Source organism: Streptomyces sp. AN091965 (assembly GCF_022698285.1).
Lineage (GTDB): Bacteria > Actinomycetota > Actinomycetes > Streptomycetales > Streptomycetaceae > Streptomyces.
Genome location: NZ_JALDMY010000001.1, coordinates 8,145,956 through 8,203,626, shown reverse-complemented (window position 1 = coordinate 8,203,626; position 57,671 = coordinate 8,145,956). Strand labels below are relative to the sequence as shown.

The following is a 57,671-nucleotide window of genomic DNA, read 5'->3' as shown; positions in this document are numbered from 1 at the left end:
GGAGGTGAGCGAGTCGAAGCCGAGCTCCTTGAACGCCTTGGCGGCGTCGACCGATTCGAGCGACGGGTAGCCGAGGACGGCGGCGACGTTGTCCCGGACGACGTCGACGAGGGCCTGGTCGCGCTCCTCCGCGCCGAGCCCGGCGAGGCGCTCGGCCAGCGACTCCTGCCCGTCGGCCGCCGGGCCCGCCTGGGCGGTGGCGGCCCTGCGGACCTGGGCGCGGATGAGGCCGCGGAACAGCGGCGGCACGTCACCGCCGAACTGCCCGCGCAGGACGTCGAGTTCCAGTTTCATCGGCACGAGGGCGCCGTCGGCCTGGGCGAGGGAGGCGTCGAGCAGGGCGAGGCCCTCCTCGGCGGACAGGGCCGCCACGCCCGCCCGGTTCATCCGGTCGATGTCACCGTCGGCGAGGGCTCCGGCCATGCCGCCCTGGTCGGCCCACAGGCCCCAGGCCAGCGAGGTCGCGGGCAGACCCTGAGCCCGCCGGTACTGGGCCAGCGCGTCCAGGAACGCGTTGGCAGCCGCATAGTTGGCCTGCCCCGCACTGCCCAGCACACCCGCCGCGGAGGAGAACAGCACGAACGCCGACAGGTCCAGATCGGCCGTCAGCTCATGCAGGTTCACCGCCGCGTCCACCTTCGGACGCAGCACCGTGTCCAGACGTTCGGGAGTGAGCGAGGTCAGGATGCCGTCGTCGACGACACCGGCCACGTGCACCACCGCGCTCAGCTCCGAGCGCACCCCCTCCAAAAGCACGGCCAGAGCCTCGCGGTCGGCGACATCACACGCCGCGATCCGCACCCGCGCACCCAACTCCTCCAGCTCGGCCCGGACTTCACCCGCACCGGGAGCGTCCTCACCGCGCCGGGAGACCAACAGCAGGTCCCGTACACCGCGCTCACCGGCCAGGTGCCGGGCCACAACCCGGCCCAGCCCACCCAGGGCACCCGTCACCAGGACCGTGCCTGCGGGCTCGAAACGGGGCGGCAGGGTGAGCACGACCTTGCCGACGTGCCGGGCCTGGCTGAGGTAGCGGAACGCCTCCGGCGCCCGGCGCACGTCCCACGCCTTCACCGGCAGCGGCTTCAGCACACCCCGCTCGAACAGGCCGAGGATGTCCGCGAGCATCTCGCGGATGCGGTCGTGTCCGGCGTCGATCAGGTCGAAGCTGCGGTACGTGACTCCGGCGTGCTCCGCGGCGATGGCCTCGGGGTCGCGGAGGTCGGTCTTGCCCATCTCCACGAAGCGCCCGCCGCGCGGCAGCAGCCGCAGCGAGGCGTCCACGAACTCCCTGGCCAGGGAGTTGAGCACCACGTCCACGCCCTGGCCCGCGGTGCCTTCGGTGACCGAGGCCTCGAAGTCCAGCGTCCGGGAGGAGGCGATGTGCGAGTCCTCGACGCCGAGGCCCCGCAGGACGTCCCACTTGCCCGCGCTGGCGGTGCCGTACACCTCGGCGCCGAAGTGCCGCGCCAGCTGCACCGCGGCCATGCCCACACCACCGGCGGCCGCGTGCACGAGGACCGACTCGCCCGCCTCCAGACCGGCCAGGTCCCGCAGCGCGTAGTACGCCGTGAGGAACACCGTCGGCACCGACGCGGCCTGCGCGAAGGACCAGCCCTCGGGGATCCGCGCCACCATGCGCCGGTCCGCGACCGACAGCGGGCCGAAGGCGCCCTCCAGGAGGCCGAGGACCCGGTCGCCGACGGCGAGGTCCGTGACGTCCGGGCCGACCTCCACGACGACGCCCGCGCCTTCGGTGCCCATGACCGCGTCGCCCGGGTACATGCCCAGGGCGATCAGCGGGTCACGGAAGTTGACGCCCGCCGCGCGCACCTCGACGCGCACCTCACCGGCGCCCAGCGGCCTGCTGCCGGACACCTCGGCGTCCTCGGCGACGGGCAGCAGCGCCAGGTTCCCCAGGGTTCCCCGTCCGGTGACGCCGAGCTGCCAGTCCGCACCGGCCGGGGCCGCGAGGGCGCCGCCGCCCGCACGCATCAGGCGCGGCGCCCACACCACGTCGCCGCGCACCGCGGCCTGCGGCTCGTCGAGCGCGAGGAGGGCGGGCACCTGGGTCAGCGACGCCGCGGAGCCGTCGAGGTCGACGAGGACGATCCGGCCCGGGTTCTCCGACTGCGCGGACCGCAGCAGACCCCACACCGGAGCGTCCACCAGACCTTCGGCCGACACCACGTCACCGGCACCCACACCCACCGCACCGGACGTCACCACGACCAGACGGGAATCCTCACCGCCCTCGAAGGACAGCCACTCCCCCACCACGCCGAGCGTGCTGTTCAGGGAGGCGCGCACCGACGCGGCCGTACCGCCCCCGTGCTGCCCGCCGACGCAGGTGACGAAGACGGACTCCGGCACGGCAGCCCCGCCCCCGACCGCCTCCGCGAGCGCCGCCACATCCGCGTACGCCGCCACCGTCGCACCGGCGCCCTCCAGAGCACCCCGCAGACCCCACTCGTCCGCACCCAGCACCGCATACGCGGCACCGACCGTCACGGCGGGCGCGGACACCACGCTCCAGTCGACCCGGAACAGCGAGTCGTTGCGGCCGCCCTGTTCGGCGCCCGCGTCCGGCGCGGCGATGGGCCGCAGGACGAGGGAGTCCACGGCGGCGACCGGCTGCCCGTCGGTGTCGGCGACGGCGAGGGCCACGCCGTCCGTTCCCGCGGCGGTCAGGCGGACGCGCAGCGCGGACGCGCCGGTCGCGTGCAGGGACACCCCGGTCCAGGAGAAGGGCATGCGGCCCTGCTCGGTGTCGGAGACGAAGGTGCCGAGGCCCAGCGGGTGCAGCGCGGCGTCGAGGAGCGCCGGGTGCAGGCCGTACGCAGCGGCCTCCTCCCGGTCCTCCTCCGGCAGCGCGACCTCGGCGAAGAGTGCGTCGCCGCGCCGCCAGACGGACCTCAGGCCGAGGAAGGCCGAGCCGTAGCGGAACCCGGCGGCGGCCAGGCTCTCGTACAGCGCCTCGGTGTCGGCCCGCTCGGCTCCGGCGGGCGGCCACTCGGCGAGGTCGGCGTCGGCGGGGCGGGCGGCCGGGGCGGGGGCGAGCGTGCCGGTGGCGTGGCGCAGCCACGGCTCGTCGGACCACAGGTCGTCGTCGGACACGTGCTGGGGCCGCGAGTAGAGGTTCACCGGGCGGCGGCCGAAGGCGTCGGCGGCGCCCACGGCGAGCTGCATCTGCACGCCGCCGCGCTCGGGCAGGACCAGGGGCGCCTGGAGCGTCAGCTCCTCCAGGTGCGCGCAGCCGACGCGGTGTCCGGCGTGCAGGGCGAGCTCGACGTAGGCCGTGGCGGGCAGCAGGACGGTGCCCGCCAGGGCGTGGCCCGCGAGCCACGGGTGGGAGGCGAGCGAGAGCCTGCCCGTGAAGAGGTAGCCGTCCATGTCGGCGAGGGCGACGGCGGCGCCGAACAGCGGGTGGTCCGCCGGGTTCAGACCGGTGGCACGCGCGTCGCCGACGCCGCCGACGGCGGGGCGCGGCCAGTAGCGCTGGTGCTGGAAGGCGTACGTCGGCAGGTCGACGCGGCGCCGCGACTCGACCGGCGCGTACAGCGGCGCCCAGTCGACGGTGACGCCGCGCACGTGCGCCTTGGCGAGGGCGGTCAGGAACGCGTCGGGCTCGGGGCGGTCCTTGCGCACCGCGCCGACCAGGCCCGCCTGCGCGGCGGGGTCGGTGAGGGTGTCGTGCGCCATCGCCGTGAGCACGGAGTCGGGGCCGAGCTCCAGGAGCGTCGAGACGCCGAAGTCTGTGAGGGCGTTGAGGCCGTCGTGGAAGCGAACCGCCTCACGGATGTGGCGGACCCAGTACTCCGGGTCCTTCAGCTCCGCGGCCTTCGCGAGCGCGCCCGTGAGGTTGGAGACCACCGGCAACGTCGGGTCCTGGTACGTCAGCTTGGCCGCGACCTCGCGGAAGTCATCGAGCGCCGGGGCCATGAGGGGCGAATGGAAGGCGTGGCTGACCTTCAGCCACTTCACCTTGCGGCCGTCGCCGCGCAGGGTCTGTTCCAGGGCTTCGAGGGCCGTGCGCTCGCCGGAGAGCACGATCTGAGCGGGGCCGTTCACCGCCGCCACGCCGACGCGGTCGGCCACGTCCGCGAGCAGCGGCAGGACCTCGGCCTCCGCGATCTGGACGGCCAGCATGGCGCCGCCCTCGGGCAGGGCCTGCATCAACCGCCCACGCGCCGCGACCAGTTGAGCCGCGTCCTCCAGCGACCACACCCCGGCCACGTACGCGGCAGCCAGCTCACCGATCGAGTGCCCGCCCACGATCTCCGGACGCACACCGAAGGACTCCGCCAGACGGAACAGGGCGACTTCCATCGCGAACAGTGCGGGCTGCGCGTAGCCCGTCTGCTCAAGGAGATCCGCGTCGGTACCGAACATCACGCTCTGGAGCGAACGTTCTATCCACGGATCTATATGAGCACACACCTCGTCCAACGCATCCGCGAACACCGGGAACGTCTCGTACAGCTCACGGCCCATGCCCAGGCGCTGACTGCCCTGGCCGGTGAAGACCACGCCGAGGCGGCCCTCGACGACCGAGCCCGCGAGGGCTCCCGGGCCGCCGGACGCCAGGGACTCCAGGCCCGCGAGGAGGTCGGCGCGCTCGCGGCCGAACACCACCGCGCGGTGCTCCAGCGCGGACCGGCCCGACAGCAGCGACCAGCCGACGTCCACGGCGTCCTGGCCGGTGGTGCCCGCGACGTGCTCGCGCAGCCGCTCGGCCTGCTCCCGCAGCGCCTCCGCGCTGCGGCCCGACACCAGCCACGGCACGGCCGTGACCGGCGCGACCGGCTCCACGGTCTCTCCGGGCTCCTCGACCGGCGCCTGCTCCACGATCACATGCGCGTTGGTGCCGCTCACGCCGAAGGAGGAGACACCGGCGCGGCGCGGGCCGCCGTCCTCGCGCGCGGCCCACTCCCGGGCCTCCGTGAGGAGCTCCACGGCTCCGGCGGACCAGTCGACGTGCGTGCTCGGGCGGTCCGTGTGCAGGTTCTCGGGCAGGACGCCGTGGCGCATCGCCATGACCATCTTGATGACGCCCGCGACGCCCGAAGCGGCCTGGGTGTGGCCGATGTTGGACTTCACCGAGCCGAGGAGCAGCGGCTGGTCCGCGGGGCGGTCCTGGCCGTAGGTGGCGAGCAGCGCCTGCGCCTCGATGGGGTCGCCGAGGACCGTGCCGGTGCCGTGGCCCTCGACTGCGTCGATGTCGCTGGTGGCGAGGCGGGCGGCGGCGAGGGCCTGGCGGATGACGAGCTGCTGGGAGGGGCCGTTGGGCGCGGTCAGGCCGTTGCTGGCACCGTCCTGGTTGACGGCGGAGCCCCGGACGACGGCCAGGACCTCGTGGCCGTTGCGGCGGGCGTCGGACAGGCGCTCCAGGGCGAGGACGCCGACGCCCTCGCCCCAGCCGGTGCCGTCGGCGGCGTCGGCGTACGGCTTGCAGCGGCCGTCGCCCGCGAGACCGCCCTGGCGGCTGAACTCGGCGAACGCGCCGGAGGTGACCATGATGGCGACGCCACCGGCGAGGGCGAGGTCGCACTCGCCCTGGCGCAGCGCCTGCGCCGCCAGGTGCAGGGCCACGAGCGACGACGAGCAGGCGGTGTCGACGGTGACCGCCGGGCCTTCGAGGCCGAACACGTACGACAGGCGGCCGGAGATGACGCTGGAGACGTCACCGGTGAGCAGATAGCCCTCGACGTTGTCCGGCGAGGCCATGAGGGCGGGTCCGTAGCCCTGGGCGGTGGCGCCGACGAACACGCCGGTGCGGCTGCCGCGCAGCGAGGCGGGCGGGATCCCGGCCCGCTCGAAGGTCTCCCACGTGGCCTCCAGGAGGAGCCGCTGCTGCGGGTCCATGGCCATGGCCTCGCGCGGGGATATCCCGAAGAAGGCGGCGTCGAAGTCGCCCGCCTCGTAGACGAAGCCGCCGCCGCGCTCCGGGCCTTCCGGCGTGCCGTCGCCGGTGCGCCCGGCGAGCGCGTCGACGTCCCAGCCCCGGTCGGCGGGGAAGGCCGAGAGGGCGTCCCGCCCGTCGGCCACGAGCTGCCACAGGTCCTCGGGACCGCGCACGCCGCCGGGGTAGCGGCAGCTCATTCCGACGATGGCGATGGGCTCGGGCTCCTCCGACTCCACTTCGCGCAGCCGCTGGCGCGTCTCGTGGAGGTCGGCGGTCACCCGCTTGAGGTAGTCGAGGAGCTTTTGCTGGTCCGCCATCGGAAACTCACCTGTTCGCGTAGTCACAGAAAAATCGCGCAGTCGACAAAGCGCGCAGTAACGGAAGAACCGCGCTGAGAGGGCCGGCCGGTCCGGCGCCACGGCCCCGGTCGGGCGTGGCACCGGACCGGCCGGCCGGTTTCGGTCAGGACACGCCGAACTCCTTGTCGATGAAGTCGAAGACCTCGTCGGCGGACGCCGACTCCAGCTGCGAGGAGACCTTCTCGCCGTCGGCGGGCGCCTCGGCGTCGGTGCCCTTCCACTTCGCCATCAGCGCTTCGAGCCGCATCGTGATGCGCATGCGGTCGCCGTCGTCGGGCGCGATGGTGCCGAGGCCCGCCTCCAGGCGGTCCAGCTCGCGCAGCGTGGAGTCCACGCCGTCGGCGTCGTCCTGGAGCAGTTCCCCGCGCAGGTACTGGGACAGGACGGCGGACGTCGGGTGGTCGAACACGAGGGTGGCGGGCAGCCGCAGGCCCGTGGCCTTGTTCAGGCGGTTGCGGACCTCCACGGCCGTCAGCGAGTCGAAGCCCAGCTCACGGAAGGCCAGGTGGGCGTCTATCGACTCCGCGTCGCCGTAGCCGAGCACGGCGGCCGCGTGCGTGCGCACCAGGTCGAGCAGGATCATCTCCCGTTCGGGCTCGGTGAGCGGCGTCAGGCGGCGGCGCAGCTCGGCCGCCGCGTCGTCGCCGGTGTCGCCCCGGGTCTCCGTCTCGGCCGCCACGGACCGCTCGTACCGGCGCACCTCGGGGATGTCACCGATGAACGGGCTGGTCCTGGCCGAGGTGAAGGCGGGCGCGAACCGCTCCCAGTCCAGGTCGGCGACGGCGAGGAAGGTCTCGTCGTGCGCGACCGCCTGGGCCAGGGCCGCGACCGCGAGGTCCGGCGCCATCGGGCGCAGGCCGCGGCGGCGGAACTGCTCCTCGCCGTCGTCCCCCGCCATGCCGCCCCCGGCCCACAGGCCCCAGGCCACCGAGGTGGCGGTCAGGCCGCGGGCGCGGCGCTGCTCGGCGAGGGCGTCGAGGTGGGCGTTGGCGGCCGCGTAGGCGCCCTGGCTGCCGCTGCCCCACACGCCCGCGTTGGACGAGAAGAGCACGAAGGCGTCCAGTGCGTCTGCGGCCAGGAGCTCGTCGAGGTGCGCGGCGCCCGCGACCTTCGCCTCCAGGACGGCGGCGACGTCCGCCGCGGACATGTCCGCGAGGGGCTGGCCCTGGCCGACGCCTGCCGCGTGGAAGACCGAGCGCAGCGTGTGCCCGTCCTGGTTGAGCCGGTCCAGCAGCCCGGCGACGGCCTCGCGGTCGGCCACGTCGCAGGCCGCGATGGTCACCTTGGCGCCCAGCTCCTCCAGTTCGGCCTGGAGTTCCTCGGCGCCGGGCGCGTCCGGGCCGCGGCGGCTGGTGAGCACCAGGTGCTCGGCGCCCTCGCGGGCCAGCCAGCGCGCCACGTGCCCGCCGATCGCGCCCGTGCCGCCGGTGATCAGCGCGGTGCCGCGCGGCGCCCACTCGCGCGCCGCGCCGGCGTCGAGCGGGGCCCGCACGAACCGGCGTGCGACGACGCCCGCCTGGCGCACGGCGAGCTGGTCCTCGTCCCCGGCGCCCGCGAGGATCCCGGCGAGCTGGGCCGCGGCCCGGCCGTCGACGGTCTCCGGCAGGTCGACGAGGCCGCCCCAGCGGTCCGGGTACTCCAGCGCGGCGACGCGGCCGAGGCCCCACGCCTGCGCCTGCCCGGGCCGGGCCGGGGCGTCACCGCGGCCGGTGGCGACGGCGCCGCTCGTGACGGCCCACAGGCGGGCGCCGATCCCGGCGTCACCGAGGGCCTGCACCAGCGCGACGGTCCCCGCGAGCCCGGCGGCGACGCCCGGGTGGTCCGCCAGGGCGGACTCGTCGAGGGCGAGCAGGCTGAGTACGCCGCTCGGCTCCCCGTCCGCCGCCAGGGCGTGCTCGAAGAGGCGCGCGGTCAGGGTCTCGCGGGTCATCTCGCCCGTGGTGACGCGGAGTTCGTCGACGTGCGCTCCGGCCCGTACCAGGGCCGCCACGACCTCCGTGGCCTCCGTGGCCTCGGGCACGACGAGCAGCCAGCGGCCAGCGAGGCCGGTTGTCGGCAGGGCGCCCGCGAGGGGCTGCCAGTCCACCTGGTAGCGCCAGCTGTCGACGGTCGACCGCTCGCGCCGCTGCCGCCGCCAGGACGAGAGGACCGGGAGCACGGCGCCCAGCTCCGCGGCGGAGGAGTCCTCCACCGCGAGCTCCACGGCCAGCTGCTCCAGGTCCTCGCGCTCCACCGCGTCCCAGAACCGCGACTCGACCTCGTCCGTGGCCAGCGGCGCCTCGTCGGACGGCTCCTCCTGCGGGGCGAGCAGCCAGTAGTGGTCGCGCTGGAAGGCGTAGGTGGGCAGGTCGACGGTCGCGCGCGTGCCGGGGAGGAGGGCCTTCCAGTCCAGCTCGGCGCCGTGAGCGTGGGCTTCGGCGAGCGAGGCCGCGAGGCGGTCGGCGCCGCCCTCGTCACGCCGGAGGGAGCCGAGAGTGGCGGCGGGGCTGTCGGTCGCGTCGATGGTGGCCTGCACCGGGACGGTGAGCACCGGGTGGGGGCTCATCTCCAGGAACAGACCGTGGCCCTCGGCGAGCAGGCCACGGGTGGCGTGCTCGAAGAGAACGGTCTGGCGCAGGTTGCGATACCAGTAACCCGCGTCCATCAGGGTGCCGTCGGACAACCAGGCGCCCGTCAGGGTCGAATACAGCGGGACCTCGGCAGCCTGGGGGCTCACACCCTCCAGCGCCCGGCCGATCTGGGCCTCGATCTCCTCCACGTACGAGGAGTGCGACGCGTAGTCCACCGGGATCGTACGAGCGCGGACATCGCGGGCCACGCAGTGCGCGACCAGTTCCTCCAGAGCCTCCGGCTCGCCAGAGACCACCACCTGAGCCGGGCCATTGACGGCCGCGACCTCGATCCGGCCCTCCCAACCCTCGATCAGCCCGCGGACCTCGGCCTCGGGCAACGGCACCGACACCATGCCGCCCTTACCCGACAGCTCACGAATCGCCAGGCTCCGCAGAGCCACCACCCGGGCGGCATCCCGCAGCGAGAGCACGCCCGCCACACACGCGGCCGCGATCTCACCCTGACTGTGACCGACGACGGCGGCGGGCTTCACCCCGGCCGCCTGCCACACGGCAGCCAGCGACACCATCACCGCGAACAACACCGGCTGGACCACGTCGACCTGGTCGAACCGGTCGCCACCCAGCTCCTCCAGCAAGTCCCAGTCCACGAACTCGGCGAGCGCGTCCGCGCATTCACGCATCCGCTCCGCGAACACCGGGCTGGACTCCAGCAGCTCCACGGCCATCCCGGCCCACTGCGAACCCTGACCCGGGAAGACGAACACCGGGCGGACCGCGCCGCCGAGGGTGCGCCCGGACACCACCTGGGGTGTGACCTCATCCTGTGCGAGGCGCTCAAGGGCGGCGAGGAGTTCCTCGCGGTCGCGGCCGAGGACGACGCCCCGGTGCTCGAAGCGGGAGCGGGCCGCCGCGAGGGACCAGGCGACGTCGGCCGGTTCGAGGTCGGGGCGGGCGAGCAGGTGCTCGCGCAGCCGGGCCGCCTGGGCGCGCAGGGCGGGCTCGCCCTTGGCGGAGAGGGCGAGCGGGAGCACTCCGGCGACGACGGGCTCCGGCGCCCCGGTCTCCTCGTCGGCGACCGGCTCGTCGGCCAGGGGCGGCTGCTCCAGGATCACATGGGCGTTGGTGCCGCTCATGCCGAAGGAGGAGACGCCCGCGCGCCGGGGCGCGTCCGCGCGCTCGGGCCAGTCGCGGGCCTCGGTGAGGAGTTCGACGGCGCCTTCGGTCCAGTCGACCTCGGGCGTCGGCTCGTCGACGTGCAGGGTCTGGGGCAGGACGCCGTGCTGCATGGCGAGGACCATCTTCATCACGCCCGCCACGCCGGAAGCAGCCTGACTGTGCCCGATGTTGGACTTGATGGACCCCAGCCACAGGGGCTGTCCGCCCTCGGGCCGCTCCTGGCCGTAGGTGGCGAGGAGGGCCTGGGCCTCGATCGGGTCACCGAGGGTGGTGCCGGTGCCGTGGGCCTCGACCGCGTCCACGTCGGCGGCCGTCAGGCGGGCGTTGGCGAGGGCGGCACGGATCACGCGCTGTTGCGAAGGACCGTTGGGGGCGGTGAGGCCGTTGCTGGCGCCGTCCTGGTTGATGGCGGAGCCACGGACGACCGCGAGGACCTTGTGGCCGTTGCGGCGCGCGTCCGAGAGGCGCTCCAGGAGCACCAGGCCGACGCCCTCGGCCATGCCCATGCCGTCGGCGGCGGCCGCGAAGGCCTTGCACCGGCCGTCGTCGGCGAGGCCGCGCTGCTGGCTGAAGGCGATCAGGGCGCCGGGCGACGACATCACGGCGACGCCGCCCGCGAGGGCCAGCGAGCACTCGCCCTGGCGCAGGGCCTGCGCGGCCAGGTGCATCGCGACGAGCGACGACGAGCACGCCGTGTCGACGGTGACTGCGGGGCCTTCGAGGCCGAAGGTGTAGGCGATGCGGCCGGAGATGACGCTGGGCGCGCTGCCGGTGAGGATGTGGCCCTCGGCGCCCGCGGAGACCTGGCCGGGCGCGGTGCCGTAGTCCTGGTAGTTGGTGCCGACGAAGACCCCGGCGGTCTCGCCGCGTACGGCCTTGGGGTCGATCCCGGCGCGTTCGAACGCCTCCCAGGAGGTTTCGAGGAGGAGCCGCTGCTGCGGGTCCATGGCGAGGGCCTCGCGCGGCGAGATGCCGAAGAACGCCGGGTCGAAGGCGCCCGCGTCGTGCAGGAAGCCGCCGCCCCTGGTCGTGGTGGTGCCGGGGGTCTCCGGGTCCGGGTCGTAGAGGTGGGCGGTGTCCCAGCCGCGGCCCGCCGGGTAGCCGCCGACGACGTCGGTGCGGTCCTGGAGGACCTGCCACATCTGCTCGGGGCTGCTGATGCCGCCGGGGTAGCGGCAGCTCATGGCGACGATGGCGATGGGCTCGTCGGTGGCCGCTGCGACAGGCGCGACGGCGGCGGGGGCGGCGGCCGCGTCGGCGCCGAGGATCTGGGTGCGCAGATAGGCGGCCAGGGCGGTGCCGTTGGGGTGGTCGAAGACGACCGTGGTGGGCAGCTTCAGACCGGTGGCGGCGCCGAGCCGGTTGCGCAGGTCGACGGCGGTGAGCGAGTCGAAGCCGAACTCGCGGAAGGCCCGCTCCGGGTCGAGGGCCCCCGCGGACTCGTAGCCGAGGACCGCGGCGGCGTGCGTGAGCACGAGGTCGACCAGGACGCGGTCCCGCTCGGGCCCGGCGAGGCCGGTCAGGCGCTCGCGCAGCGCGGACGCCTTGGTCGAGGCCCCGCCGTCGGCGGTGTCGTCGTCCCCGGCTCCGCCCTGGGCGGCGAGGACGCGCTGGGCGTCGGGCAGGTCCGCGAGCAGCGGGCGGGCGCGGCGCGAGGTGAACACGGGCACGAACTGGTCCCAGTCCACGTCGGCGAGGGCGAGGAACGTCTCGTCGTCGTCCAGGATCTGCCGCATGCCCGCGAAGGCCAGACCGGGGTCGAGGAACGGCAGGCCCTGGCGGCGCAGCTGCTCGGGGTCGACGTCGACGGGCGCGCTGCCGCTGAGGTGGGGGTTGACGACGTTCCACACGCCCCAGGCGATCGAGGTGGCGGTCAGGCCGCGTGCCCTGCGGTGCTCGGCGAGGGCGTCGAGGTGGGCGTTGGCCGCGGCGTAGGCGGCGTGGTCGCCGCTGCCCCAGACGCCCGCGATGGACGAGAACAGCACGAACGCGTCGAGTTCCGCGGCCGCTTCGCCGTCCAGGAGCTCGTCCAGGACGACGGCGCCCGCGACCTTCGCCGCGACGATGTCGGCGAACTCCCCGAGCGTGGTGGTGGCGATCGGCGCCAGCTCGATGAGTGCGGCCGCGTGGATGACGGCGCGCAGGGTGTGCCCGTCGGCGGCGAGACGGCCCAGGAGCGCCGCGACGGCGTCGCGGTCGGCGACGTCGCAGGCCGCGATGGTCACCTGGACGCCCATCTCCTCCAGTTCCGCGCGGAGTTCGGCCGCGCCGGGCGCGTCCGGGCCGCGGCGGCTGGTGAGCACGAGGTGCTCGGCGCCCTCGCGGGCCAGCCAGCGGGCGATGTGCGGGCCGAGGGCTCCGGTGCCGCCGGTGACCAGGACGGTGCCGCGCGGCGTCCACCCTGAACCGGTCTCCCGGGCCGGGGCCGCGGGCTGGGCCCGGACGAGGCGGCGCACGAGGACGCCGGAGCCGCGCACGGCGAGCTGGTCCTCGTCGCCGGCGCCCGCCAGGATCCCGGCGAGCCGGGCCCCGGTACGGCTGTCGGGGGCCGGCGGCAGGTCGACGAGTCCGCCCCAGCGGTCGGGGTGCTCCAGGGCGACGACGCGGCCGAGGCCCCAGGTCTGCGCCTGGGCGGGGCTCTGCACCCGGTCGCCCCGGCCGGTGGACACGGCACCGCTGGAGAGGGCCCACAGCCGGGCCTCGACGCCCGCGTCGCCGAGGGCCTGCACCAGCGCGACGGTACCGGCGAGCCCGGCGGGCAGCACGGGGTGCGCCGGGTGGGGCTCTTCGGCGAGGGCGAGCAGGGAGACGACGCCCGCGAGCCCGGCGGTGTCGGCGACGCCGTCGCGCAGCCGTGCGGCCAGCGCGTCGCGCGTCAGCTCCGCGCCGGTGACGTGGAGTTCGACGGCTTCGGCACCGGCCTGCGCCAGCGCCTCCAGGGCACCCGCGGTCCACGGGTGCGCGGCCGCCTCCTCGGGTACGACGACCAGCCAGCGACCGGTGAGGACCGGGCCCGGGAGGCTGCCCGCGAGGGGCTTCCAGTTCACGGCGTAGCGCCAGCTGTCGATCGTGGACCGCTCGCGCCGCTGCCGCCGCCACGACGACAGGACGGGCAGGACGGCGCCGAGTTCGGCGGCGGAGCCGTCCGCCACCTCCAGCTCGGCGGCGAGCTGCTCCAGGTCCTCGCGCTCGACGGCCTCCCAGAAGCGCGCCTCGACCTCGTCCACGACGACGGCGGGCTCGGCGCCCGGCTCGGCCTCCGGGGACACCAGCCAGTAGTGCTGGTGCTGGAAGGCGTACGTGGGCAGGTCGACGAGGGTGCCGGGGACGAGGGCCCGCCAGTCGAGGTCCGCGCCCTGCGCGTAGGCCTCGCCGACCGAGGCCATGAGCCGGTCGGCGCCGCCTTCGTCACGGCGCAGCGAACCGAGGGCGACGGCCGCCCCTTCGCGCCCGACGGCCTCGATGGTGGCCTGAACCGGGACGGTGAGGACCGGGTGGGGGCTCATCTCCAGGAACAGACCGTGACCCTCGGCCAGCAGACCACGGGTGGCGTGCTCGAACAGGACGGTCTGGCGCAGGTTGCGATACCAGTAACCCGCGTCCATCAGGGTGTCGTCGGACAGCCAGGCGCCGGTCAGCGTGGAGTACAGCGGAACCTCGGCAGCCTGCGGGCTGACACCCTCCAGCGCCCGGCCGATCTGGGCCTCGATCTGCTCCACGTACGAGGAGTGCGAGGCGTAGTCCACCGGAATCGTACGAGCACGGACGTCCTGGCCGACGCACTGCGCGACCAGCTCCTCCAGGGCCTCCGGCTCGCCAGAGACCACCACCTGGGCCGGGCCGTTGACGGCCGCGACCTCAATACGGCCCTCCCAACCCTCGATCAGCTCACGCACCTCGGCCTCGGGCAACGGCACCGACACCATGCCGCCCTTACCCGACAACTCACGAATCGCAAGGCTCCGCAGAGCCACCACCCGGGCCGCATCCCGCAGCGAGAGCACGCCCGCCACACACGCGGCCGCGATCTCACCCTGACTGTGACCGACCACAGCGGCAGGCTTCACCCCGGCCGCCTGCCACACCGCAGCCAGCGACACCATCACCGCGAACAACACCGGCTGGACCACATCGACCTGGTCGAACCGGTCGCCGCCCAACTCCTCAAGGAGGTCCCAGTCCACGAACTCCGACAGAGCATCCGCGCACTCCCGCATGCGCTCCGCGAACACCGGCGACTCGTCGAGCAGTTCGCGAGCCATCCCGGCCCACTGCGAACCCTGACCCGGGAAGACGAACACCGGGCGGACGGTGTCGCTCTGGGCGCGGCCCACGACCACGCCCTGCGCGGCCGCGTCGTCCCGCTCCAGGCCTTCGAGGGCGGCGAGCAGTGCCTCGCGGTCCCGGCCGAGGACGAGGCCCCGGTGCTCGAACCGCGACCGTGCGGCGGTCAGCGACCAGGCCACGTCGGCGGGCGCGAGGCCGGTGTGGGCGGCGAGGTGCTCGCGCAGCCGTCCGGCCTGGGCCCGCAGTGCCTCGGGCGTCTTGCCCGAGAGAGCCAGCGGGATCACGCCGGAGACCACCGACGGCGCGGGGGCCTCGGCGGCCGCGGGCCGCTCGGGCTGCTCCGGCGCCTCGATGATCACGTGCGCGTTGGTGCCGCTGACGCCGAACGAGGAGACGCCCGCGCGGCGCGGCGCGCCGTCCCGGTCGGGCCAGGCGCGGGACTCCGCGAGGAGCTCCACGGTCCCGGCCGACCAGTCCACTTCGGGGGTCGGCGCGTCGAAGTTCAGGGTCTGCGGCAGGACGCCGTGGCGCATGGCCATGACCATCTTGATGACACCGGCGACACCGGCGGCGGCCTGGGTGTGGCCGATGTTGGACTTCACCGAGCCGAGGAGCAGCGGCCGCTCGGCGGGGCGCTGCTTGCCGTAGGTGGCGATGAGCGCCTGGGCCTCGATCGGGTCGCCCAGGGGCGTGCCGGTGCCGTGGGCCTCGACCGCGTCCACGTCGGCGGTGGTGAGGCGGGCGTTGGCGAGGGCCTGGGTGATCACCCGCTGCTGGGACGGGCCGTTGGGCGCGGTCAGGCCGTTCGACGCGCCGTCCTGGTTCACGGCGGAGCCCCGGACGACCGCGAGCACCGGGTGGCCGTTGCGGCGCGCGTCGGAGAGCCGCTCCAGGACGAGCATGCCGACGCCTTCGCCCCAGCTGGTGCCGTCGGCGGCGGCCGCGAACGGCTTGCAGCGGCCGTCGGGGGCCAGGCCGCGCTGGCGGCTGAACTCCAGGAAGGTGCCCGCCGTGGGCATGACCGTCACACCGCCCGCGAGCGCCATCGTGCATTCGCCCTGCCGCAGCGCCTGCGCGGCCAGGTGCAGGGCCACGAGCGACGACGAGCAGGCCGTGTCGACGGTCACCGCCGGGCCTTCGAGGCCGAAGGAGTACGAGATGCGGCCCGAGGCGATGGCGCCCGAGCTGCCGGTGCCGAGGTAGCCGCCGAGGTCCTCGGGGACGCTGCTGAGCTGGGAGCCGTACTCGTGGTAGATGAGCCCGGCGAAGACGCCCGTAGGGCTGCCGTGCAGGGTCGCCGGATCGATGCCCGCGCGCTCGAACGCCTCCCAGGAGGCCTCCAGGAGGAGCCGCTGCTGCGGGTCCATGGCGAGGGCCTCGCGCGGCGAGATGCCGAAGAACGCCGCGTCGAAGTTGCCCGCGTCGTGCAGGAAGCCGCCCTCGCGGGCGTACGTGGTGCCGACCTGATCGGGGTCGGGGTCGTACAGGGACGCGGTGTCCCAGCCACGGCCCTCCGGGAACTCGCTGATGGCTTCCTCGCCGTCGGTGAGGAGCCGCCACAGGTCTTCGGGGCTGCCCACGCCGCCGGGGAAGCGGCAGCTCATGGCGACGATGGCGATCGGCTCGTCCTGGGCGGCGGCCACGGCCACCGGTGCCGTGGCGCCCGCCGCCGCGGACTCCCCCAGGCCGCCGAGGAGTTCGCCGCCCAGGTACTGGGCGAGGACCTTGGGCGTGGGGTAGTCGAAGACGAGGCTGGCGGGCAGGCGCAGCGCGGTGGCGCCGTTGAGGCGGTTGCGCAGCTCGACGGACGTGAGCGAGTCGAAGCCGAGCTCCTTGAACGCCTTCGTGGGCGCGACGTCCTCGCCGGAGGCGTAGCCGAGGACGGCGGCCACCTGGGCGCGGACGAGGTCGAGCAGGGCGCGCTCGCGGTTCTCCGGCGGCAGCGCGGCCAGCTGGTCGGCGAGCGAGGTGCCCGCCGCGGCGGGTCCGGCCTCGACGACGCGCCGGGTGCGGGCGCCGCCGCGGATGAGGCCGCGGAACAGCGGCGGCACGTCACCACCGAACTGCCGACGCAGGACGTCGGTCCGCAGCTTCATCGGCACGAGGGCGCCGTCGGCCTGGGCGAGGGAGGCGTCAAGCAGGGCGAGGCCCTCCTCGGCGGACAGGGCCGCGACACCGGCCCGGCTCATGCGCTCCAGATCGTCGTCGGCGAGGGCTCCGGCCATACCGCCCTGGTCGGCCCACAGGCCCCAGGCCAGCGAGGTCGCGGGCAGACCCTGAGCACGCCGGTACTGGGCCAACGCGTCCAGGAACGCGTTGGCAGCCGCGTAGTTGGCCTGCCCCGCACTGCCCAGCACACCAGCAGCCGAGGAGAACAGCACAAACGCCGACAGGTCCAGATCGGCCGTCAGCTCATGCAGGTTCACCACAGCGTCCACCTTCGGACGCAGCACCGTGTCCAGACGTTCGGGAGTGAGGGAGGTCAGGATGCCGTCGTCGACGACACCGGCCACGTGCACGACCGCGCTCAGCTCCGAGCGCACCCCCTCCAGAAGCACGGCCAGGGCCTCGCGGTCGGCGACGTCACACGCCGCGATCCGCACCCGTGCACCCAACTCCTCCAGCTCGGCCCGGACTTCACCCGCACCGGGAGCGTCCTCACCGCGCCGGGAGACCAACAGCAGGTCCCGTACACCGCGCTCACCGGCCAGGTGCCGGGCCACAACCCGGCCCAGCCCACCCAGGGCACCCGTGACGAGCACGGTTCCCTCGGCCTTGAAGACCGGCGGCAGGGTGAGCACGACCTTGCCGACGTGCCGGGCCTGGCTGAGGTAGCGGAACGCCTCCGGCGCCCGACGCACGTCCCACGCCTTCACCGGCAGCGGCGTCAGCACACCCCGCTCGAACAGGCCGAGGACCTCGGTCAGCATCTCCTGGATGCGGTCGGGCGACATCTCGGCGAGGTCGAAGCTCTGGTACGCCACGCCGGGGTGGGCGGCGGCCACGGCCTCGGGGTCGCGGAGGTCGGTCTTGCCCATCTCCACGAAGCGCCCGCCGCGCGGCAGCAGCCGCAGCGAGGCGTCCACGAACTCCCTGGCCAGGGAGTTGAGCACCACGTCCACGCCCTGCCCGTCGCTGGCCGCGAGCACGGCCGCCTCGAAGTCCAGGGTCCGCGAGGAGGCGATGCGGGAGTCCTCGACGCCGAGGCCCCGCAGGACGTCCCACTTGCCCGCGCTCGCCGTGCCGTACACCTCAGCGCCGAAGTGCCGCGCCAGCTGCACCGCGGCCATGCCCACACCACCGGCGGCCGCGTGCACCAGGAGGGACTGGCCCTCCCGGAGGTCGGCCAGGTCGCGCAGCGCGTAGTAGGCGGTCAGGAACACCGTCGGTATGGACGCGGCCTGTGCGAAGGACCAGCCCTCGGGGATCCGCGCCACCATGCGCTCGTCGGCCACGGCGAGCGGGCCGAAGCCACCGTCGATGAGGCCCAGGACGCGGTCGCCGACGGCGAGGCCGCTCACCTCGGAGCCCACCTCCACGACGACACCGGCACCCTCGGTGCCCATCACCGCGGCGCCCGGATACATGCCCAGGGCGATCAGCGCGTCACGGAAGTTGACGCCCGCCGCGCGCACCTCGACGCGCACCTCACCCGCGCCCAGCGGCCGTCCGGCCCACTCCGGGGCGTCCTCGGCGACGGGGAGCAGCGCCAGGTTCTCCAGCGTGCCCCGGTCCGTGACGCCGAGCTGCCAGGACTGTCCGGCCGGGGCGGCGAGGGTCGCGACGCCCGTGGCGGCACGCATCAGGCGCGGCGCCCACACCACGTCGCCGCGCACCGCGATCTGCGGCTCGTCGAGGTCCAGGGCGCCCGGCAGCAGCGCGAGAGCGGCCTCCGTGCCGTCGGTGTCGGCCAGGACGATCCGGCCCGGGTTCTCCGACTGCGCGGACCGCAACAGACCCCACACCGGAGCGTCTACCAGACCGGCAGCCGACACCACGTCACCGGCACCCACACCCACCGCACCGGACGTCACCACGACCAGACGGGAATCCTCACCGCCCTCGAAGGACAGCCACTCCCCCGCCACCGTCAGGACGGCGTCGAGGGACGTGCGCACCGCGGCGGCCGTACCGCCCCCGTGCTCCCCGCCGACGCAGGTGACGAAGACGGACTCCGGCACGGCAGCCCCGTCCCCGACCGCCTCCGCGAGCGCCGCCACATCCGCGTACGCCGCCACCGTCGCACCGGCGCCCTCCAGAGCACCCCGCAGACCCCACTCGTCCACACCCAGCACCGCATACGCGGCACCGGCCGTCACGGCGGGCGCGGACACCACGCTCCAGTCGACCCGGAACAACGAGTCGTCGTCGGTGCCGGACGCGGCGTCCAGTTCACCGGTCGCGAGGGCCCGCAGGACGAGGGAGTCCACGGCGGCGACCGGCTGGCCGGTCTCGTCCGCGGCGACCAGGGCCACCGCTCCGGACTCGGCGGGCGTCAGCCGGACCCGCAGCGTCGCGGCGCCGCTCGCGTACAGCGACACACCGGTCCAGGAGAACGGAAGCCGCGCGCCCGCCCCGTCCGCGCCGACCGCGCTGAAGGCGAGGCCGTGCAGGCTCGCGTCGAGGAGCGCCGGGTGCAGGCCGTACGCACCGGCCTCGTCGCGCTCGGCCTCCGGAAGGGCGACCTCCGCGAAGACCTCGTCGCCGCGCCGCCAGGCCGCACGTATGCCCTGGAACACCGGCCCGTAGCCGAGGCCCGCGGCGGCGAAGCCCGCGTAGAGCTCACCGGTGTCCACGGCGGTGGCACCGGTCGGCGGCCACTGCGCGAGGTCGGCGTCCTGCCGCGCGGCGCGACCGGCCTCCCCGACGGCGAGGACACCCGCCGCGTGCCGGATCCACGGCTCGTCCGGTACGTCGTTCTGGCGCCGCGAGTGCAGCGTGAAGGTGCGGCGGCCGGACTCGTCCGGCTCCTCCACCCACAGCTGGAGCTGTACGCCGCCGTCATCCGGCAGGACGAGCGGGGCTTCCAGGATCAGCTCTTCGAGCAGGTCGCAGCCGACCTCGTCACCGGCCCGCACGGCCAGCTCGACGAAGGCCGTGCCGGGCAGCAGCGTCCGCCCGGCGACGACGTGGTCGCCGAGCCAGGGGTGCGCGTCGGCCGACAGCAGGCTCGTGAACAGGCGCGCCTCGCTCCCGGCCACCTCGACGGCCGCGCCGAGCAGCGGGTGGTCGGCGGCGGCGAGCCCGGCCGAGGTCACGTCGCCGGTGAGGGCCGGGGCGTGCAGCCAGTAACTCTGCCGCTGGAAAGCGTACGTCGGCAGGTCGACGCGGCGCCGCGACTCGACCGGCGCGTACAGCGGCGCCCAGTCGACGGCGATGCCGCGCACGTGCAGCTGCGCGAGCGCCGTGAGGAACGCGTCGGCCTCGGGGCGGTCCTTGCGCGTGGCCGCGATGAGCCCCGACTGGCTCTCGGGCTCGGTGAGCGTGTCGTGGGCCATTGCGGTCAGGACGGAGTCCGGGCCGAGTTCGAGGAGGGTGCCGACGCCGAAGCCGGTCAGGGCGTTCAGGCCGTCGTGGAAGCGGACCGCCTCACGGATGTGGCGGACCCAGTACTCCGGGTCCTTCAGCTCGGCGGCCTGAGCGAGCGCACCCGTGAGGTTGGAGACCACCGGGAGCGTCGGGTTTTGGTACGTCAGCTTGGCCGCGACCTCGCGGAAGTCATCCAGCGCCGGGTCCATCAACGGCGAGTGGAAAGCGTGGCTGACCTTCAGCCACTTCACCTTCCGGCCGTCACCCCGAAGCGTCTGCTCCAGGCCTTCGAGAGCCGCCCGGTCACCAGAGAGCACCAGCTGGGACGGGCCGTTGACGGCGGCCACACCCACACGCTCCGACAGGAGCGGCAGCACGTCCGCTTCCGTGGCCTGCACCGCCAGCATCGCCCCGCCCTCGGGCAGGGCCTGCATCAACCGCCCACGCGCAGCCACCAGTTGAGCCGCATCCTCCAGCGACCACAATCCAGCCACGTACGCGGCAGCCAGCTCACCGATCGAGTGCCCGCCCACGATCTCCGGACGTACGCCGAAGGACTCCGCCAGACGGAACAGGGCGACCTCAACAGCAAACAACGCGGGCTGCGCGTAACCGGTCTGCTCCAGCAGGTCCGCGTCCGCACCGAACATCACGCTCTGGAGCGAACGTTCTATCCACGGATCTATATGAGCACACACCTCGTCCAACGCATCCGCGAACACCGGGAACGTCTCGTACAACTCACGGCCCATGCCCAGGCGCTGACTGCCCTGGCCGGTGAAGACGATGCCGAGGCGGCCCTCGGCCACCGCGCCCGTCACGGCGGCCGGGCCGCCGGTGGCCAGCGACTCCAGGCCGGTCAGGAACTCCTCGCGGGTGCGGCCGAGGACGACCGCCCGGTGCTCGTGCAGGGCGCGGGCCGACAGGAGCGACCAGCCGACGTCCACGGCGTCCTGGCCGGGGTCGCCCGCGACGTGCTCGCGCAGCCGCTCGGCCTGCTCCCGCAGCGCCTCCGCGCTGCGCGCCGACACCAGCCACGGCACGGCCGTGACCGGCGCGACCGGCTCCACGGCCTCCGTCGGCTCCTCGACCGGCGCCTGCTCCACGATCACATGGGCGTTGGTGCCGCTCACGCCGAAAGAGGAGACACCGGCGCGGCGCGGCACGCCGTCCTCGCGCTCGTCCCACGGCCGCGGCTCGGTGAGCAGTTCCACCGCACCCGCGGCCCAGTCGACGTGGGTGCTCGGGCGGTCCACGTGCAGCGTCCGGGGCAGGACGCCCTCGCGCATCGCCATGACCATTTTCATGATGCCCGCGACACCGGCGGCGGCCTGCGTGTGCCCGATGTTGGACTTGATGGAGCCCAGCCACAGCGGCTGGCCCTCCGGCCGCTCCTGGCCGTAGGTGGCGAGGAGTGCCTGCGCCTCGATCGGGTCGCCCAGGGTGGTGCCGGTGCCGTGGCCCTCGACGGCGTCGATCTGCTCGGGGGCGAGGTGCGCGTTGGCGAGGGCCTGGAGGATGACGCGCTGCTGGGAGGGGCCGTTGGGGGCGGTCAGGCCGTTGCTGGCGCCGTCCTGGTTGACGGCGGAGCCCCGTACGACGGCCAGGACCTCGTGGCCGTTGCGGCGGGCGTCCGAAAGCCGTTCCAGGAGGAGCAGGCCGACACCTTCGCCCCAGCCGGTGCCGTCGGCGGCCTCGGCGTACGGCTTGCAGCGGCCGTCGAGGGCGAGGCCGCGCTGCTTGCTGAAGTCGACGAAGGTGCCGGGCGTGAACATCACGGTCACGCCGCCCGCGAGCGCGAGCGAGCACTCGCCCTGGCGCAGCGCCTGGACAGCGAGGTGCAGGGCGACGAGCGAGGAGGAGCACGCCGTGTCGATGGTGACGGCGGGGCCCTCCAGGCCGAAGGTGTAGGCGACCCGGCCGGAGACGATGCTGCTGGACGCGCCGGTGCCGAGGTAGCCCTCGACGTCCTCGGGCACGGAGTGCAGACGCGAGGCGTAGTCGTGGTACATGACACCCGCGAAGACGCCGGTGCGGCTGCCGCGCAGCGAGGCCGGGTCGATGCCCGCGCGCTCGAACACCTCCCAGGAGGTCTCCAGGAGCAGCCGCTGCTGCGGGTCGGTGGCCAGCGCCTCGCGCGGCGAGATCCCGAAGAACGAGGCGTCGAACTCGTCGGCCTCGTGCAGGAACCCGCCCTCGCGGGCGTAGGACGTACCGGAGTTGTCGGGGTCCGGGTCGTAGAGCGCGTCGGCGTCCCAGCCGCGGTTGGTGGGGAACGGCGTCAGGGCGTCGGTGCCCTGCGCGACGAGCCGCCACAGCTCCTCGGGAGTGCGGACGCCGCCGGGGTAGCGGCAGCTCATCGCGACGATCGCGATGGGCTCCTGGTCCCGCTCCTCCACCTCGCGCAGACGGCGACGAGCTTGACGCAAGTCGGATGTCGTCCGCTTGAGGTAATCCCGAAGCTTCTCCTCGTTCGACATCTCTGGTCAGCTCCTCGTGGTGTTGATAAAGGCCGCGCTGGTCGCGCTGGTCGTACGGTTCACTTCGGGTCTTTCGGATGCTGCGGGCACGTCAGGTGAGGCCGAGTTCGTCGTCGAGCGCGTCGAAGAGTTCCTCGTCCGAGACCGCGTCCAGGTCCAGGTCGTCCTCGTCTACGGGGCCGCCGGACCTGGCCGTCTGCCCCTGGGGGGCGCTCCAGCGCGACAGGAGGGTCTGGAGCCGGATGGTGATCTTCGACTGGGCGATGCTGTCCGCTTCCATCGCGAGGAGTGCCGACTCCAGGCGGTCCAGCTCGTCGAGCACGGACAGGCCGCCGCCGTCCGCCGCGTCGCCGAGCGGCAGCGCGGTGGCGAGGTGGGCCGCCAGGGCGGCCGGGGTCGGGTAGTCGAAGATCAGCGTGGCGGGCAGCCGGAGGCCGGTGGCCCCGTTCACGGCGTTGCGCAGCTCGACGGCGGTGAGCGAGTCGAAGCCGAGCTCCCGGAACGCGCGGTGGGCCTCCACGGCCGCCGCGGACTCGTAGCCGAGGACCGCGGCCACGTGGGTGCAGACCAGTTCGGTGAGCACCTTGTCGCGCCCGGCCGCGTCGAGCCCCGCGAGGCGGGCGATCAGGGGTGCCTGGCCCGCCGGTTCGGCCGTGGCCGCGCCGGCCGCGGCGCGCCGGGCCGGGGTGCGGACCAGGCCGCGCAGCAGCGCCGGTACGCCGTCGGCGTCCGTGTCCGCCGCGGCCCGCAGGGACGCCAGGTCCAGGCGGACGGGCACGAGTGCGGCGGGTGCGTCGGCCGCGCCGACCGCCGTGTCCAGGAGGGCCAGGCCCTCCTGGGTCGACAGCGGGGCGACGCCGCCGCGGGTCATGCGCTGGAGGTCGGCGTCGGCGAGGCCGCCGGTCATCGCGCTGTTCCGGGCCCACATGCCCCAGGCCAGTGAGGTCGCGGGGAGGCCCTGTGCCCGGCGGGAGGCCGCGAGGGCGTCGAGGAAGCTGTTGGCCGCGGCGTAGTTCGCCTGGCCCGCGCCGCCGAGGACTCCGGCGGCGGAGGAGAACAGGACGAAGGCCGACAGGTCGCGTCCCTCGGTGAGTTCGTGCAGGTTGAGCGCCGCGTTCACCTTGGCGCGCAGCACGGTGTCGAGGCGCTCCGGGGTGAGCGACGTGACGACGCCGTCGTCGAGGACGCCCGCCACGTGCACGACCGCCGTGAGGTCGGCGCCCTTGTCGTCAAGGAGTGCGGCCAGGGCGTCGCGGTCGGCCACGTCACAGGCGGCGACCGTCACCTCGGCGTCGAACCCGGCGAGCTCGTCGAGCAGTTCGGCCGCCCCTGCGGCCTCCGCGCCGCGGCGCGAGACGAGGAGCAGGTCGCGCACGCCGTGGTGCTCGGCCAGGTGCCGCACCACCTCGCGGCCCAGGCCGCCGAACGCGCCCGTGACGAGGACGGAGCCCGCGCCCCACGGCGCGTCGGCACCGCCGGTGGCCGGGACGCGGGACAGGCGCGGCACGAAGACCGCACCGTCGCGCACCGCGACCTCGGGCTCGCCGGACGCGAGCACGCTCGCGAGTACCGACTCGTCCAGGCCGGAGACGGAACCGGAACCGGAGCTGCTGCTGAAGCCTGCGCCGGTGTCGGTGTCGGTGTCCACGAGGACGAACCGGCCCGGGTGCTCCGAGCGGGCCGACCGCACCAGACCCCACACGGCCGCGCCCACCGGGTCCACCGCGCTGTCACCGGTGGCCACGGCACCGCACGTCACGACGACCAGCGGCAGCGCCGCGAACCGCTCGTCGGCCAGCAGGCCCTGCACCACGCCCAGCGCCTCGGCGAGGCGTGCCGACACGGCCTCCGGGCTCACCGCGCGCTCGGCACCACCGGCCCGCCACACCACGGCGTCCGGCAGTTCCTCGCTCGCGGCCAGCTCCTCGTACGCGGCCAGCGTGACATCGGCGGCGGAGGCCAGGGACTGCGGCCGCCACTCCACGTGGAACATCGAGTCGTCGGCCGCGCCGCCGCCGAGCCGGTCCACCGCGACCGGCCGGAAGACCAGCGAGTCGACCGTGGCGACCGGATCGCCGAGCCCGTCCGCGACGGCGAGGGACACGCCGTCGCCGCCCGCGGGGGCGAGCCGGACGCGCAGCGTGGACGCCCCGGTCGCGTGCAGCGAGACACCGCTCCAGGCGAACGGCAGCCGCGCCCCCTCGCCCTCGGCCCCCGTGTCCCGGAGCACGCCGAGGCCGAGCACGTGCAGGGCCGCGTCGAGGAGGGCCGGGTGCAGCCGGAAGGCCTGCGCGCTGTCGGCCTGCTCCTGCGGGAGCGCGACCTCGGCGAACACCTCGTCGCCGCGCCGCCAGGCGGCACGCAGCCCCTGGAACGCCTCCCCGTAGGAGAATCCCAGCTCCGTCAAGTGCTGGTAGAGGCCCTCGACATCGACCTCGGCGGCGTCGCGCGGCGGCCACTCGGCGAGCCGGAACTCCGGCTGCCGCAGCCCTCCGCCGGCGAGCACACCGGTGGCGTGCGCGGTCCAACCGCCGTCAGCCGCGTGCTCCTCGCGCTCCTCACGGGAGTGCAGGACGACCGCACGCCGCCCGTCGGCGTCCTCGGCGCCCACACTGACCTGGAGCTGTACGGCACCACGTTCCGGCAGCACCAGCGGGGCCGCCAGTGTCAGTTCCTCAAGGACGCCGCAGCCGACCTCGTCACCGGCCCGCACGGCCAGCTCCACGAACGCCGTACCGGGCAGCAACACCCGGCCCGCCACCGCGTGATCCGCCAGCCACGGATGCGTCGCCAGCGAAAGCCGCCCGGTGAAGAGGTGGCCGTCCGAGTCCGCCAGCGGTACCGCGGCGCCCAGGAGCGGGTGCCCGGCCGCGACGAGACCGGTCGCGGACACGTCGCCGCCACCCGCGCCGGTGGCCGCGCTCGGCCAGTAGCGCCGACGCTGGAAGGCGTACGTGGGCAGCTCGACCCGGCCGCGCGCCTCCGCGCCCCCGTACAGCGGGGCCCAGTCGACCTCGACACCACGTACGTGCAGCTGCGCCAGGGCCGTCAGGAACGTGCCGGGCTCCGAGCGGTCCTTACGGACGGCGGCGACCAGGCCCGTCTGGGCGGTGGGCTCGGTGAGCGTGTCGTGCGCCATCGCGGTGAGCACCGCGTCGGGGCCCAGCTCCAGGAAGGTCGAGACGCCCTGTCCTGCCAGCGCCTTCACACCGTCGTGGAAACGGACCGCCTCACGGACGTGCCGCACCCAGTACTCCGGGTCCCGCAGCTCGGCAGGATCCGCCAGCTCACCGGTGAGGTTGGAGACCACCGGCAGGACCAGCTCCTGATACGTCAACTGCTGCGCCACACGCCGGAAGTCATCCAGGACGGGCTCCATCAACGGCGAGTGGAAAGCGTGACTGACCTTCAGCCACTTCACCTTCCGGCCCTGGCCGCGCAGGGTCTGCTCCAGGCCTTCGAGAGCCGCCCGGTCACCGGACAGCACCAGCTGCGCCGGGCCATTGACGGCGGCCACACCCACACGCTCCGACAGAAGGGTCAGCACATCGGCTTCCGTGGCCTGCACCGCCAGCATGGCGCCGCCCTCCGGCAGGGCCTGCATCAACCGGCCACGCGCCGCGACCAATTGAGCCGCATCCTCCAGCGACCACAACCCAGCAACATACGCGGCAGCCAGCTCACCGATCGAGTGCCCGCCCACGATCTCCGGGCGTACGCCGAAGGACTCCGCCAAACGGAACAGGGCGACCTCGACAGCGAACAACGCGGGCTGCGCGTAACCGGTCTGCTCAAGGAGCTCGGCGTCCGCACCGAACATCACGCTCTGGAGCGAACGTTCTATCCACGGATCTATATGAGCACACACCTCGTCCAAGGCATCCGCGAACACCGGGAACGTCTCGTACAACTCACGGCCCATGCCCAGGCGCTGACTGCCCTGGCCGGTGAAGACCACGCCGAGGCGGCCCTCGACCACCGATCCGTACACCACGCCGGGGCCGCCGGACGCCAGTGCTTCGAGGCCGACGAGGAGTTCGTCGCTGCCGCGGCCCAGGACCACGGCCCGGTGTTCGAGCGCGGAGCGGCCCGAGAGCAGCGACCGGCCGACGGCGACCGGGTCCAGGCCGGTGTGCGTCACCACGTGCTCCCGCAGCCGGTCGGCCTGCGCCCGCAGGGCCTCCGCGCTGCGGCCGGACACCAGCCACGGCACCGCCGTCGTCACGGGCTCGGCGGGCCCGACCGGCTCCGCGGGCTCCGCCACCGGCGAGGCCTCCACGATGACGTGGGCGTTGGTGCCGCTCACGCCGAAGGAGGAGACGCCCGCGCGGCGCGGGCCGCCGTCGTGGCGAGCGGCCCACTCGCGCGTCTCGGCGAGGAGTTCGACGGCGCCCGCCGACCAGTCGACGTGCGTGCTCGGCCGGTCGACGTGCAGGGACTGCGGCAGGGCCCCCTCGCGCATCGCCATGACCATCTTGATGACACCGGCGACACCGGCGGCGGACTGGGTGTGGCCGATGTTGGACTTGATGGAGCCCAGCCACAGCGGCTGGCCCTCCGGCCGGTCCTGGCCGTAGGTGGCGAGCAGGGCCTGGGCCTCGATGGGGTCGCCGAGGGTGGTGCCCGTGCCGTGCGCCTCGACCGCGTCGACCTCCGTGGCCGCGAGGCCCGCGTTGGCCAGGGCGGCGCGGATGACGCGCTGCTGGGAGGGCCCGTTCGGGGCGGTCAGGCCGTTACTGGCGCCGTCCTGGTTGACGGCGGAGCCCCGGACGACGCCGAGGACCTCGTGGCCGTTGCGGCGCGCGTCCGAGAGCCGCTCAAGCAGGAGCAGGCCCACGCCCTCACCCCAGCCGGTGCCGTCCGCCGCCTCGGCGAACGGCTTGCAGCGGCCGTCGCCCGCGAGGCCGCGCTGGCGGCTGAACTCCAGGAAGGCGGCGGGGCTCACCATGACGGTGACGCCGCCCGCGAGGGCCATGTCGCACTCGCCCTGGCGCAGCGCCTGCGCCGCCAGGTGCAGGGCGACCAGCGAGGACGAGCAGGCCGTGTCGACCGTCACCGCCGGGCCTTCGAGCCCGAAGCTGTACGAGAGGCGGCCGGAGATGACGCTCGTCGCGTCACCCGTCATCAGGTAGCCCTCGACGCCCTCCGGGGCGTGGGCCAGGCCCGCCGACCAGCCCTGGGAGCAGGCGCCGACGAACACGCCGGTGCTGCTGCCGTGCAGGGCCGAGGGCGCGATGCCCGCGCGCTCGAACAGCTCCCAGGAGGTCTCCAGGAGGAGCCGCTGCTGCGGGTCCATGGCGAGGGCCTCGCGCGGCGAGATCCCGAAGAGACCGGCGTCGAACTCGGACACGTCGTAGAGGAAGCCGCCCTGCGCGGCGAAGCTCGTGTCGTCCGAGCCGCTCTGCTCCGGCTGGAAGAGCCCGTCGGGGTCCCAGCCGCGGTCGGTGGGGAAGACGGAGATCGCGTCGGTGCCCTCGGCGACGAGGCGCCACAGGGCCTCGGGGCTGGTGGCGCCGCCCGGGTAGCGGCAGCTCATGGAGACGATGGCGATCGGGTCGTCGTCGGCCTCGGCCGCGCGCCGGGCCACGACCGGAGCGGCCTCGGACTCCCCCACCAACTGCGTACGCAGGTGTCCCGCGAGGACGGCGGACGTCGGGTAGTCGAAGACGAGGGTCGTGGGCAGCTTCAGGCCGGTGGCCGTCGCGATGCGGTTGCGGACCTCGACGGCGGTCAGCGAGTCGAAGCCCAGCTCGCGGAAGGCCCGGCCGGGTTCGACGGCTTCCGGGCCCGCGTAGCCGAGCACGGCCGCGGCGTGGCCGCGTACCAGGTCGAGGAGCCGACGCTCCTGCTCGCGCTCCGCGAGGCCCGCGAGCCGCTCGGCCCACTCCGAGCCCGCGCCCTTGGCGCCGGCCGGGGCGGCCGTCTCGGGCTCGGCGAGCGCGCGCCGCACCTCCGGCAGGTCCCCGATGAACGGGCTGGGCCGCACCGACGTGAACGAGGGCGCGAACCGCTCCCAGTCCACGTCCGCGACGGCCAGGAACGTCTCGCCGTGCGCCACGGCCTGGGCCAGCGCCGCCACCGCGCGCTCCGGCGCCATCGCCGTCACGCCCCGGCGCCGCAGATGCTCCTCGGCCTGCTCCTCGGCGGCCATGCCGCTGCCGCCCCAGGCGCCCCAGGCGACGGAGGTGGCGGGCAGGCCCCGGGCCCTGCGGGCCTCGGCGAGCGCGTCGAGGTAGGCGTTGGCGGCCGCGTAGGCACCCTGCCCGCCGCCGCCCCACACGCCGGAGTTCGACGAGAAGAGCACGAACGCGTCGAGGCCTTCGGAGTCGAGCAGCTCGTCGAGGTGCGCGGCGCCCGCCGTCTTCGCGCCGAACACCTCGGCGATGTCGGCGGCGGACATGTCCGCGAGGGGGTACGAGGGGCTGACACCGGCGGCGTGGAAGACGGAGCGGATGGTGTGGCCCTCGGCGGCCAATTCGTCGAGGAGGCGTACGACGGCCTCCCGGTCGGCCACGTCACAAGCGGCGACGGTGACCTCGGCACCCAACTCCTCAAGTTTTGCCTGGAGTTCGGAAGCACCGGGCGCGTCCGGGCCGCGGCGGCTGGTGAGCACCAGGTGCTCGACGCCCGCACGGGCCAGCCAGCGCGCCACATGCCCGCCGATCGCACCCGTACCGCCGGTGATCAGGGCCGTCCCGCGCGGCGCCCATTCCACCGCCGGGCCGTCGAGCGGCGCGTGCGCGAAGCGGCGCACGAACACGCCCGTGTCCCGCACAGCGAGCTGGTCCTCGTCGCCGAGCCCCGTGAGGATCGACGTGAACCGAGACGCGCCGCGCGCGTCGTACGCCGACGGCAGGTCGATCAGACCGCCCCAGCGGACCGGGTGTTCCAGGGCCACGACCCGGCCGAGGCCCCACAGCTGGGCCTGCGCCGGGCTCTCCGCCCGGTCGTTGCGGCCGGTCGACACCGCGCCCCGGGTGACCGCCCACAGCGGGGCGTCGACGCCCGCGTCGCCGAGGGCCTGCACCAGGGCCACCGTCCCGGCCAGGGCGGCGGGCACGCCCGCGTGCTCCGCGTGCGCCGACTCCTCGAAGCCGAGCAGCGACACCACACCGGCGAAGCCCGCACCGGCGAACTCCCGCAGCCGGAAGGCCAGCGCCTCACGCGTCAACTCCTGTGCGGCGAGGCGCAGTTCCTCTGCTTCCGCACCGGCTTGCGTCAGCGCGTCGACGACGCCGGGCGTCCAGGGGTGGTCCCCCGCGCTCTCCGGTACGACGACCAGCCAGCGGCCCTCGAGCGCGGGCACGGGCAGGCCGCCCGCCTGCGGCTTCCAGGTCACACGGTAGCGCCAGCTGTCGATCGTCGACCGCTCGCGCCGCTGCCGCCGCCAGGACGCGAGGCCCGGGAGGACCACGCTCAGCGACGTCTCGTCGACGTCCACGAGGGTGGACGTCAGCTGCTCCAGGTCCTCGCGCTCCACTGCCTCCCAGAACCGCGACTCGACCTCGTCCACGTCCCGCGCGGCGTCACCGTCCGCGTCCTGGTCCGGGGCGAGCATCCAGTAGTGGTCACGCTGGAAGGGGTAGGTGGGCAGGTCCACGACGGTGCGCTCGCCGGGGAGGAGGGCCTGCCAGTCGAGTTCGGCGCCGTGGGCGTGGGCTTCGGCGAGCGAGGCCGCGAGGCGGTCGGCGCCGCCCTCGTCACGCCGGAGCGAGCCGAGGGTGGCGGCCGGGCTGTCGGTCGCGTCGATGGTGGCCTGCACCGGGACGGTGAGCACCGGGTGGGGGCTCATCTCCAGGAACAGACCGTGCCCCTCGGCCAGCAGGCCACGGGTGGCGTGCTCGAACAGGACGGTCTGGCGCAGGTTGCGATACCAGTAACCCGCGTCCATGAGAGTGTCGTCGGACAGCCAGGCGCCGGTCAGCGTGGAGTACAGCGGGACCTCAGCGGCCTGCGGGCTGACACCCTCCAGCGCCTGGCCGATCTGGGCCTCGATCTCCTCCACGTACGAGGAGTGCGACGCGTAGTCCACCGGGATCGTACGAGCGCGGACGTCCTGCCCCGTGCACTGCGCGACCAGCTCCTCAAGGGCCTCCGGCTCGCCAGAGACCACCACCTGAGCCGGGCCATTGACGGCCGCGACCTCGATCCGGCCCTCCCAGCCCTCGATCAGCCCGCGGACCTCGGCCTCGGGCAACGGCACCGACACCATGCCGCCCTTACCCGACAACTCACGAATCGCAAGGCTCCGCAGAGCCACCACCCGGGCCGCATCCCGCAGCGAGAGCACGCCCGCCACACACGCGGCCGCGATCTCACCCTGACTGTGACCGACCACAGCGGCAGGCTTCACCCCGGCCGCCTGCCACACGGCAGCCAGCGACACCATCACCGCGAACAACACCGGCTGGACCACATCGACCTGGTCGAAACGGTCGCCACCCAACTCCTCCAGCAGATCCCAGGCCACGAACTCCGACAGAGCATCCGCGCACTCCCGCATCCGCTCCGCGAACACCGGCGACCCGTCGAGCAGTTCGCGAGCCATCCCGGCCCACTGCGAACCCTGACCCGGAAACACGAACACCGGACGAACCGTCCCGCCCAGCGCGCGGCCCGTCAGGGCGCCACCACCGTCGGCAAGGCGTTCAAGCCCGGCGAGGAGGTCGCCCCGGTCGTGCCCGAGGACGACGCCCCGGTGCTCGAACCGGGAGCGGGCCACCGCCAGGGACCAGGCCACGTCGGCCGGTTCGAGGCCGGTGTCGGCGAGCAGGTGCTCGCGCAGCCGGGCCGCCTGGGCGCGCACGGCCTCCGGGGTGCGGCCCGAGAGGGCCAGCGGGATCACGCCGGGCACCACGGAGGGCGCGGCGTCCTGGCCGTCGTCGGCGGTCTCGGGCTCCTCGAGCTCCCGTACCTGCTCCACGATGACGTGGGCGTTGGTGCCGCTCACGCCGAAGGAGGAGACGCCCGCGCGCCGGGGGCCGCCGCCGTCCCGCTCGGCCCACGCGCGGGCCTCGGTCAGCAGCTCGACGGTCCCCGCCGACCAGTCCACCTGCGGGGTCGGCTCGTTGACGTGCAGGGTCTGCGGCATGACGCCTTCACGCATCGCCATGACCATCTTGATGACACCGGCGACACCGGCCGCAGCCTGCGTGTGGCCGATGTTGGACTTCAGCGAACCCAGCCACAGCGGGCGGTCCGCCGAGTGCTCCTTGCCGTACGTCGCGATGACGGCTTGGGCCTCGATCGGGTCGCCGAGGGTGGTGCCGGTGCCGTGGGCCTCGACGGCGTCGACTTCCCCCGGCTTCAGGCCCGCGCTGGCCAGGGCGTCGCGGATGACGCGCTGCTGCGAGGGGCCGTTGGGGGCGGTCAGGCCGCTGCTCGCGCCGTCCTGGTTGACGGCGGAGCCACGGACGACCGCGAGGACCTTGTGGCCGTTGCGGCGCGCGTCGGACAGGCGCTCCAGGAGGAGCAGGCCCGCGCCCTCGCCCCAGCCGGTGCCGTCCGCCGAGGCGGCGAAGGACTTGCAGCGGCCGTCGGTCGACAGGCCGCGCTGGCGGCTGAAGTCGATGAAGGTGCCCGCCGTGGGCATCACGGTCACGCCGCCCGCGAGGGCGAGGGAGCACTCGCCCTGGCGCAGCGCCTGCGCGGCCAGGTGCAGGGCGACCAGGGAGGACGAGCAGGCCGTGTCGACGGTGACGGCGGGACCTTCGAGGCCGAGGGTGTAGGCGACGCGGCCGGAGACGACGGAGCCCGCGTTGCCGGTGCCGATGTAGCCCTCGACGCCTTCCGGCAGGGCGTGCAGACGGGTCGCGTAGTCGTAGTACATGACGCCCGCGAAGACGCCGGTGCGGCTGCGGCGCAGCGAGACCGGGTCGATGCCCGCCCGCTCGATCGCCTCCCACGCCGTCTCCAGGAGGAGCCGCTGCTGCGGGTCCATCGCCAGGGCCTCGCGCGGGGAGACGCCGAAGAACGAGGCGTCGAACTGGGGGGCGTCGTAGAGGAAGCCGCCCTCCGCGGTGTAGCTGGTGCCCTGCTTGTCGGGGTCCGCGTCGAACAGGTCGTCCGTGTCCCAGCCGCGGTCGGTGGGGAACGCGGAGATCGCGTCGGTGCCGTCGGCGACGAGCCGCCACAGGTCCTCGGGCGTGTTCACGCCGCCGGGGTAGCGGCAGCTCATGCCGACGATCGCGATGGGCTCCTGGCGGGCGTCCTCCAGTTCCCGCACCCGGCGGCGGGCGTCGCGCAGGTCGGTCGTCGCCCGCTTCAGGTAGTCGAGGTACTTCTCCTCGTTCGCCATTTACAGCGCCTCCTCGAAGCGGTCGGGCCGGTCTGTGTCCGAGCCGGTGTCTGAGCTGGTGTTCGGGTGTGTCTCTGCGGGGGTGTGGAGCTCGTTGTCGAGCAGGTCGAAGAGTTCGTCGGCGGTCGCGCCTTCGATGTCCTCGAGCTCCTGCCGCTGCTCCGTGGCCGGGGCGGCGGTGTCGCGTGTGGTGTCCCAGGCGGTGAGCAGCGACCGGAGGCGGCCCGCGACGCGGTCGCGTTCGGTGCCGTCCGTGCCGCCGCCGACGGCCTTGAGGACGCTCTCCAGACGGTCGAGCTCCGTGTCCAGGTCCCCGGGGGCGACCGGGACGGCGTCGGCGGTGCCGACGGTCGTGGGCAGTTCCTCCGACAGGTGCTCGGCCAGCGCGGCCGGGTTCGGGTAGTCGAAGATCAGCGTGCTGGGCAGCCGCAGCTCGGTCTCGGCGTTGAGGCGGTTGCGCAGCTCCACGGCTGTCAGGGAGTCGAAGCCGAGCTCCAGGAAGCCCCGGCTCAGCTCGACGGCGTTCGGCGACGCGTAGCCGAGCACTCCCGCCACGTGCGTACGGACGAGGTCGAGCAGGATCCGGTCGCGCTCGGCGCCGGAGCGGCCCGCCAGGCGTGCCGCCAGGGAGTCCGTACGGTCGGCGGGCGCAGCCGCCGCGCCGGTGTCCGCGCCGCGGGCGCGGCGCACGGCGGGCCGGACCAGGCCCCGGAAGAGCGCGGACAGCGTCTCCTGCGGCTGGGTGCGCAGCGCGGCGGTGTCGATGCGGATCGGGACGAGCGCCGGGTGCTCGCTCGCCGGGGCGAGGTCGAGCAGGGCCAGGGCCTCGTCCGTGTCGAGCGCGAGGACTCCGCCGCGCGCCATGCGCTGGAGGTCGGCGTCGGCCAGGTTGCCCGTCATGGCGCTGTCCTGGGCCCACAGGCCCCAGGCCAGGGCGGTCGCCGGGAGCCCCTGGGCGCGGCGGGTGGCCGCGAGGGCGTCGAGGAAGCTGTTGGCCGCCGCGTAGTTGGCCTGCCCCGGCCCGCCGAAGACGCCGGACGCCGAGGAGAACAGGACGAACGCCGACAGGTCGAGCCCCGCGGTCAGCTCGTGCAGGTTCAGGGCGGCGTCCGCCTTCGGCCGCAGCACCGACCGCACGCGCTCCGGGGTGAGGGACGTGACCACGCCGTCGTCCAGGACGCCTGCCACGTGGACGACCGCCGAGAGGTCCGCGCCGTGCTCGTCGAGGAGCGCGGCGACGGCGTCCCGGTCGGCCATGTCGCAGGCGGCGACCGTCACCTGGGTGCCGAGTGCCTGGAGTTCGTCGCGCAGGGCGGCGGCTCCGGTGGCCTCCAGGCCGCGCCGCGAGACGAGCAGCAGGTCGCGGACGCCGTGGCGCTCGGCCAGATGCCGTGCCACGACCCGCCCCAGGCCGCCGAACGCGCCCGTCACCAGGACGGAGCCCTGGCCCCACGGGACGCCGTCGGTGGCCGGGGGCGCGATGCGGGAGAGCCTCGGGACCCAGAGCGAGTCGCCCCGGACCGCTGCTTCCGGCTCGCCCGACGCCAGGACGGCGCCGAGCACGGACGCGTCGATCCCCGCGCCGCTTCCCCCCTCAGTGTCGGTGTCCACGAGGACGAAGCGGCCCGGGTGCTCCGAGCGGGCCGAACGCACCAGGCCCCACACGGCGGCGCCCACCGGATCCGGCACCGCCGCACCGGCCGCCACCGCGCCGCGCGTCACGACGACGAGGGGCGAGGCCGCCGACCGCTCGTCTGCCAGCCAGTCCTGTACGACTCCCAGCGCCTCGGCGAGGCGCGCCGACACGGCCTCGGGCCACAGCTCGCCGCTGGAGGCACCGGACGCACCGGACGCACCGGGCTGCCACACCACGGCCGCCGACTCCTCACCACCGGCGTCCGGCTCCTCGTACGAGGTGAACGCCACCGGCTCGGCCGCCGTCAGGGCCTGCGGCTTCCACTCGACGTGGAAGACGGAGTCTGCGTGCGGGTTCTGGCCGCTCATCCGCTCGATGAGGTCCTTCGACATGGGCCGGAAGACCAGCGCGTCGACCGAGGCGACCGGTGTGCCCGTGGAGTCCGCGACGTCCAGGGAGACGCCGTCCGTGCCGTTCGGCGCGAGCCGGACGCGGACCGCGGCGGCACCGGTGGCGTGCACGGTGACGCCGGTCCAGGTGAAGGGCAGCCCGCCGGCGGCCGGTTCCGTGCCGGACTCCGCCGGTGCCGTCGCACCGGCGGCCCGGGCGTGCAGGGCGGCGTCGAGGATCGCCGGGTGCAGGCCGAAGGAACCGGCCTGCGTGTGCTCGTCCTCCTCCAGCGCGACCTCGGCGAACACCTCGTCGCCGCGCCGCCAGGCGGCACGCAGCCCCTGGAACACCGGCCCGTAGTCGTAACCTGCCGTGGACAGTTCCTCGTAGAGGCCGTCTACCGCGATCGCCTCCGCGTCGCGCGGCGGCCAGGACGTCAGGTCGTCGGACGCGGCGGGCGCGTCCGCGGCGGACTCGGTCAGGGTGCCGGTGGCGTTCTTGGTCCAGGCGTCGGCCGACAGGCCTTCGGCGCCGTCGCCCGGCTCCGGCCGCGAGTGCAGGCTGAGGGCCCTGCGCCCGGTGCTGTCGGGCGCCTCGACGCGCAGCTGCACCTGGATGCTGCCGCGCTCGGGCAGCACCAGAGGCGCGCCGAGCGTCAGCTCGTCGAGTACGCCGTGGCCGATCTGGCCGCCCGCGTACGTGGCCAGCTCCACGAAGGCCGTGCCCGGCAGCAGGACGCGTCCGGCCACCGCGTGGTCGGCCAGCCACGGCTGGGCGGCCAGGGACAGACGCCCGGTGAAGAGGTAGCCGTCCGAGTCCGCCAGCGGCATCCCGGCGCCCAGCAGCGGGTGCCCCGCCGACACGAGCCCGGCGGACTCGACGTCGGCCGCGCCCGCGCTCTGCCGGAGCCAGTAACTCCGGTGCTGGAAGGCGTAGGTGGGCAGCTCGACCCGGCGCCGCGTCTCGACCGGGGCGTACAGCGGTGCCCAGTCGACGGCGATGCCGCGTACGTGCAGCTGGGCGAGGGCCGTGAGGAACGCGTCGGCCTCGGGGCGGTCCTTGCGAACGGCCGCGACCAGGCCCGCCTGCGCGGCGGACTCGGTGAGCGTGTCGTGCGCCATCGCGGTGAGCACCGCGTCGGGGCCCAACTCAAGGAGGGTCGAAACACCCTGCCCTGCCAGTGCCTTCACACCGCCGTGGAAGCGGACCGCCTCACGAATATGACGGACCCAGTACCCCGGGTCCTTCAGCTCGGCAGGATCCGCCAGCTCACCGGTGAGGTTGGAAACCACCAGCAACGTCGGGTCCTGGTACGTCAGCTTGGCCGCGACCTTACGGAAATCGTCCAGCGCCGGGTCCATCAACGGCGAGTGGAAGGCATGCGAGACCTTCAGCCACTTCACCTTCCGGCCCTCACCGCGCAGGGTCTGCTCCACGCCTTCGAGAGCCGCGCGGTCACCGGACAGCACCAGCTGGGACGGGCCGTTGACGGCGGCCACGCCCACACGCTCCGACAGGAGCGGCAGCACATCCGCTTCCGTGGCCTGCACCGCCAGCATCGCCCCGCCCTCGGGCAGGGCCTGCATCAACCGACCGCGGGCGGTGACCAGTTGAGCCGCGTCCTCCAGGGACCACAGCCCGGCCACGTACGCGGCGGCAAGCTCACCGATCGAGTGCCCGCCCACGATCTCCGGACGGACGCCGAAGGACTCCGCCAAACGGAACAGGGCAACCTCGACAGCGAACAGGGCGGGCTGCGCGTAACCGGTCTGCTCCAGCAGGTCCGCGTCCGCACCGAACATCACGCTCTGGAGCGAACGTTCTATCCACGGATCTATATGAGCACACACCTCGTCCAACGCATCCGCAAACACCGGGAACGTCTCGTACAGCTCACGGCCCATCCCGATGCGCTGACTGCCCTGGCCGGTGAAGAGCACGCCAAGGCGGCCCTCGACCACCGAGCCGGACACCACGCCCGGGTCGCCGGAGACCAGCGAGTCGAGGCCGGTCAGGAACTCGTCCCGGTCCCGGCCGAAGAGCACCGCCCGGTGCTCGTGGACGGCACGGCCCGACAGGAGCGACCACCCGACGTCGACCGCGTCGAGGCCACGGTCACCGACGACGTGTTCGCGCAGCCGCTCGGCCTGCGCCCGCAGCGCCTCCGCGCTGCGCGCCGACACCAGCCACGGCACGGCCGTGACCGGCGCGACCGGCACGACGGCCTCCGTCGACTCCTCGACCGGCGCCTGCTCCACGATCACGTGCGCGTTGGTGCCGCTGACACCGAAGGAGGAGACTCCCGCGCGGCGCGGCGCGTCCTCACGCTCGACCCACTCCCGGGCCTCCGTGAGGAGTTCGACGGCACCTTCCGACCAGTCCACGTGCGTGCTGGGCCGGTCCACGTGCAGCGTCTGCGGCAGGAGGCCCTCGCGCATGGCGAGGATCATCTTGATGACACCGGCGACACCGGCGGCGGACTGGGTGTGACCGATGTTGGACTTCACCGAACCCAGCCACAGCGGCCGCTCGGCCGGGCGCTCCTGACCGTAGGTGGCGAGCAGCGCCTGCGCCTCGATCGGGTCGCCCAGCGTCGTGCCCGTGCCGTGGGCCTCGACCGCGTCGACATCGGCGGCCGCGAGGCCCGCGTTGGCGAGGGCGGCACGGATGACGCGCTGCTGGGACGGGCCGTTGGGGGCGGTGAGGCCGTTGCTCGCGCCGTCCTGGTTGACGGCGGAGCCGCGGAGGACCGCGAGGACCGTGTGGCCCTTGCGGCGGGCGTCCGACAGGCGCTCAAGGAGGAGCAGGCCGACGCCTTCGCCCCAGCCGGTGCCGTCCGCCGCCTCCGCGAACGCCTTGCAGCGGCCGTCGGCGGCCAGGCCGCGCTGGCGGCTGAACTCGATGAAGGCACCGGGGTTGGACATGACGGTCACGCCACCGGCGAGCGCGAGGTCGCACTCGCCCTGGCGCAGCGCCTGTGCCGCCAGGTGCATGGCGACCAGCGAGGACGAGCAGGCCGTGTCGACGGTCACCGCCGGGCCCTCAAGGCCGAACGAGTAGGCCAGGCGGCCGGAGATGACGCTCGTCGCGCCGCCCGCCAGGAGATAGCCCTCGACGCCTTCGGGGGTCTCGCGCAGGCCGGAGCCGTAGCCCTGCGAGGAGGCGCCGACGAACACGCCCGCCTGGCTGCCGTGCAGGGTCGCCGGGTCGATGCCCGCCCGCTCGAACAGCTCCCAGGAGGTCTCCAGGAGGAGCCGCTGCTGCGGGTCCATCGCCAGGGCCTCGCGCGGCGAGATCCCGAAGAAGACGGGGTCGAACTGGTCGGCGTCGTAGAGGAATCCGCCCTGCCGGGCATAGCTGGTGCCGCGGTTCGCGGGGTCGGCGTCGTAGAGAGCGTCGAGGTCCCAGCCGCGGCCGCCGGGGAAGTCGGACATCGCGTCCGCGCCCTCGGCGAGCAGGTGCCACAGGGCCTCGGGGCTGGTGACCCCGCCCGGGTAGCGGCAGCTCATGGAGACGACGGCGATCGGGTCGTCGTCGACGTCCGCCGCGCGCCCGGCCGCGACCGGGGTGGTCCCGGACTCCCCGACGAGCTGCGTACGCAGGTGTCCCGCGAGGACGGCGGACGTCGGGTAGTCGAAGACGACGGTCGTGGGCAGCTTCAGGCCGGTGGCCGCGGCGAGCCGGTTGCGGACCTCGACCGCCGTCAGGGAGTCGAAGCCCAGTTCGCGGAAGGCGCGCGTCGGCTCGACCGCCTCGGCGCCCGCGTAGCCGAGCACGGCGGCTGCCTGCCCGCGCACCAGGTCGAGGAGTTGCCGCTCCTGCTCCGCCGCCGCGAGCCCGGCGAGCCGCTCGGCCCACTCGGAGCCCGGGGCGCCCTGCTTGCCCGTGCCGGACCGGGCCTCGTCGGGCTCGGCGAGCGCGCGGCGCACCTCCGGCAGGTCGCCGATGAGGGCGCTGGGCCGCACCGACGTGAACGAGGGCGCGAACCGCTCCCAGTCCATGTCGGCCACGGCCACGAACGTCTCGTCGTGCGCGACGGCCCCGGCGAGTGCGGCGATCGCCCGGTCCGGCGCCATCGCCGCGAGGCCGCGGCGGCGCAGGTGCTCGGTGCCCTCGTCCCCGGCCATGCCGCCGCCGGCCCACAGGCCCCAGGCGACGGAGGTGGCGGGCAGACCCCGGGCCCGGCGAGCCTCGGCGAGCGCGTCGAGGTAGGCGTTGGCGGCCGCGTAGGCACCCTGCCCGCCGCCGCCCCACACGCCGGAGTTCGACGAGAAGAGCACGAACGCATCGAGGCCTTCGGAGTCGAGCAGCGCGTCCAGGTGCGCGGCACCCGCCGTCTTCGCGCCGAACACCTCGGCGATGTCGGCGGCGGACATGTTGTCCAGCGGCTGTGTCTGCCCGACACCCGCCGTGTGGAAGACGGACCGCAGGGTGTGGCCCTCGGCGGCCAGCTCGTCGAGGAGGCGTACGACGGCCTCCCGGTCGGCCACGTCACAAGCGGCGACGGTGACCTCGGCACCCAACTCCTCCAACTCCGCCTGGAGTTCGGAAGCACCGGGCGCGTCGAGACCACGGCGGCTGGTGAGCACCAGGTGCTCGACGCCCGCACGGGCCAGCCAGCGCGCCACATGCCCGCCGATCGCACCCGTACCGCCGGTGATCAGCGCGGTGCCGCGCGGGGTCCACGGCGTGACCTGCTCGGCGGGCTCGGCCCGCACGAGGCGGCGCACGGCGATGCCGGAGCCGCGCACGGCGAGCTGGTCCTCGTCCTCGATCCCCGCGAGGGCGGCCGTGAAGCGCGCGCCCGCCCGGGTGTCGTACGTCTGCGGCAGATCGACGAGACCGCCCCAGCGCTCCGGGTACTCAAGGGCCACGACCCGGCCGAGGCCCCACAGCTGCGCCTGCGCCGGGCTTTCGATGCGGTCGCTGCGGCCGGTGGACACCGCGCCCCGGGTCACCGCCCAGAGCCGCGCCGCGATCCCGGCGTCGCCGAGGGCCTGCACCAGGGCCACCGTCCCGGCCAGACCGGCGGGCACGCCCGCGTGCTCCGCGTGCGCCGACTCCTCGAAGCCGAGCAGCGACACCACACCGGCGAACTCCGCACCGGCGAACTCCCGCAGCCGGAAGACCAGCGCCTCACGCGTCAACTCCGCGTCCATGAGACGCAGTTCCACCGCGTGCGCGCCAGCCCGTGCCAGGGCGTCGCTGACGCCCGCCGCCCACGGGTGGTCCGCCGCGCTCTCCGGCAGGACGACCAGCCACCGCCCGGAGAGGGCGGACGTCGACAGGGCGCTGTTCGCCAGCGGCTTCCAGGTCACGGCGTAGCGCCAGGCGTCGATCTCGGACCGCTCGCGCCGCTGCCGCCGCCAGGAGGAGAGCAGCGGGAGGACGGCGCCGAGTTCGGCGGCGGAGCCGTCCGCCACCTCCAGCTCGGCGGCGAGCTGCTCCAGGTCCTCGCGCTCGACGGCCTCCCAGAACCGGGACTCCACCTCGTCCACGGCGAGCGGTTCGGCGTCGTCCGCGTCCGCGAACTCGGGCCAGTAGTGCTGCCGCTGGAAGGCGTACGTGGGCAGGTCGGCGACGATACGCGTGCCGGGGAGGAGGGCCTTCCAGTCGAGTTCGGCGCCGTGGGCGTGGGCTTCGGCGAGCGAGGCCGCGAGGCGGTCGGCGCCGCCCTCGTCACGCCGGAGGGAACCGAGAGTGGCGGCGGGGCTGTCGGTCGCGTCGATGGTGGCCTGCACCGGGACGGTGAGCACCGGGTGCGGGCTCATCTCCAGGAACAGACCGTGCCCCTCGGCCAGCAGGCCACGGGTGGCGTGCTCGAACAGGACGGTCTGGCGCAGGTTGCGATACCAGTAACCCGCGTCCATGGGAACGTCCAGCCACGCACCGGTGAGCGTGGAGTACAGCGGGACCTGAGCCTCCTGCGGAGCCACCTCCGCCAGCGTCTCCAGGATCTGGGCCTCGATCTGCTCCACGTACGAGGAGTGCGACGCGTAGTCCACCGGGATCGTACGAGCACGGACGTCCTGGCCGACGCACTGCGCGACCAGCTCCTCCAAAGCCTCCGGCTCACCGGACACCACCACCTGGGCGGGGCCGTTGACGGCGGCGACCGAGACGCGGTCACCCCACGCCGTAAGGAGCTCCCGCACCTCCGCCTCGGGCAACGGCACCGACACCATGCCGCCCTTGCCCGACAGCTCACGAATCGCCAGGCTCCGCAGCGCGACGACGCGAGCCGCATCCCGCAGCGAGAGCGCGCCCGCCACACACGCGGCCGCGATCTCACCCTGACTGTGACCCACCACAGCGGCGGGCTTCACCCCGGCCGCCTGCCACACCGCAGCCAGCGACACCATCACCGCGAACAACACCGGCTGGACCACATCGACCTGGTCGAACCGGTCGCCACCCAACTCCTCAAGAAGGTTCCAGTCAGTGAACTCGGCCAGCGCGTCCGCGCATTCACGCATGCGCTCCGCGAACACCGGCGACTCGTCGAGGAGTTCGCGGGCCATCCCGGCCCACTGCGAACCTTGACCCGGGAAGACGAACACCGGACGGACCGTCCCGCCCAGTACGCGGCCCGTGACCGCGCCCTGAGCGGCGCCCTCGCCCTCGGCGAGGCGCTCAAGCCCGGCGAGGAGTTCCTCGCGGTCGCGGCCGAGGGCGACGCCCCGGTGCTCGAACCGCGAACGGGCCGAGGCGAGCGTCCAGGCCAGGTCGCCGAGGACCGGCTCGGTGTCCGCGAGGAGGTGGGCGCGCAGCTGGGCCGCCTGGGCCCGCAGCGCCTCGGGCGTCTTCGCGGAGAGGGCGAGGGGCACCACGGACGTCAGCGGCGCGGCGCCTCCGGTCGCCTCGTCCTGGCGGACCGGCTCGTCGGCCGTCGGTGCCTGCTCCACGATGACGTGGGCGTTGGTGCCGCTCACGCCGAAGGAGGAGACACCCGCGCGGCGCGGGCCGCCACCGTCCCGCTCGGCCCACTCCCGGGCCTCGGTCAGCAACTCGACGGCGCCCTCGGACCAGTCCACCTGCGGGGTCGGCTCGTCCACGTGCAGGGTCTGCGGGAGCACTCCGTTCCGCATCGCCATGACCATCTTGATGACACCGGCGACACCGGCCGCGGCCTGGGTGTGGCCGATGTTCGACTTCAGCGAGCCCAGCCACAGCGGACGCTCGGCCGGACGCTCCTTGCCGTACGTCGCGATGAGGGCCTGCGCCTCGATCGGGTCGCCCAGCGTCGTGCCCGTGCCGTGCGCCTCGACCGCGTCCACGTCGTCCGTGGAGAGCCCGGCGCTGGCGAGGGCGGCGCGGATCACGCGCTGCTGGGAGGGCCCGTTCGGGGCGGTGAGGCCGTTGCTGGCGCCGTCCTGGTTGACGGCGGAGCCACGGACGACGGCGAGGACCCGGTGGCCCTTGCGGCGCGCGTCGGACAGGCGCTCCAGGAGCAGCAGGCCGACGCCCTCGCCCCAGCCGGTGCCGTCGGCGGCGGCCGCGAAGGACTTGCAGCGGCCGTCGGCGGCGAGCCCGCGCTGGCGGCTGAACTCGATGAACGTACCGGGGGTCGACATGACGGCGACGCCGCCCGCGAGGGCCATGTCGCACTCGCCCTGGCGCAGCGCCTGCGCCGCCAGGTGCAGGGCGACCAGGGACGACGAGCAGGCCGTGTCGACGGTGACCGCGGGGCCTTCGAGGCCGAAGGTGTACGAGATGCGGCCGGAGGCGACGCTCGCGGCGCTGCCGTTGCCGACGTAGCCCTCCAGGTCGTCGAGGCCGCCGGGGGCGCTCAGGAGGTGGGTGGCGTAGTCGTTGTACATGACGCCGACGAACACGCCGGTCGCGCTGCCGCGCGCCGTCGCCGGGTCGATGCCCGCGCGCTCGAACGCCTCCCAGGTGGTCTCCAGGAGGAGCCGCTGCTGGGGGTCGATGGACAGGCCCTCGCGCGGCGAGATGCCGAAGAAGGCCGGGTCGAAGTCGGCGGCGTCGTAGAGGAAGCCGCCCTCGCGCGTGTAGAAGGAACCGGCGCTGTCCGGGTCGGGGTCGTAGAGCGCGTCGACGTCCCAGCCGCGGTCGCCGGGCAGGTCGCCGATGGCGTCGACGCCGTCGGCGGCCAGGCGCCAGAGGTCCTCGGGTGTGGTGACGCCGCCCGGGTAGCGGCAGCTCATGGAGACGATCACGATGGGGTCGTCGTCCTCGGGGGCCGCGCCCGCCGTCGTCAGGGCCGTGCCCCGCGGCCGGGCCGCCGCGTCCGTGCCCAGGAGCTCTTCGAGGATGTGGCGGGCGAGGACGGTGGCGGCCGGATAGTCGAAGGCGAGCGTCGCGGGCAGGCGCAGGCCCGTCGCGGCGGTGAGGCGGTTGCGCAGTTCGACGGCGGTGAGCGAGTCGAAGCCGACTTCGCGGAAGGCCCGGTCGGGCGCGATGGCGTCGGCGGACGGGTAGCCGAGGACGGCGGCGGCGTGGCCGCGCACCAGCGTGAGGACCTCCTCCTCGCGGTCCGCCTCCGGCAGGGCCGCGACGTGCTGGGCGAGGGCGGATCCCTCCTGCTGCCCGGCTCCGGCCGCGGTGCGCCGCTGGGGCGCGCGGACCAGGGTGCGCAGCAGCGGCGGCACGCCGTCGGACGCAGCCCGGGCGCGCAGGCCCGCGAGGTCCAGGCGGACCGGCACGGTCAGCGGGTGGTCCGCGGCGTGGGCGGCGTCGAAGAGTGCGAGGCCCTCGGCGCTGGTGAGGGGGGCCGCTCCGGCGCGCGTCCTGCGGTCGAGTTCGCCCTCGCCCAGGTGGGCGGTCATCTCGCTGGCCTGGGCCCACAGGCCCCAGGCGAGGGAGGTCGCGGGCAGGCCCTGGGCCCTGCGGTGGTGGGCCAGGGCGTCGAGGAAGGCGTTGGCGGCCGCGTAGTTGGCCTGGCCGGGGGTGCCGAAGACACCGGCGGCCGAGGAGAACAGGACGAAGGCGGAGAGGTTCAGGCCCGCCGTCAGCTCGTGCAGGTGCAGCGCCGCGTCGGCCTTCGGCCGCAGGACGGTGTCCAGGCGTTCGGGCGTCAGGGCGGTGACCACGCCGTCGTCCAGGGCACCGGCCACGTGCACGACCGCCGAGAGCCCGGCGCCGGTCTCGTCCAGGAGGGCGGCGAGCGCGGCCCGGTCGGCCGTGTCGCAGGCGGCGAGCCGCACGCGGGCGCCCGACTCCTCCAGTTCCGCGCGGAGTGCGGCGGCACCGGGAGCGGCCTCGCCCCGGCGCGAGACGAGGAGCAGGTCCCGTACGCTGTGCCGGGTCACGAGGTGACGGGCCACCAGGCCGCCCAGGGTGCCCGTGCCGCCGGTGATCAGGACGGTGCCGTCACCCCACGAGGCCTCTCCGGCCTCGGTGGTCTCCGGGAGCGGTACGCGGGTCAGGCGCGGGGCGCGCAGCGCGCCCTCGCGGAGCGCGAGTTCGGGCTCGTCGGTGGCGAGCGCGGCGGCCACCAGGGCGTCGTCGGACCCGGCGGGGTCGAGGTCGAGCAGGACGAAGCGGTCCGGGTGCTCGGACTGCGCCGAACGCAGCAGGCCCCAGACGGCGGCGGCCACGGGGTCCGGCGCGCCGGTGCCGGCCGCGACGGCGCCGCGCGTCACCACGGCGAGGCGGGACGCCTCGAACCGCTCGTCACCGAGCCAGCCCTGTACGGCGCCGAGCGCGCGCTCCACCAGGGGCCGAACGGCGTCGAGTTCGACCGTGCCACGGGTCCCCTCGGCGGACGGAGTCCCCGGGAACAGCGGCAGGAGCACGGTCGCGGGCAGGTCGGCGCCCTCGTCGAGCGCGGCGGTGAGGGCGTCCAGGTCGGCGTACGTCCGCCGCGCGGAGAGCGACGCGACGGAGGCGTCGCCGCCCAGGACCGCCACGGAGGCCAACTGCTCGTCCGTCGTCGCCGGGGTGTCGACGGGCGTCCACTCCACCTGGAAGAGCGCGTCGAGGCGGGGCCCGCCGGTCAGCTGCTCCTCGGACAGGGCGCGCAGCGCGAGGGACCCGACGGAGACCACGGGCTGCCCGGTGGCGTCGGCGGCCAGCACGGCCACGGTGTCGGTGCCCGCCGAGGTCACGCGCACCCGCAGGGTGGTCGCGCCGGTGGCGTGCAGGGTGACGCCCGACCAGACGAAGGGCAGGTGCGCCCGGTCGGTCCGCTCGATGAAGTCACCGAGGCCGATCGCGTGCAGCGCGGCGTCGAAGAGCGCCGGGTGCAGGCCGAAGGCCTCCGTGTCGGCGTGCGCCTCCTGCGGGAGTTCGATCTCCGCGTAGACGTCGTCGCCCCTGCGCCAGGCGGCGCGCAGGCCCTGGAAGAGCGGGCCGTAGCCGTGGCCGTTGGCCGTGAGGCGCTCGTACAGGTCGGACACGTCGAGGCGCTCGGCCCGCGCGGGCGGCCACGCGGACAGCTCTCCGGCCTCCGCGGACGGCTCCGCGGGGGCGGCGGGCAGCAGGCTGCCGGTGAAGTGCCGCGTCCAGGGGGTGTCGTCGGCGTCGTCCTGCGGGCGCGCGAACAGGCTGAGCTCGCGCCGTCCGGAGCCGTCGGGGCCGCCGACGGAGACCTGGAGCTGGACGGCGCCCTGCTCGGGAACGACGAGGGGGGCTTCCAGGGTCAGCTCTTCGAGGTGGCCGCAGCCGACTTCGTCGCCCGCGCGCAGGGCGAGTTCGACGTACGCCGTGCCGGGCAGCAGGATCGCGCCGTCCACCGCGTGGTCCACGAGCCAGGGGTGGGTCTGCGTCGAGAGCCGACCCGTGAAGAGGTGCCCCTCCGCGCCCGCGAGCGACACGGCAGCCCCGAGCAGCGGGTGCCCGGCGGCACGCAGCCCCGCGAACACCACGTCACCGGCGCCCGCCGGGGCGGCCTTGGGCCAGTAGCGCTCGCGCTGGAAGGCGTACGTGGGCAGGTCGACGGTCACGCGCGTGCCGGGGAGGAGGGACTTCCAGTCCAGCTCGGCGCCGTACGCGTGGGCTTCGGCGAGCGAGGCGACGAGGCGGTCGGCCCCGCCCTCGTCACGCCGGAGCGAGCCGAGGGTGGCGGCCTGGCTGTCGGTCGCGTCGATGGTCGCCTGCACCGGGACGGTGAGCACCGGGTGGGGGCTCATCTCCAGGAACAGACCGTGACCCTCGGCGAGCAGGCCACGGGTGGCGTGCTCGAAGAGAACGGTCTGGCGCAGGTTGCGATACCAGTAGCCGCCGTCCATGGGAACGTCCAGCCACGCACCGGTGAGCGTGGAGTACAGCGGGACCTGAGCCTCCTGCGGGCTCACACCCTCAAGCGTCTCCAGGATCTGGGCCTCGATCTCCTCCACGTACGAGGAGTGCGACGCGTAGTCCACCGGAATCGTACGAGCGCGGACGTCCTGGCCGACGCACTGCGCGACCAGCTCCTCCAAAGCCTCCGGCTCGCCAGAGACCACCACCTGGGCGGGCCCGTTGACGGCCGCGACCTCGATCCGGCCCTCCCAACCCTCGATCAGCTCACGGACCTCGGCCTCGGGCAACGGCACCGACACCATGCCGCCCTTACCGGACAGCTCACGAATCGCAAGGCTCCGCAGAGCCACCACCCGGGCGGCATCCCGCAGCGAGAGCGCGCCCGCCACGCACGCGGCGGCGATCTCGCCCTGGCTGTGACCGACGACGGCGGCGGGCTTCACCCCGGCCGCCTGCCACACCGCAGCCAGCGACACCATCACGGCGAACAGAACGGGCTGGACCACGTCGACGCGGTCGAAGTTCTCGCCGCTCAACTCCTCAAGGAGGTCCCAGTCCACGAACTCACCGAGCACGTCCGCGCATTCACGCATCCGCTCCGCGAACACCGGGCTGGACTCCAGCAGCTCCACGGCCATCCCGGCCCACTGCGAACCCTGACCCGGGAACACGAACACCGCACGACCCGCACCGCTCACCGCACGGCCCGTGACCACACCGCCCGCCGTGGCATCACCCTCGGCAAGGCGCTCAAGAGCCGCGAGGAGGCCCTCGCGGTCGCGGCCGAGGACGACGCCCCGGTGCTCGAACCGGGCGCGGGCCACGGCGAGCGTCCAGGCCAGGTCGTCGGTGCCGGGCTCGGGGTGGGAGAGGAGATGGGCGTGCAGTCGGCCCGCCTGGGCGTGCAGCGCCTCGGGGGTCTTCGCGGAGAGGGCGAGGGGCACGGCGCCCGGGATCACGGGCGTCGCGGAGGCCTCTTCGGCCGTCGGCTCCTCGGCGGGCGGCGCCTGCTCCACGATGACGTGGGCGTTGGTGCCGCTGACGCCGAAGGACGAGATGCCCGCGCGGCGCGGGCCGCCGTCCTCGCGCTCGGCCCACTCCCGGGCCTCCGTGAGGAGTTCGACGGCGCCCGCCGTCCAGTTGACCTCGGGCGAGGGCTCGTCCACGTGCAGGGTCTGCGGCAGGACGCCGTGGCGCATGGCCAGGACCATCTTCATGAGGCCCGCGACGCCTGCGGCGGCCTGGGTGTGGCCGATGTTGGACTTGATGGACCCCAGCCACAGGGGCTGTCCGCCCTCGGGCCGCTCCTGGCCGTACGTGGCGAGGAGGGCCTGCGCCTCGATCGGGTCGCCCAGCGTGGTGCCGGTGCCGTGGGCCTCGACGGCGTCGACGTCGGCGGCCGTGAGGCGGGCGTTGGCGAGGGCCTGCATGATGACGCGCTGCTGGGAGGGCCCGTTGGGGGCGGTCAGGCCGTTGCTCGCGCCGTCCTGGTTGACGGCGGAGCCACGGACGACCGCGAGGACGGGGCGGCCCGCGCGGCGCGCGTCGGAGAGGCGCTCGACGAGGAGCATGCCGACGCCCTCGCCCCAGCCGGTGCCGTCGGCGGCGGCCGCGAACGCCTTGCAGCGGCCGTCGGCGGCCAGGCCCTGCTGGCGGCTGAACTCGGTGAACACACCGGGCGTGGAGATGACGGTGACGCCTGCCACGAGGGCCATGCCGCACTCGCCCTGCCGCAGCGCCTGCACGGCGAGGTGCAGGGCGACCAGGGACGAGGAGCAGGCCGTGTCGACGGTGAGAGCGGGGCCTTCGAGGCCGAGGGTGTACGCGATGCGGCCGGACTCGACGGCGGCCGCGTTGCCGGTGCTCACATAGCCTTCGACGTCCTCCTCGGCTTCGAAGAGGAGCGGGGCGTAGTCCTGGCCGTTGGTGCCGACGAACACGCCGGTGCGGCTGCCGCGGACGGTCGCGGGGTCGATGCCCGCGCGCTCGAACGCCTCCCACGCAGTCTCCAGGAGGAGCCGCTGCTGCGGGTCCATCGCCAGGGCCTCGCGCGGGGATATGCCGAAGAATGCCGCGTCGAATTCGGCGACCCGGTCCAGGAATCCGCCGTGGGCCGTGGAGCTGGTGCCCTGCTTTCCGGCTCCATCCGGGTCGTAGAGCGACTCCAGGTCCCAGTTGCGGTCGGTGGGCAGCCCCGAAATGGCGTCGCGCCCCTCGGCGAGCAGTCGCCACAGATCTTCCGGGCCGCCCACACCGCCGGGGAAGCGGCAGCTCATCGCGGTTATCGCGATGGGCTCCTGCGCAGCGGCCTCGACGTCCTTCAGACGTTGCTGCGTCTGATGCAGGTCCGCCGAAACCCACTTGAGATAGTCGCGCAGCGTCTCTTCATTCGCCATCAAATGTCACCTGTTCAGGACGTGTGCCGCACCTGCTGGCATACAACGGACCTGTCCGCAGCCGTTTTCTCGATGACGCTATGAGGGCGCTATAAGACCAACAACCCCTACCCTCCCCCTACCCGCCCCTACCGGATTTCCGCGAAATGCGGCCGGAGGGCGGGTGCGATAAAGGGGGCGGATAGGGGCTGTCAGTTCAATTAACTACCGTTACCCAAAGCTACCGGTCCTTTCAACCCCTGCCGAGTTGCTTCTTGATGAATTCGAGCATCTCGTCGTCGCTCGCGGACGCCAGTTGCTCGCTGACGTCGCCGCCGGTGCCGCTCTCGTCGGCCGCGCCGGACGGTCGCGCGTCGCCGTTCTTCCAGCGGTCGAGCGCCGCCTGGAGCCGCACCGCCACCTTCGTACGGGTGATCTCGTCGGCCGATCCGACGGCGGCGAGGCTGCCTTCGAGCCGGTCCAGGTCGCCGAGCAGCAGGGTCGCGGGGTCGGCGGCGTCGGGGGCGAGTTCGGTGCGCAGGCAGTCGGCGAGGGCCGTGGGCGTCGGGTGGTCGAAGACCACCGTGGCGGGCAGGACGAGGCCGGTGAGGGCGTTGACGCGGTTGCGCAGTTCGACGGCGGTGAGGGAGTCGAAGCCCAGCTCGCGGAAGGCGCGGGTGGGTTCGACGGCCGCCGCGCCGCTGTAGCCGAGTACGGCCGCGACCTGCTCGCAGACCAGGTCGAGCAGCAGTCGCTCCTGCTCGGGCCTGCCCAGGGTGGCGAGCTGCGCCGCCAGGTCCGGGGTCCCCGCCGTGGCCGCCTGCCCGGTGCCGCCCTCGGCGGCGGCGCCGGAGAGGCACCGCACCTCCGGCAGTTCGGCGTAGAGCCTGCTGGGCCGGACCGTGGTGAACGCGGGCGCGTACTGCGGCCAGTCGACGTCGGCGACCAGCGCGGCCGTGCGGTCGTGGGACAGGAGCCGGTGGAGGGCGGCGATCGCCTGGTCCGGGTCGAGCGGCGGGATCATCCCGCCGCGCAGCCGCTCGGCGGCGACGCCCTCGGCGGCCATGCCGCTGCCCGCCCACGGGCCCCACGCCACGGAGGTGGCGGTCAGGCCCCGGGCCCTGCGGGCGTGCGCGAGACCGTCGAGGAAGGCGTTGGCGGCGGCGTAGCTGCCCTGTCCGGGACCGCCGGCGACTCCGGCGAAGGACGAGAAGAGCACGAACGCCGACAGGTCGAGGCCCGCGGTCAGCTCGTCCAGGTTCCGGGCCGAATCGGCCTTGGCGCGGAAGACGGTGGCGAACCGCTCGGCGGTCATGCCGTCGAGGACGCCGTCGTCGAGGACGCCCGCCGCGTGGAACACGGCGGTGAGCGGCGCGTCGGCGGGGACGTCGTCGAGGACGCGGGCGAGCGCGTCGCGGTCGGCGGCGTCGCAGGCCGCGAGGGTCACGCGGACGCCCGACTCCTCCAGTTCGGCCCGGAGTTCCGGGGCGCCGGGCGCCTCGGCGCCGCGACGGCTGGTGAGCACCAGGTGCTCGGCGCCCTCGCGGGCCAGCCAGCGCGCCACGTGCCCGCCCAGGGCGCCCGTGCCGCCGGTGACGAGGACGGTGCCGCGCGGGGCCCAGCCGGTGGCGTGCGCGTCGTCGAGGGGCGCGCGCACCACGCGGCGTCCGAACGCGCCGGAGCCGCGCACCGCCACCTGGTCCTCACCGGCCCAGGCGCCGCCGAGGACGCGGGCGAGCCGGGCCACCGCCGCGCTGTCCGCCGCCTCGGGCAGGTCGACGAGGCCGCCCCAGCGCTCGGGGTACTCCAGGGCGGCGACGCGGCCGAGGCCCCACAGCGCGGCCCGCTCGGGAGCGGAGTGGCCGTCGGCGGCGCCCACGGCGACGGCGTCGCGCGTCGCGCACCACAGGGGTGCGTCGACGCCCGTGTCGCCGAGGGCCTGGATCAGCGCGAGGGCGAGCGCGACGTCGGCCGGTGCGGCGTCGCCGTCGACCGCCCTGTCGGCGAGTTTGTCGGCGGGTTCGTCGGCGGCGAGCAGTGACAGTACGCCGTCGAAGTCCTGGGCGGTGGCTCCGGCCGCCGCGCGCAGGAGTTCCGCGACGGTGTGGCGGTCGGTGGCGTGGCCGGGCACCTCCACGGTGACGAGGCGCACGCCGCGCTCGGCCGTCAGGGCGGCGACGGCCGAGCCCCACGGCGCGTCCGCGCGGCCCTCCGGCACCACGAGGAGCCAGTTGCCCGTGAGGTCACCGGCCGCCGTCTCGGTGAGCGGGGTCCAGGACTCGCGGTAGCTCCACCTGTCGAGCGCGGAGCTCTCGCGCCGCTGCCTGCGCCAGGCCGTCAGGGCGGGCAGGACGTCGGTCAGCGGTGCGTCGTCCGGCACGGCCAGGGTCTTGGCGAGCTCGGCGAGGTCCTCGCTCTCCACGGTCTCCCAGAACCGCGACTCCACCTCGTCCGCCGCCACGGGTCCTTCCACGTCCGCCGCCGTCTCCAGCCAGTAGTGCTGGTGCTGGAAGGCGTACGTGGGCAGCTCGACGCGGCGCCGCGCGTCGGCCGGTGCGTACAGCGGGGTCCAGTCGACCTCGGCGCCGCGTACGTGCAGCTGCGCCAGGGCCGTCAGGAAGGCGTCGGGCTCGGGGCGGTCCTTGCGGACGGCGGCGATCAGGCCCGCCTGCGCGGCGGGATCCGTGACCGTGTCGTGGGCCATCGCGGTGAGGACGGCGTCCGGGCCGAGTTCGAGGAGAGTCGAGACGCCCTGTCCGGTGAGGGCGGTCAGGCCGTCGTGGAAGCGGACCGCCTCGCGGACGTGGCGGACCCAGTACTCGGGGTCCTTCAGCTCGGTGGCGGCCGCCGGCTCGCCCGTGAGGTGGGAGACGACCGGCAGGACGGGGTCCGCGTACGTCAGGCCTTCGGCGACCTTGCGGAAGTCCTCGAGGACCGGGTCCATCAGGGGCGAGTGGAAGGCGTGGCTGACCTTCAGCCCGCGTACCTTGCGGCCCTGTCCGCGCAGGGTCTCCTCCAGGCCTTCGAGGGTGGCGCGGTCGCCGGAGAGGACCAGCTGCGCGGGGCCGTTGACGGCGGCCACGCCCACGCGGTCCGCCACGTCGGCGAGCAGCGGCAGCACGTCGGCCTCGGCGGCCTGGACGGCCAGCATCGCGCCGTCGTCGGGCAGGGCCTGCATCAACCTGCCGCGCGCCGCGACCAGTCGGGCGGCGTCCTCAAGGGACCACAGTCCGGCCACGTACGCGGCAGCCAGCTCACCGATCGAGTGGCCGCCGACGATCTCCGGGCGTACGCCGAAGGACTCGGCGAGGCGGAACAGGGCGACCTCGACGGCGAACAGCGCGGGCTGCGCGTAACCGGTCTGCTGCAACAGGTCCGCGTCGCTACCGAACATCACGCTCTGGAGCGAACGTTCTATCCAGAGATCCATATGGGCGCACACCTCGTCCAGGGCGTCCGCGAACACCGGGAAGGCCTCGTACAGCTCACGGCCCATGCCCAGGCGCTGACTGCCCTGGCCGGTGAACAGGACGGCGAGGCGGCCCTCGGCGACCGTGCCCGCGACGGCGCGCGAGGGCGTGCCGGAGGCCAGGGCGTCGAGGCCGGTCAGGAAGTCGGTCCGCTCGCGGCCGAGGACGACGGCCCGGTGTTCGAGGAGCGAGCGGCCCGTGGCGAGGGACCAGCCCACGTCGGCGAGGCCCGCCGGGTCCGCGGCGAGGGCGGGGTCGGCGACGAGGCGCTCCCGCAGCCGCCCGGCCTGGGCGCGCAGGGCGTCCGCGCTGCGGGCCGAGACCTGCCACGGCACCGCGCCGGTGCCCGCGGCGTCCGCGGGCCGCGACGGCTCGGTGGTGGACCTGCCGCGGCGGGGCGCCTGTTCGACGACGACGTGCGCGTTGGTGCCGCTGACGCCGAACGAGGAGACGCCCGCGCGGCGCGGCGAGCCGCCCCGGTCGGGCCAGTCGCGGGCCTGGGTGAGCAGTTCGACGGCTCCGGCCGACCAGTCCACGTGGGTGCTCGGGCGGTCGACGTGGAGCGTCCTGGGCAGGACGCCGTGGCGCATGGCCATGACCATCTTGATGACACCGGCGACACCGGCGGCGGCCTGGGTGTGGCCGATGTTGGACTTCACCGAGCCGAGGAGCAGCGGCTGGTCGGCGGGCCGGTCCTGGCCGTAGGTGGCGATGAGGGCCTGGGCCTCGATGGGGTCGCCGAGCGCGGTGCCCGTGCCGTGGCCCTCGACGGCGTCGATCTGCTCGGGCGCGAGGCGGGCGTTGGCGAGGGCCTGGGTGATGACGCGCTGCTGGGACGGGCCGTTGGGGGCGGTGAGGCCGTTGCTGGCACCGTCCTGGTTGACGGCGGAGCCCCGGACGACCGCGAGCACTTCGTGGCCGTTGCGGCGGGCGTCGGACAGGCGCTCCAGGAGCAGCAGGCCCGCGCCCTCGCCCCAGCCGGTGCCGTCGGCGGCCTCGGCGTACGGCTTGCAGCGGCCGTCGCCCGCGAGTCCGCCCTGGCGGGAGAACTCGTCGAAGGCGCCCGCGGTCGCCATGACGGTGACGCCGCCCGCGAGCGCAAGGTCGCACTCGCCCTGGCGCAGCGCCTGCGCCGCGAGGTGCAGGGCCACGAGCGAGGAGGAGCAAGCGGTGTCGACCGTGACGGCCGGGCCTTCCAGGCCGAAGGAGTAGGCGAGGCGGCCGGAGATGACGCTGCCGGACGTGCCGGTCATCAGGTGTCCCTCGACGCCTTCGGGGACGCTGTCGAGCCCGGTCGCGTAGCCCTGGAAGCCCGAGCCGATGAACACGCCGGTGGAGCTGGAGCGCAGGGACTTGGGGGCGATGCCGATGCGTTCGAACAGCTCCCAGCCGGTCTCCAGGAGGAGCCGCTGCTGCGGGTCCATCGCCAGGGCCTCGCGCGGGGAGATGCCGAAGAGTCCGGCGTCGAACTCGGAGGCGTCGTAGACGAAGCCGCCCTCGGGCTTGTAGCGCGCGGCGCCTTCGAGGTCCCAGCCGCGGTCGGCGGGGAAGACGGAGATGGCGTCCGTGCCGTCGACGAGGAGCTGCCACAGCGCCTCGGGGGTGTTCGCGCCGCCGGGGAAGCGGCAGCTCATCGACACGATGGCGATCGGGTCGTCGGCGACGTCGGCGGGCTGGGCCGGCGGCGCGGGGGCCGCGGTGGCGGTGGTGGCGCCAGTGAGTTCGCCCAGGAGGTGGCGGGCGAGGACGTCCGGCGACGGGTGGTCGAAGACCGCGGTGGCGGGCAACTGGACGTCGGTGGCGGCGGTGAGCCGGTTGCGCAGCTCGACCGCCGTGAGGGAGTCGAAGCCCAGTTCGCGGAAGGCGCGGGTGGGTTCGACGGCCTCGGCGCCCGCGTAGCCGAGCGCGGCGGCCGCCTCGGTCCGCACGAGGTCGAGCACGAGGCGCTGCCGCTCGGCCTCCGGGTGGCCCGCGAGCTCGGCGGCCCAGGCCGACAGGGGTGCCGCGTCGCCCGCCGTGGCGGCCGTGGTGCGGCCGGTCGGCCGGGGGCGCAGCTCGGGCAGGGCGCCGAGGAGCGGGCTCGGCCGCGCTGCGGTGAACGCGGGGGCGAACCGCTCCCAGTCCACGTCCGCCACCGTCAGGCAGGTCTCGTCGAGGGCGAGGGCCTGGGCCAGCGCGCCGATGGCGAGGTCCGGCACGAGCAGCCCCACGCCGCGGCGGCGCAGGTGTTCCTCGGCCTCGGCGGTGGCCGCCATGCCGGTGCCGCCCCAGGCGCCCCAGGCGAGCGAGGTCGCGGTCAGGCCGCGGGCGCGGCGCCGCTCGGCGAGGGCGTCGAGGAAGGTGTTGGCGGCGCCGTATCCGGCCTGGCCGCCGCTGCCCCAGACGGCGGCGATGGACGAGAAGAGCACGAAGGCGTCGAGCTCGGCGTCGGCGAGGAGATCGTCGAGGTGGGCGGCGCCCGCGGCCTTCGCGGCCAGCGCCTCGTCGAGGTCGGCCGGGGTGGTGTCGGTGAGGGCGAGGGCCGGGCTCACGCCCGCGGTGTGGAAGACGGAGCGGACGGTGTGCCCGTCGTCCGCGAGGCCGTCGAGGAGCCGTACGACGGCTTCGCGCTCCGCCACGTCACAGGCGGCGACAGTGACGGACGCGCCCAAGTCCTCCAGCTCCGCCTTCAGTTCGGCGGCGCCGGGCGCGTCCGGGCCGCGGCGGCTGGTGAGCACGAGGTGCTCGACGCCCTCGCGGGCCAGCCAGCGCGCCACGTGCGCGCCGAGCGCACCCGTACCACCGGTGATCAGGGCGGTGCCCCGCGGCGACCACTGCCCCGCCGGGCGGCTGTCGAGGGGCGCGTGGGCGAGGCGGCGGGCGAGGACGCCGGAGCCGCGCACGGCGAGCTGGTCCTCGGCGCCGGAGTCGCCGTCCGTCGCGGGGATGCCCGCGAGGACGGCGGCGAGCCGGGCCCCGGCGCGGGCGTCGGGGGCCTGCGGTAGGTCGACGAGGCCGCCCCAGCGCTCGGGGTGCTCCAGGGCGACGACGCGGCCGAGGCCCCACAGCTGGGCCTGGGCGGTGCTCGTCAGGCGGTCGCTGCGGCCGGTGGAGACGGCGCCGTGCGAGACGGCCCACAGGCGCGCCTCGGCCCCGGTGTCCTCAAGGGCGCGCACGAGCGCGACGGTGCCCGCGAGCCCGGCGGGCACGGCCGGGTGGTCCGCGAGGGGCCTCTCGTCGAGGGCGAGCAGGGAGACGACGCCTGCGGGCGCGTCCCCGTCCCGCGTGTGCGCGCGCAGCCGTTCGGCCAGAGCCTCGGGCGTCAACTCTGCCTCGGTGACGCGGAGTTCGACGGCTTCGGCTCCGGCGCGGGTCAGGGCGCCGGTGACGCCCTCCGTCCACGGGTGCGCGGCCGCGCTTTCGGGTACGACGACCAGCCAGCGGCCGGTGAGGGCCGGGGCGTGCAGGCCGCCGGTCAGCGGCTTCCAGGTGACGCGGTAGCGCCAGGCGTCCACGGTGGACCGCTCGCGGCGCTGCCGCCGCCACGACGACAGGACGGGCAGCACGGAAGAGAGGTCGGCGGCGGACTCCTGCGCCACCTCCAGCTCGGCGGCGAGCTGCTGAAGGTCCTCGCGCTCCACGGCCTCCCAGAAGCGGGCGTCCGTGTCGTCGGTGGCGGGCTGTGCCGCACCGCCCGGGGCGCGCCCGTCGACGAGCCAGAAGTGCTCGTGCTGGAAGGCGTACGTGGGCAGGTCGACGTCGGCGCGGGCGCCCGGGAAGAGGGCCGTCCAGTCCAGCTCGACGCCGTGGACGTGGGCCTCGGCGATCGCGGCCGCGAGGCGGTGCGCGCCGCCCTCGGTGCCGCGCTGCGCGCCGGGCACGATCGCGGCGCGGCCGTCGGCCCCGACGGTCCGGCGCAGCGCGTCGCCGAGGACCGGGTGCGGGCCGACCTCGGCGAACAGGCCGTGGCCCGCGGCGAGCAGACCGGTGACGGCCTGCTCGAAGAGGGGCTCCTGCCGCTGGTTGCGTCGCCAGTACCCGGCGTCCATGGGAGTGCTGTCGGTCAGCCACTCCCCCGTGGTCGTGGAGTACAGGGGTACGTCGGCGAGGCGCGGGGCGAGGGCGGCGAGCGCGGCGCCCGCACCCTCGTCGGGCCGCTCCCGCAGGGCCGCGACACGGGCCGCGTCGCGCAGGGTCAGGGCTCCGGCCACACAGGCCGCGGCGATCTCACCCGCGCCGTGGCCGATCACGGCGGCGGGCTCGACACCGGCCGCCCGCCACACGGCGGCCAGCGACACGAGGACGGCGAAGAGCACCGGCCCGGCCACGTCCGCCCGGTCGAGCCGGTCTCCGGCCAGCTCGTCGAACAGGTTCCAGTCCACGAACTCGGCGAGCGCGTCGGCGCATTCACCCATGCGGGCGGCGAACACCGGGGACTCGTCGAGCAGTTCGCGTACGGTGTCGGTCCAGTCGGCGGCCTCGCCGGGGAAGACGAACACCGGTCGGACCGGGCCGTCCGGCGCGCGGCCGGACACGGCCCGCACGCCGGTGGTGGCCCCGGCGGCCAGGTCCTGGAGCCCGGCGAGCAGGTCCTCGCGGTCCCGGCCGAGCACCACGCCGCGGTGCTCGAAGCGCGAGCGGGTCGTGGCGAGGGACAGGCCGACGTCCGCCGGTGCGGCGCCGACGTCCGCCCGCAGCCGGGTCAGGAGCCGGTCCGCCTGCTCGCGCAGGGCCTGGGGGGACTTGGCCGACAGGGCGAGGGGCAGCACGGACGTGGGCGCGACGCCGCCCGCCGTGGGCTCCGGCTCACCGGCCGGCGCCTGCTCGACGATGACGTGGGCGTTGGTGCCGCTCACGCCGAACGCGGAGACGCCCGCGCGGCGGGGCGTGCCGTCGCCGTGCGCGGGCCAGTCGCGGGCGCCGGTGAGGAGCTCGACCGCGCCCGCCGACCAGTCCACCTCGGTGGTGGGGGCGTCCACGTGCAGCGTCTTGGGCAGGACGCCGTGGCGCATCGCCATGACCATCTTCATGACACCGGCGACACCGGCGGCGGCCTGGGTGTGCCCGATGTTGGACTTGATGGAGCCGAGCCACAGCGGCTCGGCCGTCGCGCGCTCCTGGCCGTAGGTGGCGAGCAGCGCCTGCGCCTCGATGGGGTCGCCGAGGGTGGTGCCGGTGCCGTGCGCCTCGACGGCGTCCACGTCGCCCGGCTTGAGGCCCGCGCTGGCCAGGGCGGCGCGGATGACGCGTCGCTGCGAGGGGCCGTTCGGAGCGGTCAGGCCGTTGCTCGCGCCGTCCTGGTTGACGGCGGAGCCACGGACGACCGCGAGGACCTTGTGGCCGTTGCGCCGCGCGTCGGACAGGCGCTCGACCAGGAGAAGGCCGACGCCCTCGCCCCAGCCCGTGCCGTCCGCCGCCTCCGCGAACGCCTTGCACCGGCCGTCGGTGGCCAGGCCGCGCTGGCGACTGAACTCCACGAAGGTCGCCGGGGTCGACATCACCGAGACGCCGCCCGCGAGGGCCATGGTGCACTCGCCCTGCCGCAGGGCCTGCGCGGCCAGGTGCAGGGCCACGAGCGAGGAGGAGCACGCCGTGTCGACGGTCACCGCCGGGCCTTCGAGGCCGAAGGTGTACGAGATGCGGCCGGAGGCGACGCTCGCGGCGTTGCCGATGCCGAGGTATCCCTCGACCTCGTCGGGCACGTGGTCGACGCCCGCGGTGTAGTCCTGGCCGTTGGTGCCCGCGAACACGCCGATCTGGCTGCCGCCGAGCCCGGCCGGGTCGATCCCGGCACGCTCGAAGGCCTCCCACGCCGTCTCCAGGAGGAGGCGCTGCTGCGGGTCCATGGCGAGCGCCTCGCGCGGGTTGACGCCGAAGAACTTGGCGTCGAACTGTCCGGCGTCGTAGAGGAATCCGCCCTGACGGACGTACGAGGTACCGGTCTGGTCCGCGTTCGCGTCGTACAGCGAGCCGGTGTCCCAGCCCCGGTCGGCGGGGAACTCGGCGA

The 57,671-nt window shown here is 74.6% G+C and carries 5 protein-coding genes (2 of these 5 running past the window's edge); all 5 read right to left on the bottom strand.

Features of this window, described 5'->3' with window-relative positions:
• Positions 1 to 6,222 carry the 5' end (the start) of a type I polyketide synthase gene (locus tag MQV74_RS34310; protein ID WP_242726781.1) on the bottom strand. 6,444 nt of this gene lie to the left of the window's left edge, so only the first 6,222 of its 12,666 coding nucleotides appear in the window; the start codon lies at positions 6,220 to 6,222; the stop codon falls past the left edge of the window.
• 145 nt (positions 6,223 to 6,367) lie between these two features.
• Positions 6,368 to 22,312: a type I polyketide synthase gene (locus tag MQV74_RS34305; RefSeq protein ID WP_242726778.1), complete on the bottom strand. Its 15,945-nt coding sequence runs from the start codon at positions 22,310 to 22,312 to the stop codon at positions 6,368 to 6,370.
• A gap of 91 nt (positions 22,313 to 22,403) precedes the next feature.
• The gene (locus MQV74_RS34295; protein WP_278194279.1) at positions 22,404 to 32,609 is read right to left on the bottom strand and encodes a type I polyketide synthase; all 10,206 of its coding nucleotides are present in this window, start codon (positions 32,607 to 32,609) and stop codon (positions 22,404 to 22,406) included.
• A complete protein-coding gene (locus MQV74_RS34285) occupies positions 32,610 to 48,236 on the bottom strand; it encodes a type I polyketide synthase (protein WP_242726775.1) in 15,627 nt (5,208 codons plus the stop codon).
• 232 nt (positions 48,237 to 48,468) lie between these two features.
• On the bottom strand, positions 48,469 to 57,671 hold the 3' portion of the coding sequence (locus MQV74_RS34280; RefSeq protein ID WP_374120812.1) for a type I polyketide synthase. 4,915 nt of this gene lie beyond the right edge of the window; 9,203 of the gene's 14,118 nt are visible here — the last part of the coding sequence; the start codon falls outside the window, past its right edge; its stop codon occupies positions 48,469 to 48,471.

What these genes read in the sequence shown, in the direction of transcription:
- MQV74_RS34295 (WP_278194279.1), bottom strand. Translation starts at nt 32,609, where the DNA reads ATGGCGAACGAGGAGAAGTACCTCGACTACCTGAAGCGGGCGACGACC.
- MQV74_RS34305 (WP_242726778.1), bottom strand. Translation starts at nt 22,312, where the DNA reads ATGTCGAACGAGGAGAAGCTTCGGGATTACCTCAAGCGGACGACATCC.
- MQV74_RS34285 (WP_242726775.1), bottom strand. Translation starts at nt 48,236, where the DNA reads ATGGCGAATGAAGAGACGCTGCGCGACTATCTCAAGTGGGTTTCGGCG.